Source organism: Ruegeria sp. CH10, from assembly GCF_056537125.1.
Window position 1 is genome coordinate 163373 of sequence record NZ_JBQFQY010000006.1, and the last position, 55714, is coordinate 219086.

The following is a 55714-nucleotide window of genomic DNA, read 5'->3' on the forward strand; positions in this document are numbered from 1 at the left end:
ATGGGCTGCTTCGTTGAACGATTTGTCAAACTTGCCACCCAGGTCAAAGATCAGGGCCGGTTCGGCCATGGCTGCACCTGCGGTCAGAGCGACGGCGGCGGCAGCGCCCATCAAGGATTTCATCAGGGTCATTTGTTACTCCCGTTGGTTATTGTCGGTCGGGGCCAAGATAGCCCCGATTACCCACTGTGAGCGAGCATATCCGTTGTGATGGCGGGAATTAAGGCCGTTTGCAACCGGTGCGGTCAACTGATTTTTGACCAATTGGTCGAAAAAACTTTAGTGGGATGGCTAAGCCAGCCCGCATTCCATGACAATGGCGTCTATTTTCTGATTGTTTTCGCGTAGATAGTAGCTTTTGCGACGCCCGCAGGGGCTGTATCCACACTGTTCGTACAGGCCGATGGCGGGCTGATTGTCGGCTGCAACATCCAAAAACGCGCGGGTTGCGCCTAATATTCGCGCCTGTGCATGCCAGTTTTGCATGCAGCGCAACGCCAGACCTTGCCGTTGATGATCGGGATGGGTGGCGATTGTCAGCAATTCCGCCTCATCCGCGATGACCTGAAACAGGGCAAAAGAATCAGCCGTTCCGACGAAATGTGTGAATCGATTCTCTAGCAGATCGGCGAATTCCTGTGCCGTCCATGGGCGCGATTGGGTAAAGGCTGCCGCGTGCGTTTGGGCCAGGTCCTCGGGGCTCATCCGTCCAGCAACACAGGCGGCAGGTCTTTGGGCGGGGCCGCATCCGCCGGACGCACATAGAGAGGGGCCGGGGCGGTGGTCACGGTCTGCCAATTGCGCGCGGCAACGCGGGCGATGGCCCTGACCTGAACTTCGGAGTCGTCGTTCAGCAGCAAATTCCCCAGCGTTTCCGCCTGATCCAGCGCCATCAGCATTGGACCCTGACCGGGCTGCGCCACATAGACCTGATCACGCGGGGCGCGGATTGCAGGCAGGCCCGCGCCGGTCTCGGCCAGCGCGTCAAAGCCGGATACGCCCACGGCCGGAATACCAAGCCCAAGGGCCAGTCCGCGGGCAGCTGAGACCGAGATGCGGATGCCGGTGAAATTTCCCGGCCCGATGCCCACGCCGATTGCTGTCAGGTCGCGCCATGTGCAGTCGCCCTCGGCCAGCACCTCTTCGAGCAAGGGCATCAACCGTTCGGCTTGCCCACGTGTCATGGATTCGCTGCGTGACACCACAATCGTGTCACCCCGCAACAAAGCGGCCGCGCAATGCGCGGCCGATGTGTCAAACGCCAGAATCAGCGGGTCAGACGGCAACGGGGCGGACCTCGGTCACTTCGGGAATGTAGTGGCGCAGCAGGTTCTCGATCCCCATTTTCAGCGTCAGCGAGGATGAAGGGCACCCGGCACAAGCGCCTTGCATGTGCAGGTAGACAACGCCGCGATCAAACCCGTGGAACGTGATGTCACCGCCATCCTGGGCCACTGCCGGGCGCACGCGCGTGTCCAGCAGATCCTTGATCTGGTCCACGATTTCAGCATTTTCGCCTGTATGTTCAGCATGGCCGGACGCTGCGCTTGCCTCATCTGCCATGATCGGCTGGCCGGACTGGTAATGTTCCATAACTGCGCCAAGGATCGCCGGTTTGATGTGATCCCACTGAACGTCATCCGATTTGGTCACAGTGACAAAGTCATTGCCAAAGAACACTCCCGTGACGCCATTCACCCCGAAAATCCGCTTTGCCAGAGGTGACTTCTCACCAGCTTCGGCTGATGGAAAATCCGCTGTGCCTGCGGCCAGCACGGTTTGGCCGGGCAGGAATTTCAGCGTTGCAGGGTTCGGCGTGGATTCAGTCTGGATGAACATGGCGCGGCTCCGTTTGGGTTGTCTCTGATATGCGGGTCCGGGCCGGGGAAGTCAAGATTTGGAACGGTTCTAAATTTCAGCGGCCAGTTGCACAGCTGCGTCCAACCGGTCATCGCCCCAGAACAGTTCATCCCCCACCACAAAGCTGGGCGCACCGAACAGACCCTTTTCTTGCGCGGTCTTCGTCTGGTCAATCAACGCGGTTTTGATCGCGGGGTCCTGCGTCCGGTCCAGTGTTTCGGGCGGCAATCCGACCTGTTCCAGACATTTCGTCAGGGTCGCATCGTCGGAAATAGTCAGGCCATGCGCGAATTCGGCGGAATAGACCGCCCGGACAAACGCCGCTTTGCGCACTGGATCATCAATTGCCAACACCAGCCGCGCCGCTTTCAGGCCGTTTTGCGGAAAAGGATCAGGCCGGACAAAGGCCAGGCCGCGTTGCGCGCACAAACGTTCCATATCCCGCCACATATAGCGCCCTTTGGCGGGGTAGAGGTTGAACGGAGAGTTGTCCCACCCCTGCGCTGCAAAGATCGGCCCCAGCAAAAAGGGATGCCATTCGACTGTTACCCCGCGACCTTTCGCCAGTTCCTCGATCCGCATCGCGCTGAGATAGGAATAGGTCGAGGCGAATTCGAACCAGAACTGGATGCTGCGCGGCATGGGCGGCCCCTAGGTGATCTCTTCCAGCTTTTCCTTGCTCAGATCGCCGGGAACGATGGTGATCGGGATCGGCAGGCTGCCCGAGTTCTTGGTCAACTGCGTCACCAGCGGACCGGGGCCTTTCTTTTCAACACCAGCCCCAAGGACCAGCACGCCGATCTCAGGATCGGATTGCACGTGCTCGATGATCTGTGGCACAGGGTCGCCTTCGCGAATGGCCAGCTCCGGATCGACGCCCTGTTTGTCGCGCATCCATTTGGCGAAAACCTCGTAATGGGCATGGATACGTTCGCGGGCTTCTTCGCGCATCACTTCGGCCACGCCGATCCAATGGTTGAACTCATCCGGCGGGATGACCGACAAGATCGTCACACCGCCCCCAGTATGGGCGGCGCGCATGGCAGCAAAGCGCATCGCGTTCAGGCATTCGCGGCTGTCATCCAATACGACCAGGAACTTACGCATGGGTGTCCTCATTCATTTCGGGCGATCATGCCTGACCTGACGGGGACTGGCAACAGATGCCTAACCCGCGCTGGCAGCCCAATCCCAATACAACTCGCGCGCGCGGCGGGCGATGGGACCGACCTGATATTGCGTATCCTCCAGCGCAGTGACCGGGGTGATCTTGCTCATGTTGCCGGTCATGAACACCTCATCGGCCTTGTGGAAATCATCAAAGCTGAGGATGGCTTCGTGTACGGTCAAGCCGTCGGCACGCAGGTTTTCGATATGGCGCGCGCGGGTGATTCCAGCCAGAAACGTACCGTTTGGGGTGGGCGTGAAAACCTCTCCATCCCGGACCATAAAGATGTTGGCCGTCGCCGTTTCGGCCACATGGCCCAACGCATCCGCCACCAACGCGTTCGAGAACCCTTTGGAGCGCACCTCTTGCAGCATCCGGGCATTGTTGGGGTAAAGGCACCCGGCCTTGGCGTTCACGACCGCCGATTCCAGAACCGGACGGCGGAACCGCGTATATCCCAAGGTGGCCGAGGCGCTTTCGGGCGCCATCGGGATTTCCTCAAGGCAGATGGCAAAGCCGGTGCTGTTTTCCAAAGGTACGATGGCGGTCGCGTCGCCATCGATACCCCAATACATCGGGCGAATATAAACGGCGGCATCGCGGGAAAAGCTTTGCAGACCTTCGCGAACGATCTCGACCATCTGTTCGGTCGTCACGAAAGGGGTTAGCATCAGCGCCTCGGCAGATCGGTTTACGCGGGCGCAATGGGCCTCAAGATCGGGGGCCAGCCCGTCAAAATACCGCGCACCGTCAAACACCGATGATCCCAGCCACGCGCCATGATCAGCCGCGCGCATGATGGGGGCGTCCCCGTCATGCCACTGACCTTCGAAATAGGTGCGGATGTTTTTGCCGACTGCCATGACGCCCTCCCAAGCTTTGCGGCAAACCTAGGAAGACGTTGCGGCAACGTCCAGAGCAATCAGCCCTGTTTCGCGCCAACCATGCCCGCGATTTCGTAGGTCTGCTGCAGGATCGGGGCGGCGACGGCGCGGGCTTTTTCGGCACCTTTGGCCAAAATCCGGTCAATCTCGGCCTCTTCGCCCATCAGGCGGGCCATCTCGGACGAGATCGGGCCAAGTTTTGACACCGCCAGTTCCGCCAGCATCGGCTTGAACTCACCAAACTGTTTGCCGCCGACCTCGGCCAGAACCTGTGCGGCGGTCTGATCGCTGAGGGCTGCGTAGATGTTCACCAGATTGCGGGCCTCGGGGCGCTCGGACAGGCCATCCACCTCAGAGGGCAGGGCATCCGGGTCGGTCTTGGCCTTGCGGATTTTCTTGGCGATTGTGTCGGCGTCATCGGTCATGTTGATCCGGGTCATGTCCGACGGGTCCGAGGACGACATCTTGCGCGACCCATCCCGCAGGTTCATCACGCGCGGCGCGGGGCCGCCGATCACGGGCTCGGTCACGGGAAAGAAATCAACGCCATAGTCGTGGTTGAACTTGATCGCGATGTCGCGGGTCAGTTCCAGATGCTGTTTCTGATCTTCGCCCACCGGCACATGGGTCGCGTGATAGATCAGGATATCCGCTGCCATCAGTGCCGGATAGGCAAACAGACCCAGCGAGGCGTTCTGCGCATTCTTGCCCGCCTTGTCCTTGAACTGCGTCATCCGCTGCATCCAGCCCATGCGGGCGATACAGTTGAAAATCCACGCCAGTTGCGTGTGCTCGGGCACCTGGCTTTGGTTGAACAGGATCGATTTTTCCGGGTCCAGTCCGGCGGCGATGAAACCTGCGCAGACCTCGCGTGTTTTTTCACGCAGACGGGCCGGGTCCTGCCAGACGGTGATGGCGTGCAGATCGACCATGCAATAGATGGTCTCATAGTCTTCGCCCTGCATATCCACGAACCGCTTGAGCGCCCCCAGATAATTGCCAAGGTGCAGGTTCCCCGACGGCTGGATGCCGGAAAACACGCGCGGTGTGAACTGGGTCTCGGTCATCGAAGGGAACTCCCGTCTGGAAAAATCAGCCCCCGTCGCTTACCCATGAGGCCAAGGGACGTCAACAGCCGCGAAAGGCCAGCCCAATGAGCAGTGAGCATTATACACCCGCCGTGAACCCCCTGCCGCCCGTGGTGGTGGCGCTGGTTCTGTTTATCATGGGGATCGAACTGGCCTTTACGCTGGGCAGCCGCGGCCTGATCGGAGGGCCCGGTGCCGTCGGCTGGCGGCTGGATGCGCTGCAGAGCTATTCGTTTTCCCCCGATATTTTCGACTGGATGATGGAAAACGGGCGCTGGTCGTTTGAACATCTGATCCGATTTGTGACCTACCCGTTCGTCTCGGGCAGCTTTACGCAGGCCGTCTTTGTATGCGTTTTCCTGCTGGCCATGGGCAAAATGGTGGCCGAAGTCTTTGGTGGATTCCAGATGTTGGTCATTTTTGTGCTGTCCGGCGTCGGTGGTGCATTGGCCTATGCCCTGCTGCTGGACCCGCGCTATCCGCTCGTTGGCGGTTTCCCTCCGGTCTATGGTCTGATCGGGGCGTTCACTTGGCTGCTGTGGCGCAAGCTGTCCTTGGTGGGAGAAAACCAATCGCGGGCCTTTGGGCTGATTGCGGCACTTATGGGCATCCAACTGGTCTTTGGCCTGCTGTTCGGCGGTACGTCTGACTGGATTGCCGATCTGGGCGGGTTCGCGACCGGGTTTGGGCTGTCTTTCTTTCTGGCTCCGGGCGGTTGGGCGCGGATCGTGCGGCGCATTCGCCGAGACTGATCAGGACCGACGTAGGGCCTTTTTGAACTCTGACAGTTCAAACGCGCGCAACAGGTGGCCCAGACCGAAATACGAGACCGCGGCCACCATGATCAGAATAAGCAGTGCCAGATAGCGCCAGCCGGGCAGGCCCAGCGTCCAGCCGAACAGCTGAAGGGCGGCAAAAAGGACCACTCCCATCCCAAGCGACGCGGCCACAATCCGCCACACCCGGCGTTTGAACCGGGCGTCGAACTGCGCCTCTTCGCCCATGTGGCGCGCGCCAAAAGCCAAAAGCGCGACCATGGCCCACCCGGCAGTCGAGGCCGCAATCGCGGGTGCAATCCAACCCACCAGCGGGTACAGACCAAAGGCCAGCACCGCATTCACGATCATGGCGACCACAGCATAGTGGAACGGGGTCCGCGTATTCTCACGCGCGAAATACAGCGGTTGAAGCAGCTTTTGCAGCATGAAGGCGGGCAGGCCGATGCCATAGATCGCCACGGCCAGCGCCGTGGCCGTTGTGTCCTGCGGCGTGAACTGCCCGCGTTCGAACAGGACCGATACGATGGGGCCGGGCATGACAATGAAGGCGACGGTCGAGGGCAGCGTCAGCAGCAACGTGAACTCTCCGGCCCGGGAATAAGCGTTGCGCGCGCCATCTTTGTCCCCGGCCCGCAGACGGCGCGACAGGTCGGGCAGCAACACGATGCCCACCGCAATGCCCACCACGCCCAAAGGCAATTGATACAGACGATCCGCCGCAAACAGCCAGCTGACCGCCTTTTCCGTTTGCGAGGCGACCAACTGACCCACCACCAGATTGACCTGAGTGACCCCCATGGCGAGCGCTGCGGGAACGGCGATGCGTACCATGTGTCGCATCTCGGGGCTGAGCTTTGGCAGGCCGGGGCGGATGCGAATACCCGCGCGCTCGGTCGCGACCCAGACCAGCGCCAGTTGCGCAACTCCGGCCACGGGGATAACGGCGATCAGCCAGCGGACGACTTCACCCCCCGATATGGCGCCGGCGATCAGGGCGGTGCAGGCAAAGATGTTCAACAGAACGGGCGCTGCAGCTGCCGCGGCAAAGCGGCCCGTAGCATTCAGGACACCCGAAAACAGTGCTGCCAGCGACATGAACAGGATATAGGGAAAGACCACATAGCCGTAATCCACCGCCAGATCGAACCGTTCGTCGCCATAAAACCCCTGCGCGGTGAACCAAATGAGCGCAGGCATGAACACCATCGCCAGACCGACCAAAGTCAGCACGGCGGCGGCCAACAGGTTGAACGCATCCTGCGCGAAACCTTCGGCGTTCTCGTCGCCTTCCAACCGTTTGGAAAACATCGGGACGAAGGCCGCGTTGAACGCGCCCTCGGCAAAGAACCGGCGGAACATATTGGGCAGGCGGAAAGCCGCGACAAAGGCATCCATCACCGGGCCCGGACCGATATAGGCTGTCAGCAGAATCTCTCGCAAAAAGCCCAGTACGCGGCTGGCCAGCGTCCAGAACCCGACCGTGAACAGGCCTGAAAACAGCCGGATCTGCTTCATGATTCCGCGCGCTCGGCGCCCTCGGTGATGGCTTTGCGCAGCTTGGCCTCAAGCCCGCGCTGCTTGCTCTCCGAATGGTATTTCAGCCCGAACATGTCCTTGACGTAGAAGGTGTCGACCACCTGTTCGCCATAGGTCGCGATGACGGCGTTGGCGATATAGACATTGGCTGCCGCCAGCGTCCGCGTCAGGTCATAAAGCAGACCGGGGCGGTCGCGGGTGTCAACCTCGATGATCGTGTAAATCTCGGACCCGTCATTGTCGAAGGTGACATGAGTGGGCACGTTAAAGGCGCGCTCGCGTTTCTTGATCTTGTCACGCGATTTCAGCGCGTCGCGGGCCACGACCTCACCCTTGAGCGTTTTGTGGATCATCTGCGTCAGACGTGGCAGGCGGCTGGATTCAAAGGGATGGCCGTCGGCGTCCTGAATCCAGAACGCATCGGTGACGTAGCCGTCCTTGGTCGTATAGCTGCGTGCATCCACCACGTTGGCCCCCACTAGTGCCAGCGCCCCGGCGATACGTGCGAAAATGCCGGGGTGGTCGCCCATGGCGAAGCAGGCACGGGTGGCGTCGCGGTCTTCGTCAGGTTGCAGGCGGATTTCCACCTCACCCGGATCGCCGTTTTGTTCCAGCGCCCGCAGCATGTCGGCAAATTCTACATGGGTCGACAGGTTCAGACCCTGCCAATAGGGCGGGTAATGCCGGCCGGTTTCGACCTTGAGGTCCGACTTGGACCAATCCGCCAGCGCCGCGCGCAGGGCTTTCTTGGCCTCGGTCCCGCGGTTGGCGCGGTTGAGGTCCTCCATCCCTGTCTCAAGCGCCCGCTTGGTTTCCGCATGCAGCGCCCGCAGCAGGGTTGCTTTCCAGTTGTTCCAGGTGTTCGGCCCCACCCCGCGAATGTCGCAGACGGTCAGCACGGTCAGCAAATCCAGCCGCTTGACCGTTTTCACCGCCTTGGCAAAGTCGCGCACGGTGCGCGGGTCAGAGATGTCCCGTTTTTGCGCCATGTCTGACATCAGCAGGTGATAGCGCACCAGCCATTCGACGGTTTCCGCATCCGTCTTGTTCAGACCCAGCCGGGGGGCGATTTTGCGGGCCATCTGCGCCCCCAGGATCGAGTGATCCTCGGGCCGTCCCTTGGCGATGTCATGGATCAGCAGGGCGACATACAGAACCTTGCGGTTGACGCCCTCTTTCAGGATCGATGAGGCCAGGGGCAGGGATTCCACCAGCTCTCCGCATTCGATCTGGTTGAGGTTGACGATGCACTGGATGGTATGCTCGTCCACCGTATAGCTGTGATACATGTTGAACTGCATCATCGCCACGATGTGTTCAAATTCCGGCAAAAAGGCTGACAGAACGCCCAGTTCGTTCATCCGACGCAGGGCCCGTTCGGGGTTGCCGTGTTTCAGCATCAGATCCAGGAATATGCGCTGCGCTTCCTTGTTCTCGCGCATATCGTCATCGATCAGGTGCAGGTTGGCGCTGACCAGCCGCATTGCGTCCGGGTGGATCAGCATACCCGTTCGCAGCCCCTCTTCGAACAGGCGCAAGAGGTTCAGCTTGTCGGTCAGAAATGCATCCGGGTCAGCTACGTCCAGACGGCCATGGACCACCGTATAACCTGCCTTGACCCGCGGGCGGCGGCGAAAGATGCGCTCCAGCAGGGGCGCGCCCTTCATATGGGTCGCCTCCAGCTTGGTCAGGAAAATCCGCGTCAGTTCCCCCACGCGGGTGGCCTCGCGGAAATAGCGCTGCATGAACACTTCGACCGCGCGACGACCGGCGCGGTCTTCGTACCCCATGCGGGCGGCGACCTCGACCTGCATGTCGAATGTCAGCTGTTCCGTGGCCCGCCCGGTGACCAGATGCAGGTGCGATCGGACGGCCCACAGGAAATCCTCGGCCTGCACAAAGGTGTTGAACTCGTCACGTGTAAACAGGCCCAGCGGCACCAGCTCGGCCACGTCCTGCACGCCATAGATATACTTGGCGATCCAGTAGAGCGATTGCAGATCGCGCAGCCCGCCCTTGCCCTCTTTCACATTGGGTTCAACCATATAGCGCTGGCCCTGCTTCAGGTGGCGCTCGTCGCGTTCCTGTAGCTTGGCCTCGATAAACTGCCGCTCGCTGCCCTTGAACAGGTCCGATTTCAGGCGGGTGTCCAACTCGGCCCCAAGTGCCTGATCCCCGGCCAGATAACGCAGTTCCAGCATGGAGGTGCGGATGGTGAAATCTTCGGCCCCAAGGCGCAGACAATCCTTGATGGTACGCGAGGAATGCCCGACCTTAAGCCGCAAATCCCACAGGATATAGAGCATGGATTCAATCACGCTCTCGGCCCAGGCGGTGATCTTGTAAGGCGTCAGAAACAGCAAATCCACATCCGAGGATGGGGCCATTTCACCCCGGCCATAGCCGCCAACGGCCATCACGGCGATCTTTTCGCCCTGGGTGGGCGTGGCCAGCGGGTGCAGGTATTCGCTGGCGACTTTCATCGCCGTGCAGACCAGACCATCGGTCAGATAGGTGTAGGAATGTGTCAGTGGACGTGCCGCAAAAGGGCGCTGGTCAAACGCGTCGGCAATGGCCTGACGCCCGGCTTTCTGGGCTGCACGCAGAATGCGCACGGTCTCATTCCGCCGCGCGCCATTGTCGGACGTCGTTTCAAATGCCTCTGACAGTTGGGCCAACACAGCCGCGCTGTCAAAGATGTCATCGACGGGGCAAATCAGCTCACCCTTAGGGGTCAGCGTCAGCGCCGCTTGATCAGAAACCGGCGCCTGAGAAGCTTTGTGGGGCAGGGTCAATCACAATTACCTGTTTATTCTGGATCGTGGCGACAGCCAGACCGCGTTCATTCGTACCGTTCGGACGCAGGCGGAAGATGCCGCCAACGCCCTGGAAACCGGCGTTTTGCGTCAGCGCCGAAGCGGTCAGCGCATTGGATTTGCCCTGGCTGACCAGTGCACCGATTGCAGCGATTCCATCATAGGCCAGCCCGCTGATCGGGTGTGGTGCCTCACCATAGGTGTTGTTGTAGCGCTGGCGATAGGCCTGCGCCTTGGACGGGTCGGGCAGCGCAAACCAGCCGCCCTGCACGCCTGGCAGTTCCAGCGTTTGCGGCGGAATATCCCAGCGGGTCAGACCGATAAACTGTGTGGTCGCGGGCGAAACACCTGCCTCGGGCAGCAGCTGGCTGAACAGCGGCAATGCACCCGCTGTGGTGGCTGTCATGAACAGCGAGTCCGCTCCTGATGCGTCGACCGCTGCCTTGACGGATGGGACCGAGTTGATGACGCCCTGCTGCGAGCGGTCGTAGCCAACCGCGCCAGCATTATTCACGCGGCTGCTGCTGAGAGCCGTGGAAATAGCGGCCTGCCCCAACTGGCCCGCCGCATCATTGCTGTGCAGGATGACCATGTTGTTCTTGCCCTGCGATCCGGCAAAGCCGACCAGCCGATTGGCGGTGTTGTCAAAGGTCGGGCCCAATACGAATACATTGCCGCCCGCGATGCTGGTATTGTTCGAGAAGGACAGCACGTTGACGTTGTTGTTCAGCACGGCGAGCCCGGCTGAGTTTGCCGCCTGCGCGTAAACCGGCCCCAAGATGATCTTGGCCCCGTCGGCCACAGCCCGCTGCGCCACCTCGGCTGCTGTGTTCGAGCTGCCGCGGGTATCGTAGACGCGCAAGTCAATCTTGACGTTCTGCAGATCGGACATTGCCAGACGGGCCGCGTTTTCCAGACTGCGTGCCAGCGCTGCATCGCCTGCCTGACCCGATCCGGCGGGCACCAGCAGGGCGACGGGGACAGGTTCGGATGTGTTGATCGACGGGCCGCCGCCAATGGTGCCAACCTCACACGCGGCAAGGAAAGCTGCGGTGGCCAAAACGGCGGCGGTACGTGCCAGCTTGCGAACGGGCTTGCAAACGGTAAACATCTGAATGAAAACTCCCTGTCCCAACGGCTTGTGATACCGCCAATCTATTGGGTCGCGATAATAGACGTCACGCTGTGAGGGTCCAGCTTTGAATCACCAAAAAGTCAGATTGGGCGCGGGCCTGTATTTTGTTGCCACTCCGATCGGGACAGCGCGCGACATTACGCTGAGGGCGCTGGACGTTCTGGCCTCGGCGGATGTGATTGCTGCCGAAGACACCCGCAGCCTGCGCCGGTTGATGGAGATTCACGGCGTCCCGCTGGAAGGGCGCCGCATCCTGGCCTATCACGATCACAGCGGCGCGGGTGCGCGTGGAAAGATTCTGGATGCGCTGGCCGAGGGAAAATCGGTGGCTTACGCGTCCGAGGCCGGAATGCCCCTGATTGCCGATCCGGGCTATGATCTGGGGCGGCAAGCGGCTGAGGCCGGGCATGTGGTGACTTGCGCGCCGGGCCCTTCGGCGGCTTTGATGGCGCTGACACTGGCGGGCCTGCCGACCGACGCATTCTTTTTCGCGGGCTTTTTGCCAAATGCGTCGGGTGCACGTCGAACTCGGATTGAAGCCCTGCGCGACATCCCCGGCACGCTTGTGTTCTACGAATCGCCCAAACGCGTCGCGGCCTGCCTGTCCGATCTGGCCGAGGTGCTGGGCCCCGACCGCCCGGCGGCCCTGTGCCGCGAATTGACCAAGAAATTCGAAGAGGTCCGGCGCGGAACCTTGGCAGAGCTGGCGGAGGCCCTGCAGGATGAGACGGTCAAAGGTGAGATTGTCTTGCTTGTGGACCGTGGGCATTCGGAAACTATTAACGAATCCGACATAGAAGAAGCTTTGAAGAAAGCCTTGGAAACCCATTCGGTTCGGGATGCGGCGGATCTGGTGTCAGAGATGTACAAGCTGCCGCGCCGCCCGATCTATCAAAAGGCTTTGAAGCTGGGAAAGAGATGATATGACTGCGCAATCTGTCCGAAGTTCGGTGTCCTATCACGCCGGGCAAGCGGCAGAACAGCAGGTTGCCTCCCATTACGAACGGCTCGGGTTTTCTATCGCGCAGCGCCGCTGGCGTGGGCCCGGGGGTGAGATCGACCTGATTGCGCGGAACGCAGACGGGATCGTGTTCATCGAGGTCAAGAAAAGCAAAAGTTTTGAGGCCGCAGCCGCCCGGATCAGCCGCCGTCAGATGGATCGCATCTATGCTTCTGCCTCTCAGTTTCTGGAAACGGAACCCAATGGGCAATTGACCAATGCCCGGTTCGACGCGGCACTGGTGGATGGGACGGGTGCGGTTCAAATCATCGAAAACGCCTTTGATCAGGGCTGACACCCATTGAACCCATGGCCCCGCTGGGCCATGTATCTGGCGTGAAATTGAGGGACACGCCATGAAAATCGCCTTTCAGATGGACCCGATCGGGGCCGTGGATATCAACGCAGACAGCTCGTTCCGTCTGGCCGAAGAGGCGCAGGCGCGTGGGCATTCGCTGTTTTTCTACAGCCCCGACCAGTTGGCCTATCAAGAGGGGCGGATCACCGCGCGGGGCCATGACATGACAGTGCAGCGCGTTGCGGGTAACCCTGCGGAGCTGGGCCCCGAGCGTGAGGTTGATCTGGCCGATTTCGACGTGATCTGGCTGCGGCAGGACCCGCCGTTCGATATGCACTATATCACCTCGACCCACCTGCTGGATCGCCTGAAGGGTAAGGCATTGGTGGTCAACGACCCGTTCTGGGTGCGCAATTATCCCGAAAAACTGCTGGTTCTGGATTTCCCTGACCTGACGCCTCCGACCACGATTGCGCGGGATTTGCAGACCATCAAGGCGTTCAAGGAAAAACACCAGGATGTCATTCTCAAGCCGCTTTACGGCAATGGTGGGGCCGGTGTGTTCCGGCTGGATGCCAATGACCGCAACCTGACCTCGCTGCACGAGCTGTTCACCGGGTTCTCGCGCGAGCCTTTGATCGTGCAGAAATTCCTGCCCGACGTCAGCAATGGCGACAAACGTGTAATTCTTGTGGACGGAGAACCCGTCGGCGCCATCAACCGCGTGCCTGCGGCAGGTGAGACACGCTCGAACATGCATGTGGGCGGTCGTCCAGAAAAAATCGGCCTATCCGAGCGTGATCTTGAGATTTGCGCGGCGATTGGCCCCTTGCTGAAGGAAAAAGGCCAGATTTTCGTCGGCATCGACGTGATCGGGGACTATCTGACCGAGATCAACGTGACCTCGCCCACCGGCATTCAGGAACTTGAACGGTTCGACGGTGTGAACATCGCCGAAAAAATCTGGCAGGCGATTGAGGCCAAGCTTTAAGACGCGACCTTGGCGCTGATGCGAAAGCTCAGCGCCTCGGCCACGTGCGGGCGGCGGACATCCGGCGCGCCTTCCAGATCGGCAATCGTGCGGGCCACGCGCAGAATGCGATGAAAGGCGCGGGCGGACAGGCCGAAGCGTTCGGCGGCTTTCAACAGCAGTTCTTTACCCTCGGCGTCCGGGGCGGCGATTTCTTCCAGAACCTTGCCCTCAACATCGGCGTTTTGCCGCGTGGACGTGCCCGCGAAACGGTCGGCCTGAATGGCGCGTGCGGCGTTGACCCGCGCGGCCACGGTGGCCGAACTGTCGCCCGAGGGCGGCAGATCAAGATCGGTGAAGCCCACCGGAGGCACCTCAATCCGCAGGTCAAATCGATCCATCAGCGGGCCTGAGATGCGCCCCAGATAATCCTCACCGCATACCGGCGCGCGGGAACAGGCACGGGCGGGGTCGGTCAGGTATCCGCATTTGCAGGGGTTGGCGGCGGCCACCAGCATGAAACGGCAGGGGTATTTCACATGGGCGTTGGCGCGGGCGACCATCACCTCGCCGGTTTCAATCGGCTGGCGCAGGGTTTCCAGCACGGTGCGGGGGAATTCTGGGAATTCGTCCATGAACAACACGCCGTTATGGGCCAGCGAGATCTCACCCGGTTTAGCCCCTTTGCCACCCCCAACGATAGCGGCCATCGAGGCCGTGTGATGCGGTTCACGAAACGGGCGGGTACGGCTGATACCGCCTTCGTCCAGCAATCCGCACAAGGACTGGATCATCGAGGTTTCCAATGCCTCAACCGGGGTGAGCGGCGGCAGGATGCCGGGCAGGCGGGCGGCCAGCATCGATTTGCCCGACCCCGGTGTGCCGATCATGATCAGGTGGTGACGCCCGGCGGCAGCAATTTCCAGCGCGCGTTTGGCCCGTTCCTGCCCCTTCACGTCGCGCAGATCGCGCGCGCTGGGCGCAAGGCTGACTTCGCCGGGCTGGGCGGCGGGCAAGGGGGACTGGCCCGAGAAATGGCGCACCACATCCCCCAGTGACCCTGCGCCGATCACTTGGGTGGCGTCGACCCAGGCTGCCTCGGCGCTGGAGGCTTTGGGGCACAGCAGCGTCCGATCCTCGGCCGCGGCGGTCATGGCGGCAGGCAGGGCGCCCACGACCGGCACCAACGATCCGTCCAGCGACAGCTCGCCCAGTGATACGGCCCCTTCGGCGGCGTCCGGTGGAATGATCTCCAGCGCCGACAGCAACGCGACGGCGATGGGCAGGTCGAAATGGCTGCCCTCTTTCGGCAGGTCGGCAGGGGAGAGGTTGATGGTGATGCGTTTGGATGGCAGCGCGATGGCCATCGCGCTGAGCGCGCTGCGCACGCGGTCGCGGGCTTCGGACACGGCCTTGTCGGGCAGGCCGACGATGGAAAAGGCGGGCAGGCCCGGCGAGACGGCGCATTGCACCTCAACCGGGCGGGCATCGACGCCCTGGAAAGCTACAGTGTGGGAACGCGCGACCATGAACGACCTTTTTGGTTAACAGGTCGTTGCTGCCATGGCGGCGGTTTAGGAATCGTTAACGGAGTCCGCCATTGCAGTGAATTTTGGCCATGCGCCCGGGTCAGCAACGGTTTTGTCGCGACAGTACGGGTTGCAAAAGCCCCAGACGCGGCCGTCCAGCTCAAGGAAATCCGTCACGGGTTTCGCAGAATAAGGGCAGCTGTCATTGACCGACGGCCCCTGATCCACCGCGCGCGCGGCAGGGGCCCCGATGGGCCATGCCTGCGTGGGCAGATCGAGCGGATAGGGAAAGGGATCATAGGCAACGGTCAATCCCATCGCCCGCCATTGCCTGACGGAGATGTCCGCAAGCAACTCAAGGCAATAGGCGCGGTTCGCGTCTGAGACCGGCAACCCGTATCCGATGATCCGCGCGGCAACCGGAGTGTAGAACACATCCGCCAGAGAATAGTCACCGAAAAGTGGCCCGGTCTTTGCACCGGATATGGCACGTGCATGGGCCCAGAGGGTTTCGATCCGCCCCAGATCGGCCAACGTGTCCTGAGACGGCTCAAACCCCTCCCAGCACTGCATCAACTGCATCGGGCATTCGCCGCGCAACGCGGTGAACCCGGCCGCCATCTCGGCGCAGAGCCACCGGGCGGTTGCGCGGGCGGCGGGGTCCCTGGGCCACAACCCGGCCTCTGGGTGGCGTTCGGCCAGCGTTTCCGCCATGGCAAGGCTTTCGCCCACAACCGTGCCATCGGGCAGGCGCAGGGCTGGCACAAGGCGGGCGGGGGCGAGGGGTTTCATATCCTCGGCCATGGTGCCGGAATAGAGGCCGATCATATGGCTTCGATAAGGCAGGCCGAACTTTTCCAGCATCAGCCATCCGCGCATGGACCAGCTGGAAAACAGGCGGTCCCCGATAAACAGATCATAGGTCATGCCGGTACGATGGCGCGGCGGCAGCGATCCGTAAATCAGTGATTTGTGCGGGGTGCGATCACGGACAGTGATTGATCTGCCCCACGGACCATCGATCGCCGTGATGGGTGATATCCGTGACCGACAGGTTGTCGATCCGGTGGCTGAACGCTTCGTGCGCGGTGACATCAAGGGCGCGTTGAACCTGCGTCAGGATCACGCCGAAATGGGCGACGATGACCAGATCGCGCCCGGTATGTGCGGCGATCAGGTGATCCACGACGGTATCGACGCGGGCGCGCACCTCGTTCCAGCTTTCACCTTTGGGCGGGCGCACATCGCCGGGATTGTCCCAATAGGCAAAGGCAAGCTCGGGGTCTTCGGCCTCAATCTCTTTGAAACCGCGTAATTCCCAGGTGCCAAAGTGGATCTCGCGCAGGTCCTGGTGATGGGGTAGGCGTTGGCGCGTACCCTGTATCGCTGACGCCGTTTCCGCCGCGCGGGACAGGTCGGACGAGATCACCAGCGCGTCGGCCGGAAGATGATCGTGCAGCCGTGCGATGGCGGCCTTGTCGCTGAGGTCGGCGGGCAGATCGGACCAGCCGACCATGGTTTTGGCGTGCGTCGGCCCGTGGCGGACAAGATGCAGGCGGGTCATGGCAACTGCCCTTTCAGCACCAGCGGCAACCCGGCAGTGACCTGCACGGCCAGATCGGCCTGCGCCGCCAGCGCGATGTTCAGCCGGCCCTGCGCCTCGCGAAACCGGCGGGACAGGGCGTTATCGGGGACGATCCCATGCCCGACCTCGTTCGAGACGATGACAACCGGCGCGCGGCAATCGCGCAGCGCCTGCAGCAATTCGGCCTGAACCTGTTCCAGATCGTTTTCGGCCAGCAGATGATTGGTCAACCACATGGTCGCGCAATCGATCAGGCAGATATGGTCCGGGGTCAGATCGGACAACACCGGGCCAAGATCGAACGGAGCCTCAACCGTGTGCCAGCCCGCGCCGCGCAGGATCACGTGGCGTTGAACCTTATTGCGCATCTCGTCATCAAACACTTGTGATGTCGCAAGATAAGTTCGGATTTTCCCTGATGAAACAACGATTTGCTCGGCGAATGCCGACTTGCCCGAGGCCGCTCCACCCAGCACAAAGGTTAAATCCGGGTCCACTATTCTTACCTTTCAAGTGATCCACACCGTTTTGTTCTGCGTATCGACCCTAGGTCGGTGAGGCAAGCCCGGCCAGCGGCTGTGAAAAGGGAGATTTCAATGGCACTGGATAATGCGAACGATTTCTCGATGTCCCGGCAAGCGATGAAGGCCGAACTGCTGGACGCGGAGACCGAACTGAAACTCGCCTATGCGTGGCGCGATGAACGCGATGAACAGGCCCTGCACCGGCTGATCACGGCCTATATGCGCCTTGCGATTTCCATGGCGGCCAAGTTCAAGCGCTATGGCGCGCCCATGAATGATCTGATCCAAGAGGCTGGGCTGGGCCTGATGAAAGCCGCTGATAAGTTTGACCCCGACCGTGGCGTGCGCTTTTCGACATACGCCGTGTGGTGGATCAAGGCCAGCATTCAGGACTACGTGATGCGCAACTGGTCGATGGTGCGCACCGGATCGACCTCTTCCCAGAAATCCCTGTTCTTCAACATGCGCCGTGTTCAGGCCCGGCTGGAGCGCGAAGCCGCGACCGAGGGGATGGACCTGGACCGCCACCAGTTGCACCAGATGATCGCCGCCGAAATCGGAGTACCCCTGCGCGATGTCGAGATGATGGAGGGGCGGCTTTCCGGCTCTGATTTCTCGCTGAACGCAGTGCAGTCCGCTGACGAGGACGGGCGTGAGTGGATCGACGCGCTTGAGGATGACCGCGAACAGGCCGCCGAGGCTGTCGAAAACAGCCATGACACCGAACAGCTGCGCGACTGGCTGGTGACGGCCATGCAATCCCTAAATGATCGCGAACGTTTCATCGTGCGCGAACGCAAGCTGCGCGAACCGGCGCGAACCCTTGAAAGTCTGGGTCAGGAACTGGGCCTGTCCAAGGAACGTGTGCGCCAGCTTGAGGCGGCAGCCTTCGGAAAGATGCGCAAGAACCTTGAAGTCCAATCGCGCGAGGTGCAACACTTCATCGCATGAAACAGTTTGCGATTCTGCTGTTTGCACTTGCGGTTACGGCCCTCCCTGCTTGGGCGGATGACCGGATACCTGAAAACATCCTGTCCGGGATGACCGCTGCCGATGTGGTGATCCTGGGCGAGATTCACGACAACCCTCAACACCACGTCATTCAGGCCGAGGCGCTGAAGGCGATTCAGCCCTCTGCCGTTGTGTGGGAAATGGTGACCGAGGAAGGCGCTCAGCGTTTGGCCGACAAGGCGGTCTCAAACCCCGAGGAATTGGCGCGTATTCTGGAGTGGATTGAATCGGGATGGCCCCCGCTCAGCATGTATTACCCGGTTTTTCAGGCGTCTGATGCGCCGGTTTATGGGGCCATGGTGCCCCGCGCGGCTGCGCGAACTGCGATGGAGCGTGGTGCTGCGACCGCATTAGGGGCGGATGCCGCGCGGTATGGGTTGACTGTTCCGCTGCCCACTGACGAACAGGTCGCGCGCGAGGCGGATCAGATGGCTGCGCATTGCGATGCTCTGCCGCAATCGGCGCTGCCGCAGATGGTGGCGATACAACGTCTGCGTGACGCTGTGCTGACCCGTTCAATACTGCGCGCGATCGAGGAAACCGGCGGCCCGGTGGCTGTCATCACGGGCAACGGCCATGCGCGTAAGGACCGGGGCATTCCGACCTTTCTGTCGCGCTTGCGTCCGGGGCTGAAAGTGTTCGTTCTGGGCCAGTCCGAGGAGGGCCTGATCGAAGGTGAGTTTGATGCGATCCTCGACAGCCCGGGTGTTGAGCGCGAAGATCCGTGTCTGGCGTTTCAGTCGCAGAATTAACTGCTGGAACTGAACGGCCCGCTTGCATAATGTCGGGGCCGGTCGGGACAGGAAGGGCTTATCATGCTGGCATCCAAACGCATTCTGCTGATCATCGGCGGTGGCATTGCGGCCTATAAGTCGCTGGACCTGATCCGCCGCCTGCGGGAACGCGGTGCGTCCGTGACCCCTGTTCTGACCCGCGCGGCCGAGGAGTTCGTGACACCCCTGTCGGTGTCTGCATTGGCCGGAGAGAAGGTCTATCGTGATCTCTTCGACCTGACGGATGAGGCCGAGATGGGCCATATCCAGCTGTCGCGTTCCGCCGATCTGATCGTTGTCGCCCCGGCTACGGCTGATCTGATGGGCAAGATGGCTGGCGGGCTGGCCAATGATCTTGCCTCGACCCTGCTGATGGCGACCGATACGCCGGTGCTGTGTGCGCCCGCTATGAACGTGCGGATGTGGGATCACCCGGCAACGCAGCGCAATCTGGCGCAGTTGCAGGCGGATGGCATCCGGTTTGTTGGCCCGAACGAAGGCGACATGGCCTGCGGTGAATACGGCCCCGGGCGCATGTCGGAACCGTTGGAGATTGTCGCAGCGGTTGAGGCGGAATTGGGCGATGGGCCGTTATCCGGCAAGCGCGTGCTTGTCACCTCGGGGCCGACGCATGAACCCATCGACCCGGTCCGCTATATCGCCAACCGCTCCTCGGGCGCGCAGGGCGCGGCGGTGGCGCGAGCGCTGGCGACGCTTGGGGCCGAGGTTGTGTTTGTCACCGGCCCTGCGGATGTGCCGCCCCCGCCGGGTGTGCAGGTTGTGCACGTGGAAACCGCGCAGCAGATGTCGGATGCGGTGGATGCCGCTCTGCCCGTTGATGCAGGGGTGTTTGCGGCGGCGGTTGCCGATTGGCGGGTGTCCAGTGCCTCGGACAAAAAGCTGAAGAAAAGCCGCGATGGGTTGCCCACGCTGGAATTTGCCGAAAACCCCGACATTCTGAAGCGGGTCTCGCATATGGAGGCAGGCCGCCCTGCGCTGGTTGTCGGCTTTGCGGCCGAGACGGATAACGTTATCGAACATGCCACCGCCAAACGGGGCCGCAAAGGCTGCGACTGGATCGTGGCCAATGATGTCAGCCCGGATACCGGGATCATGGGAGGATCGGAAAACGCGGTCACCCTGATCTCGGACGCGGGGGCCGAGGAATGGCCGCGCATGGGCAAGGACGACGTCGCGCAGCGTCTGGCGGCCAGGATCGCCGACGCGCTGACCCAATAAACAAGAGGAACCGCAATGGTAGCTATTCGTGTGATCCGAGAGGAGGGGTCTGATCCGTCAATCCCCTTGCCATCCTATGAAACCGGGGGCGCGGCGGGGGCGGATGTTCGGGCGAACCTGCCGGACGGGGCCTCGGTCATGTTAGAGCCCGGCCAGCGTGCGCTGGTGCCCACGGGGCTGCGTATCGAAATCCCGCAGGGGTTTGAGGTGCAGGTGCGTCCCCGTTCAGGTCTGGCCTTGAAACACGGTATCACACTACCCAATACGCCAGGTACGATTGACAGCGACTATCGCGGGCCGTTGGGCGTGATCGTTCTGAATGCGGGGCAAGAGACGTTCGAGGTCACCCATGGCGAACGCATCGCCCAGTTGATCGTCGCCCCGGTGGTGCAGGCCACGTTCGAGGCCGCCGAAACCCTTAGCGACACAGAGCGCGGCGCAGGTGGGTTCGGCTCGACCGGGCGCGGCTGATGCTGCTGGTCCTGATCCTGGCGGCGGGCCTTTGGGCGGTTGGGTACGTGGCTGGCGTATCGCGAACGGCTCGGGCGACCTCGGTCGGGGTTCTGGTGTTGGGCGTGATCACGGCGCAGTTGGTTCTGCCGGATGGGAACCCGTTGCGTGAGGCAACCGGCGGCTCGGCGGCGCCCTGGCTGATATTGGGTGGCTTCGCCATTCTGGTTCTGGTTTACGGGAACGTGCTGAAACGTCTGCGCAACCGCGCCACCCCTGCCGAGCCCGAGGATTCCGCCATGCCGTCCGACCAATTCTCTGAGACCGAACTGGAACGCTATGCCCGCCATATCGTGCTGCGCGAGCTGGGCGGGCCGGGTCAGAAAAAGATGAAACAGGCCCGCGTGCTGGTGATCGGCGCAGGAGGGCTTGGGGCACCTGCGTTGCAATACCTTGCGGCGGCAGGCGTAGGAACAATCGGCGTGATCGATGATGATGAGGTTGAGAACGCCAACCTGCAACGTCAGGTCATCCACCGCGATGCGGATATCGGGATGCCCAAGGTGTTCTCGGCGCAGCAGGCGATGCAGGCGCAGAACCCCAACGTGACGGTGCTGCCTTATCATCGCCGTCTGACAGATGAGATCGCCGCAGACCTGTTTGCCGATTTTGATCTGATCCTTGATGGCACTGACAATTTCGACACCCGCTATCTGGCCAACCGTACAGCCGTGGCGCTGGGCAAGCCGCTGATCTCGGGTGCGTTGTCGCAATGGGAAGGGCAACTAAGCGTCTTTGATCCGGCCAGCGATGCGCCGTGCTATCAGTGCATCTTCCCCGAGGCACCGGCCCCCGGTCTGGCCCCATCCTGCGCCGAGGCGGGGGTGATAGGCCCGCTGCCCGGCGTGGTGGGATCGATGATGGCGGTTGAGGCGATCAAGGTGATCACCGATGCCGGCCAGGCGCTGCGCGGTGAGATGCTGATTTACGACGCGCTTTATGGCGAAAGCCGCAAGATTTCCCTGTCGCGCCGCGCCGATTGTCCGATTTGTGGGGCCGGGGCGTAGCGCTGCACTGGATCATCCGGCCTGTCGTTCCTAACTCTGTGGTCAAAGGAGACTTCTATGACCAATCCGATCCTGTCCGACTGGACCACGCCGTTCGAAATCGCACCTTTTGCCGATATTGCGGATGATGATTTCTCGCCCGCTTTGGATCAGGCAATGGCGGCCCATAACGCGCAGATCGATGCGATTGCCGGGAACCCGGACGCGCCTACCTTTGCCAACACAATCGAGGCGCTTGAGGCCGCGGGTGAGCAGATGGACAAGGTCCTGTCGGTCTTCTTCACCGTGGCCGGGGCCGATAGCAATCCGGCGCGCGAGGCGTTGCAGCGAGATTTCTCGCCCAAACTCTCGGCGCATTTTTCGGGTATTTCGTCGAACAAGGCCCTGTTTCAACGTGTGGCTGACCTGTGGGCCCGCAGGGACGATTTGAACCTGACCGATGAGCAGGCGCGGGTTCTGATGCTGTCCCATCGGGGTTTCGTGCGCGCAGGCGCGGCGCTGACCGGCGACGCAGACGCGCGGATGCAGGAAATCAAGGCGCGGCTGGCCTCATTGGGCACATCCTTCACCCAGAACCTGCTTGCGGATGAGCGGGATTGGTTCATGGACCTGTCCGAGGATGATCTGGAAGGTCTGCCCGGTTTCGTCGTGGATGCGGCCCGTGCCGCCGGTCAGGAAAAGGGCGCAGACGGTCCGGTTGTGACCCTGTCGCGGTCGATCATTGTTCCGTTCCTGCAATTCTCGCCCCGCCGTGATCTGCGCGAGACGGCGTATAAGGCGTGGACCGCACGCGGCGCCAATGGGGGTGAGACGGATAACCGTGAGATCGCCGCCGAAATTCTGACGCTGCGCGAGGAACGCGCCAAGCTGTTGGGTTATGGCAGTTTTGCCGATTACAAGCTGGAAACCGAAATGGCCCGCACGCCCGACAAGGTGCGCGACCTGCTGATGCAGGTGTGGGAACCCGCCAAAGCCCGCGCGGATGCGGATGCCGACATTCTGACGCAGATGATGCAGGCGGATGGGGTCAATGGCCCTCTGGCCGCGTGGGATTGGCGCTACTATGCCGAGAAACGCCGCAAGGCCGAGCATGATTTGGATGAGGCCGCGTTGAAACCCTACCTGCAACTGGACCGGATGATCGAAGCCTCTTTTGCCTGTGCCAATCGCCTGTTCAGGTTGGAGTTCGCACCGTTGGATGTGCCGCTCTACCATCCCGATTGCCGCGCGTGGGAGGTCACGCGCAACGGCCAGCATATCGCGGTTTTCATCGGCGATTATTTCGCGCGCGGGTCGAAACGATCCGGTGCGTGGTGCAGCGCGATGCGGGGGCAGGCGAAATTCCCAAAACCGCAGGCTCCGATCGTGATCAATGTCTGCAATTTCGCCAAGGGCGATCCGGCGCTGTTGTCTTATGACGATGCCCGGACGCTGTTCCATGAGTTCGGCCACGCGCTGCACCAGATGCTGTCGAATGTGACCTATGAAAGCATCTCGGGCACGTCCGTGGCGCGCGATTTCGTGGAACTGCCCAGCCAGCTTTACGAACACTGGCTGGAAGTGCCCGAGGTTCTGTCTGAATTCGCGACCCATGCCGACACCGGCGAGGCGATGCCGCAAGAGATGCTTGAGAAAGTGCTGAAGGCCGCCAATTTCGATCAGGGCTTTCAGACGGTGGAATATGTCGCCTCGGCGCTGGTCGATCTGGCATTTCATGATGGGGCGGCCCCGGCGGACCCGATGGCCAAACAGGCCGAGGTTCTGGCCGGTATCGGTATGCCAGCAGCTATCGGGATGCGCCATGCAACACCGCATTTCGCGCATGTGTTTGCGGGCGACGGCTATAGCTCGGGCTATTACAGCTACATGTGGTCCGAAGTCATGGATGCCGACGCCTTTGCCGCCTTTGAAGAGGCAGGCGGTGCTTTTGATCCCGAACGCGCCAAGGCGCTGGAGGAAAACATCCTGTCCACCGGCGGCTCGCGTGAGGCCGAAGACTTGTATCTGGCCTTCCGGGGCCGCTTGCCGGGTGTTGAGGCGCTGTTGAAAGGCCGCGGCCTGATCGTTGCTTAATAGCCCAGATCGCGGTTGACGAGGTGCAGGAAGGGTTCGCCTTCCTCGCCCCGGCGGATGTTTTCGCAAATCACCTGCGCGGCTGTCACGGGCCGGGTTTCCGAGGCGATATGCGGCGTCACGGTCACATTCGGATGCGCCCAATAGGGGTGATCCGCAGGCAGCGGCTCGACCCGAAACACGTCCAGCGTGGCATGACCGACCTGACCGCTGTTCAACGCGGCCAGAAAGGCGTCATCGTCGATCAATGGCCCACGGCCCGGGTTGATGATACGGGCCCCTTGGGGCAGCAGGGCCAGAGTGTCCGCGTTCAGAATGCTCTCGGTGGCCGGAGTGTCCGGCAGCAGCAAAACCACGATCTCGGCGCGGGACAGGGCGGTGCGCAGCCCCTCGGCCCCGTGCAGGCAGGTGATGCCGGGAATGTCCTTGGCGCTGCGGCTCCAACCGGTGACGTTGAAGTTCAGGGCTTTCAGCGCGCGGGCGGCAGCCTCGCCCAGTTTGCCCAATCCCAAAACACACACCTCTCGCTCTGACGCTAGCGGCGGCGCGACAGGGGTCCAGGTGCCATCCTGAACGGTGATGTGCTGATCCATGCTCAGGTGATAGCGCAGCACGTGGCCGACCACCCATTCGGTCATACCTTGCGTCAGTCCGTGATCGACCATCCGCGTCAGCGGCACAGTCAGCGTTTCGTTGCCCGATATGGTCTCAACCCCCGCCCAGAGGCTGAGAACGGCCTTGAGCCGCGTGTAGGGGGTGAAATCCAACAAGCCCCCATTGGGCGCATAGACCACATAGTCGACCAGATCCGGCGCGATGTCCGTGCTGAGGTGAAAATCCAGTCCCAAGCCGGTCAGGTCTTTGGACAACAGCGGTTGGTACACGGGCCAAAGCTCGGGGCGCGCGGAAAACAGGATGTTCACGGACATTCTGGGCCTTTCCGATCAACGGGGGCGGTGGATATGGGCGCTTTGGACGATGCCGAACGCAGCCATCAAAACCAGCATGGCCGAGCCGCCATAGCTGACCATCGGCAAGGGCACACCCACCACCGGGGCAAGGCCCATCACCATCGACATGTTGACCGCAAAGAACAGGAAAAAGTTCAGCGCGATGCCAAGCGTCACCAGCGACGAGAACCTGTCCTTGGTCGACAGCGCGGTGACCAGACAGAAGATCAGGATCAGGCCATACAGGGTCAGCAGGGTGATGCCGCCGACAAAGCCGAACTCTTCGGCCAGTGTGGTAAAGATGAAATCGGTGTGTTTTTCGGGCAGGAAATTCAGGCGCGATTGGGTGCCCTGCATAAAGCCCCGCCCGTTCCAGCCCCCTGATCCCAGCGCGATCTTGGATTGGGTGATGTGATACCCCGCCCCCAGCGGGTCGGTCGATGGATCAAGAAAAGTATCGATCCGGCGGAACTGATAATCCTTGAGCAGCTGCCACTCGGTCCCGCGACTGTTGAACACAGTGGCGATCAGGCCAACAACGGCGGCGATGACGGCTGCGAAATAGGCCCAGTGAACACCGGCCAGAAACATCAACCCTCCGCCCGCCGCCAGCAGCAGGATCGAAGTGCCCAGATCGGGTTGTTTCAGGACCAGCGCAGTGGGGATGAGGATCAGCGCCACCGGGATCAGCACCCATAACGGGCGCGAGGTTTTATGCGACGGCAGCCAGTCGTAATAAGCGGCCAGCACCATCACCAGCGCGACCTTCATCACCTCGGACGGTTGCAGGCGCATGAACCCAAGATCGATCCAGCGCTGGGCGCCCATTCCGATTGTGCCGAACAGTTCAACGAAAATCAGCAACACGATTGAGCCGAGATAAGCCAGCACGGACATATTGCGCCAGAACCAGATCGGCACCAGCGCAATGATGAACATCACCGTCAGGCCTAGCCCGAACCTCTCCAGTTGTGGTTCGGCCCATGGCATCCACGACCCACCGGCAACCGAAAAGAGCATCAGGAAACCGGCGCTGGCCACGCTGATCAACAACAGGGTCAGCGGCCAGTTCATATAGAGGAATTTGCGAAACCCCGAAGGCGTGGATTTGACGGTATATTCAAGATAGCTCATGCGCGGTCCTTTTCGGACGGACGCGCTTTGGGGCGGCGGTCACCTTCCAGCTTTTTTTGCTGCTCCTTGATACGGTCGCGGTCTGCAACCGGATACGCCTCAAGCGGGGGCGTGCCGTTATAGAGCGCCTGCAGCATGATATCGCGTGCAATAGGGGCCGCCGCCTTGGACCCTCCACCGCCATGTTCAACCACGACGGCAATCGCGTATTTGGGATTGTCATAGGGGGCAAAGCTGACGAACAGCGCATGGTCGCGGCGTTCCCATGGCAGGTCTTCGTTGCGGATCACGCCCGCCGCGCGCTCGGCCTTGGTGATGTTGCGAACCTGGCTGGTACCGGTCTTGCCCGCCATACGGAAATCATCGGCGATGATGCGGCTGCGATAGGCGGTGCCCCGGCGGTCGTTCGACACCGACCACATGGCTTGGCGCACCTGTTCCAGATTGTTGTGGTTCACCGCCAGTTTTTCGCCCGCGCCCGAGGGCTGTTCCACCCCGTTCACAGACCGCACCAGGCGTGGTGACACCGCACGCCCGGTGGCAATGCGTGCGGTCATCACGGCCAGTTGCAGCGGTGAGGCCAGCATGAAACCCTGCCCGATCGAGGCGTTGGCCGTATCGCCCACCAGCCAGTCCTGACCGTGCACGCGCTGTTTCCATTCCTGATTGGGGGCCAGCCCGGCAGCGACGGCCGACATGGGGATGTCATGTTTGGCACCCAGACCGAAGGTCCGCGCCATGTCCGAGATTTTGTCGATCCCCACCCGCAGGGCCACGTCGTAGTAATACACATCGCAGCTGCGCTTGAGCGAGGTTTCCAGATCGACCGTCCCATGCCCGCCTCGCTTCCAGCAGTGGAAACGGCGGCTGCCGACCTTGAGGTGACCGGGGCAATAAACCGTGCTTGAGGGCGCAATCACCCCGGCCTCAAGCGCGGCCATGGCGGTGATCATCTTGAACGTGGATCCGGGCGGATAGGTGCCCTGCACTGTTTTGTTCGCCAGTGGACGGTATTTGTCATTTGTCAGCGTGCGGTAGTCAGCGACCGAGATGCCGCGTACGAACAGGTTCGGGTCAAAGCTGGGGGCTGAACTGATGGCGCTGATGTCGCCTGTCTCGCAGTCGATCACCACGGCGGCGGCGCTTTCCCCGGCCAACCGGGCCTGTGCGTATTGTTGCAAATCGGCATCGACCGACAGTTGCAGATCGGCCCCGGCGGTGCCTTCCTGCCGGTCCAACTCGCGCATCACGCGGCCTGTGGCGTTGACCTCAACCCGTTTGGCCCCGGCCTTGCCGCGCAGGCTGATCTCTTGCTTGGCCTCAAGGCCCACCTTTCCGATCTGAAAGCGCGGAATGCGCAGAACCGGTTCGGGGTCTTCGATCTGGCTGAGGTCATAATCGCTGACCGGGCCGACATAGCCCACCACATGGGCAAAGTCTTCGTATCTCGGATATTGCCGCGTTTGCCCGACCTCGGGGATCACCCCGGGCAGGGCAGGGGCGTTGACGGCAACCTTCGAGATATCCTCCCACGTGACCTGATCAGCCAGCGTGACCGGCAGGAACGGGGCCGAGCGGCGCATCTCGGTCTTGGCGCGCTCAATCTCGTCATCGGTCAGGGGGATCAGGTCGGACAGTTTGGCGATCACTTCGTCCACATCGCCCGCATCCTCACGCACCATGACGATCCGGTAAGAGGGTGAGTTCTGGCCGATGATCTGACCGTTCCGGTCATAAATCCGGCCCCGGGTCGGCGGGATCAACCGGATGTTGATCCGGTTTTCCTCGGCCAGCAGGCGATATTCGTCGGCCTGATCGACCTGCATGAACCGCATTCGGGCAGCCAGCCCCCCGATGAAGGCGGCCTGCAACCCACCTAGAATCAAGGCGCGGCGTGGCAGCCGTTTATAGGCCAGGCCCTGAGATTTGGGTTTGCGCTGTTTCATCCGCGTGCCCCTATCGTGCCCGTTTCAGCGACCGATACGCGCCGCACTCCGAACGCGCTCTGACTGAGCAGAACGATCAGAGGATAAACTGCGATTGTCAGAACCACTTGTATCACAACGGGCCCCAAAGCTGCTTGTTGCACGGACAGAATAGCAAGAATAACGCGATTCAGCATAAAAACAGCTGTGATGACCACAGCAACGGTCGACCACTCGCCCGCGAACCCCATATCGCGCATGCCAAACGCGGCGGATCGCAGGTAGGCGGCCCCCATGACAACCAGCGCAGCCAGCAGGCCCGGCGGGCGCTGCAGCAATAAATCTGCCATCAGCACCACGGCAGCAATCAACAGGGTCGGCACGAACTCGGGCCGCCGCAATACCCAGGCAAAGGTCAGTGCGATCAGAAGGTCCGGAAAGGGCCAGCGATCCGGTTGCGTGTCCAGTGGCAGCAGGTGCAGAAACAGGATCAAAGCGGCCAGAAACAAATAGAGGCCGCGCTTGGACCACAACTGCGATGTCTGGCTATCCATCCCCCACCTCCACCGGCGGCAGAGCGGCAGCGGGCCGGGTCGGCCCGACGATCGAGCCCGGGTCTTCAATGCGCGGCGCCGATTGGAACCGCAGCACGCGCAGGAATTCCAGCCGTTCGAAATCGGCCGACAGCCGAACGCGCAAACGCCCGCCGGGGTCAGCCGTGATCTGGCCGATCAACAGCCCGCCGGGAAACACGCCGCCATCACCCGAAGTGACAACGCGGTCGCCGGGGCGGACCAGCTCACGATTTTCCAGAAACTCAACAGCGGGTGAGGGGGTGTTGTCGCCGGTAATCAGCGCGGTTTGTCCCGATGGCTGGATGGTCGCGGGGATCGCGCTTGAGGCATCGGTCATCAGGATCACCCGTGCCGTATCCGGCCCCACGCCCGAGATGCGCCCGACCACGCCGATACCATCCATCGTGGCCCAACCATCCATGATCCCGTCACGCTCACCCACATTCAGCAGAACCGACTGCCGGAAGGGTGAGCCGCTATCGGCCATCACAACGCCGGTGATGTAGGTCAGGCGCGGGTCAAGCCGCACATTGTTGAGGTCCAGCAGGCGGGCGTTTTCCTGTTCCAACTGCAACGCGGCCTCTTTCCAGGCGCGCATCAGGCGCAGTTCGCTGCGCAACTCCTGGTTCTGTTCGCTGAGGCGTTGGTAGCTTTGGAAATCGCGGGCCAGATTCACCACAGCAGTGACCGGCACCATGGCCCATTCCATCGAGGGCACGACCCGGTCCACCACCTGCGCACGGAACCGTTCCACGCGCGGACTGTCGATGCGCCAGACCAGAAAAATGGCCAACAGGCACAGCACCACGATCCCCAGCAGCAGGCGGCGCAAGGGGGTTGTGTAGTCGTCGCGCTGTGATCGGTCGTTTGCCACAGGTTACCTTCCCGTGCTGCTCATGCCCGAGTTCTTGCCCTAAAGGGTGCGCGCCTTAGCTTTCGTAGTCAATCGCGTGGCGCAGTTGTTTTTCATATTCAAGCGCTTTGCCGGTTCCCAAAGCCACACAATTCAGGCTTTCATCGGCAATCGACACGGCCAGACCGGTCTGTTCGCGCAGCGCAAGATCCAGATCACCCAGCAGCGCACCGCCCCCCGTCAGCATCACGCCACGGTCCACGATGTCTGCGGCCAGATCGGGCGGCGTGGTTTCCAGCGCGGTCATCACCGCCTCGCAAATCTGTTGGACGGGTTCGGACAGCGCCTCGGCCACTTGCGCCTGGCTGATCTCGATTTCCTTGGGCACGCCGTTCAACAGGTCACGGCCCCGGATATGCATCGACTGACCCCGGCCATCGTCAGGCATCCGAGCGGTGCCGATGGTTGTCTTGATGCGTTCCGCAGTGGATTCACCCACCAGCAGGTTCTGCTGACGGCGCAGGTACGAGATGATCGCCTCATCCATCCGGTCCCCACCCACACGGACCGAGCGGGCGTACACGATGTCGCCAAGCGACAGAACCGCAACTTCGGTGGTGCCGCCGCCAATATCGACGACCATGTTGCCGGTCGGATCGGTGATCGGCATCCCGGCCCCGATGGCGGCTGCAATCGGCTCGGCAATCAGACCGGCGCGGCGTGCGCCCGCAGACAGAACCGACTGACGGATCGCGCGTTTCTCAACAGGGGTTGCGCCATGGGGGACGCAGACGATGATCTTCGGCTTTGAAAAGGTCGAGCGTTTGTGCACCTTGCGGATAAAGTGCTTGATCATTTCTTCGGCCGTGTCAAAGTCTGCAATGACACCTTCGCGCATCGGGCGGATCGCCTCGATCGAGCCGGGGGTGCGTCCCAGCATCAGCTTTGCGTCTTCGCCCACGGCCAGAACTTTTTTCACGCCGTCCTTGACGTGATAGGCCACAACCGAGGGTTCAGAAAGGATCACACCACGCCCTTTGACATAAACCAGCGTGTTCGCTGTCCCAAGGTCGATAGCCATGTCCGCCGTGAACAGGCCGCCCAGATTGCCAAAGATTCCCATGTTTTCACTGATCCCGTTCGTCAGAATTTCTACTGCCCGCGACTCGACGGTTCCGGGACGGATGTCTTATAGGGTGCCATCTCGCCCGGTAAAAGGGCTGATTCCGCGACAATCAGCACCTTTCCGCCTTATTGATTGGGACTTTAGAAGGCAACATGCTCTCATATCAACATATTTACCATGCTGGAAACCTGGCTGATGTGCAAAAGCACGCTTTGTTGGCATGTGTGCTGGAGTATCTGACCCGAAAAGACAAGCCTTTGACGTATCTTGAGACCCACTCAGGCCGCGGGCTGTACAAGCTGGACGCGGCCGAGGCGGTTCGGACAGGCGAGGCCGAGGCGGGTATCCGGCGGGTCCAACAGGATAAGTGGTTTGCGGCAGACCACCCGCTGGGGCGCGCCATCCGCGCGGTGCAGCAAAGGCATGGCAAAGCGGCTTATCCGGGGTCACCGCTGATCGCCGCCAATTTGCTGAGAGAGCAGGACAGCCTGCATTTCGCCGAACTGCACCCGCAAGAGCATGCGGCTTTGGATTTCGCTCTCTCGCCCTTTGGCGCCAAGGTTTATAAGCAAGACGGCTATGAGCTGGCGCAGTCTTTGCTGGCCCCTACACCCCGGCGCGGCGTGATGCTGATCGACCCGAGCTATGAGGTGAAGTCGGAGTATGATCGCCTGCCCGGGATCATCGGTAAATTGCACCGCAAGTGGAATGTCGGCGTGATCGCGCTGTGGTACCCGATCCTGACGGACAACCTCCACAAACCGATGATTGCGGCACTTCAGTCTCAGAGCTTGCCGAAAACGCTGTGCCATGAGGTCAGGTTCGCACCTGTGCGAAAGGGGCACCGCATGGTTGGGTCAGGAATGTTTCTGATCAACGCGCCATTTGGTCTGGAAGACGAGGCCACACGGCTGACAGAGTTGTTCAAGACGCTTTAACTTAGCCTCCAGCACGGCCAAATACTCCCGCCGCGCTTGCCCGCATCAAAGATGCAGCCAAGCGAGTTGGGCCCGGCAGCGCGCCGCAGGCGCGCTGCCGGGCCCAAAACCTAAGAAGGGTCGGCAAAGCCGGGCCGCCGCGGGTGCGGGAGGCTTTGCCTTTTGGTTCAGGTCAGATCCTTGTAGCTGATCTCGCGCGCATCGGCACCGGGGCCTGCCTTTTCGCGGCGCACAATCAGGCGGTTCAGGGCGTGGATATAGGCTTTGGCCGAGGCCACGACAGTGTCGGTATTCGCCGACTGGCCGGTGGCGATCATGCCGTCCTCGCCCAGCCGGACGGACACCGTGGCCTGGGCATCGGTGCCCTCGGTAACCGCATGCACCTGATACAGCTGAAGACGCGCCGCGTTGGGGTAGATCGCCCGGATTGCCTTGAACGTCGCATCAACAGGTCCATCGCCATGCTCTGTGGCGGCAACGTCTTTGCCGTTCACCTCCATCTCAACCGTGGCTTCAGCCTGACCGCCTGTGCCGCAGGTGACCTTCATGGACACCAGTTGCAGGTGATCATCTTCTTCATCCAAGGTCATCAAGGCAATGAGGTCGTCGTCAAACACCTCTTTCTTGCGATCCGCCAGATCTTTGAACCGCACGAAGATATCCTTGAGTTGGTTGTCCCCGACATCAAAGCCCAGGGTTTCCAGCTTGTCACGCAGCGCTGCACGGCCCGAGTGTTTGCCCAAGGGCAGGGACGTCCCGGACAGCCCGATATCCTCGGGGCGCATGATCTCAAAGTTCTCGCGGTTCTTCAGCATGCCGTCCTGATGGATGCCGCTTTCATGGGCAAAGGCATTCTTGCCGACGATGGCTTTGTTGAATTGCACGTTAAAGCCCGACACGGTCGCCACACGGCGCGAGATATGCATGATCTTGGTGGTGTCGATACCCGTATGCCATGGCATGATGTCATTGCGGGTGCGCAGGGCCATCACGACCTCTTCCAGCGCGGTGTTGCCAGCGCGCTCACCCAGGCCGTTGATCGTGCATTCGATCTGACGGGCACCGCCTGCAACAGCGGCCAGCGAATTCGCGGTCGCCATGCCAAGGTCGTTGTGGCAGTGGGTTGCAAAGACCACCTCATCCGCGCCCGGAACCGTTTCGATCAGGCGCTTGATCAGGTCGGCGCTTTCCACCGGCGCGGTGTAGCCAACTGTATCAGGGATGTTGATCGTCGTTGCGCCCGCCTTGATCGCGATCTCGATCACGCGGCAGAGGTAATCCCATTCTGTGCGCGTTGCGTCCATCGGCGACCACTGCACGTTGTCGCACAGATTACGGGCGTGGGTGACTGTCTCGTGGATTTTCTCGGCCATCTCATCCTGTGTCAGGTTCGGAATGGCGCGGTGAAGGGGGGATGTGCCGATAAAGGTGTGAATGCGGTTCTGATCGGCATGTTTCACTGCCTCCCAACACCGGTCAATATCGGCGAAATTGGCGCGGGCCAGGCCACAGATGCGGCTGTTTTTCGAGCGCTGGGCAATCTCGGACACGGCCTTGAAGTCGCCCTCGGACGCGATGGGGAACCCGGCTTCGATGATGTCGACGCCCATTTCGTCCAGCAGCGCGGCAATCTCAAGCTTTTCTTCATGGGTCATGGTCGCGCCGGGGCTTTGTTCGCCGTCGCGCAAAGTGGTGTCAAAGATCAAGACGCGGTCTTGGTCGGTCACGTTGGTCATGGGAATCTCTTTCTTCTTCTGTCCTAAAGCCTATGGCGCGCGGGCGTCCTCCTCTGAGCGGGCGCGCCGGATGGCACGCTCAGAGGCGGATTAGGATCAGTAGGCCACGCAGCGACGCACCACACAGGGCGGTGTCGGCAAAAGGGATATCTGCGCGGTTGATCATGGAGGCAGATTTATACAGAGCCTGCCCGGATTGAAAAGACCCATTTATGGGCGAGCCGATCTTTGTGGGCTGATTTTCCGCGCTTTGTTGATCCAGCCTACCGCGCGGCTAGATTGAGCGTAATGAAAACGGCATTGATCATAGGCGCATCCGGGGGAATCGGGCACGCGGTTTCCGCGCGGTTAAGGGCGCAAACGGTAGAGGTGACCTCTCTGTCGCGATCCACAGACGGGTTTGACCTGACCGACCCGGACGGTGTTGATCGTGCGCTGGCGGCGCTGCCCGGCCCGTTCGATCTGATCTTTGTGGCCTCAGGCGCGCTTGAGATCAACGACGCCGCCCCCGAAAAGACCATTCGAACGGTGTCGGCGCAGGCGATGATGGATCAGTTCGCCCTGAACGCCGTGGGTCCGGCCCTGATCCTGAAGCATGCGTCGCGCCTGTTGCCACGGGATCAAAGGTCCGTGGTTACGGTCCTGTCGGCGCGGGTCGGGTCAATCGGGGACAATCGGCTGGGGGGCTGGATCAGCTACCGGGCCGCAAAAGCTGCGGTGAATCAGATCGTCCACACCACGGCGATTGAGCTGGCACGGACGCATAAACAGGCCATCTGCGCGGCGCTGCATCCGGGGACGGTTGCGACGGATTTCACCCGCAAATACCTTGGCCGTCACCCTGCGGTGGCGCCAGATGAGGCTGCCGGGAACCTGCTGACTGTCGTCGATCAGCTGACCCCGCAGGATACCGGAGGGTTTTTCGACTGGGCAGGTAAACCGGTGCCCTGGTAATGCCGGGCGTTTAACCGTCTGAGGTCGTGGTCTCAGACGGCGTGGCCTCGGGTGTCGCTTCGGGCTCAGTTTCCGAGGGTTCAGCAAGCGCGCCGTTTTCCCAAACGCCGGTTTCCTCTTCGCCATTGGCATAGCGCATGGTGCCGGTGCCCTGACGTTTGGCGTCAACAAAACTGCCTTCGTAGACGTCGCCGCTTGGGTAGGTTGCGATTCCGGTGCCGGTGATTTTGCCATCGGTCCACTGGCCGGAATAGCTGAAGCCGTTTGCCATGATGATCTCGCCTTGACCCTGACGCTTGCCTGCCTGGAAATCGCCGGAATAGACGGTGCCGTCAGGATAAGTGGCCATGCCTTTGCCCTGGCGCAGCCCGTCCACCCAATCGCCGTCATAGCTGTAGCCGTCAGCCGAGGTCAGAATACCCTTGCCGTGGTTTTTGGCGTTTCGGAACTGCCCCCGGTAGATGGTGCCGTTGGGATAGGTCGAAACACCCTCACCATCAATGACGCCGGCAATCCAGTCGCCTTCATAGGTTGAGCCATCAGTATAGGTGATGCGGCCCTTGCCTTCGGCGAGATCGGCCTTGAAATCGCCCACATAGATGGAACCGTCAGGGTAAATCACCTCGCCCAGACCTTCGATCAGGCCGTTGGTCCACTGACCGGTGTAAACATAGCCATCCGTGCCGGTATAGGTGCCCTGACCATGCCGCAGGTCGTCGACATAGTCGCCCTCGTAAACATCGCCATTGGCATAGGTGACCTTACCGATGCCCTGACGGCGGGCATCGACCAGCGTGCCTTCGTAGACATCTCCGTTCAGGTATGCCAGGCGCCCGGTACCGGTGATGCGATCCTCGGTCCAGTCGCCGGTATAGGTCATCCCGTCGGCAAGTGTCAGGCTGCCCTGACCGTGGCGTTGCCCGTCGCTCACGTCGCCCTCATAGACGCCGCCTTCGGCATAGGTGATCTTGCCGGTGCCCTGTTTGTTGCCGTCGACCCAGTCGCCCTCATAGCTATAGCCGCTGGGGTCGGTCATCACGCCTTTGCCGTGATACCGGGCATTCAGGAACCCGCCTTCATAGCGCGCGCCATTGGAGTAGATCGCAAGCCCCGTGCCGTTGATCGTACCGTTGGCCCATTCCCCCTCATAGCTGCCGCCATCGGCATAAATGATCTTGCCGCGCCCTTCGGGCTGGCCTTTGGCAAACATCCCCTCATAGACCGAGCCATTCACATAGCGGGCGATGCCGGTGCCCTGAATTTCGCCCTCGGCCCATTCGCCGGTGTATTCAAAGCCGTTGGGCAATCGATAGGTGCCGGTCCCGTGCCGCAGGCCATTGACGAATGTGCCTTCGTAAACGCCGCCGACCTCATCGTCCTTGGTGATCACCTGACCGTCTTGCGCGGCGACTGAGGCGGCGATCAACGCCAGCGTTGATGCGGAAATAAATGTTCGAAAAGTCTTCATAATCGTTCCTGCCTGCCAGGTCCTTAAACTTTTGGGCAAAACTAAGGTACCAGCGGGGACAGGGCAACGGGTTTTGCTGCATTTGCCTTTCACTCGCGCAATGATCTGCTAAATGGCAGTAAGACTGACGAGGGCAAGAGGGCAGCATGGCCGACCGTTTCCGTATCACTCTGGCGCAACTCAACCCCACGGTTGGGGACATCGCAGGCAATGCGGCCAAGGCATTGGCCGCGTGGGGACAGGCGCGCGAGGCCGGGGCCGATCTGGTGGCGTTCCCTGAAATGTTCATCACCGGCTACAATACGCAGGATCTGGTGATGAAACCCGCCTTTCACCGGGCGGCGATGGCTGCTGTGCAGGATCTTGCCGAACAATGTGCCGATGGCCCAGCCGTGGCAATTGGTGGCCCATGGGCCGAAGAGGGGTCTCTGTTCAACGCCTATCTGATCCTCAAAGGCGGGCGGATCAGCAGCAAGTCCCTCAAACACCACCTGCCCAACGAAACGGTTTTTGATGAGGTGCGCCTTTATGATGCGGGGCCTCTGGGCGGGCCCTATTCTGTGGGCAATACCCGCATTGGCAGCCCGATCTGCGAAGACAGCTGGCACCCGGATGTGGCGGAAACGCTTGAGGAAACCGGGGCCGAGTTTTTGCTGGTGCCCAATGGCTCGCCGTATTTTCGCAACAAGTACGATGTGCGCTTGAACCACATGGTGGCACGCGTGGTCGAAACCGGCCTGCCGCTGATTTACCTCAACATGGTCGGCGGTCAGGACGATCAGGTTTTTGACGGTGCCACATTCGGTCTGAACCCGGGCGGAGAGATGGCGTTCCGGATGCCGGTCTTTGATGAGGCCGTGACGCATATCGATCTCGAACGCGAGGATGCGGGCTGGCGCATCGTGCCTGCCGAGATCGTGCCGCAGCCGGATGAGTGGGAGCAGGATTATCGCGCCATGGTCCAGTCCCTGCGCGATTACATGGGCAAAACGGGGTTCAAAAAGGCGGTGTTGGGTCTGTCGGGCGGGGTGGACTCGGCCCTTGTCGCGACAATTGCCGTTGATGCGATCGGCGCGGAAAATGTGCGCTGCGTGATGCTGCCATCGGAATATACCAGCCAGGGCTCGCTGGACGATGCCGAGGCGGTCGCGCAGGCGCTGGGCGTTCATTATGACTACGTGCCGATCTCGGACAGTCGAGCGGCCGTGACCGAAACCCTGGCCCCCTTGTTTGCGGGACGAAATGCCGATCTGACCGAAGAAAACATCCAGTCCCGCCTGCGCGGGCTATTGCTGATGGCGATCTCGAACAAGTTTGGCGAGATGCTGCTGACCACGGGCAACAAATCCGAAGTGGCCGTAGGTTACGCCACGATCTATGGCGATATGAATGGCGGCTATAACCCGATCAAGGATCTGTACAAAACGCGGGTGTTTGAAACCTGCCGATGGCGCAACGCCAATCACCGCGACTGGATGATGGGCCCCGCGGGCGAGGTGATCCGCCCGTCCGTGATCGACAAACCCCCCAGCGCCGAACTGCGCGAAGATCAGAAGGACAGCGACAGCCTGCCCGACTATCCGGTTCTGGATGCCATTCTGGACATTCTGGTCGATCAGGACGGGTCAATCGAAGAGTGTGTGGCCGCAGGTTTTGATCGCGAGGACGCGCTGCGGGTCCAGCATTTGGTATTTATCAGCGAATATAAGCGCTTTCAGTCCGCACCGGGGACGCGCCTGACCAGCCGCGCCTTTTGGCTGGATCGCAGGTACCCGATTGTGAATCGCTGGCGGGATCAGGGGTAAGCTAAAGACGTCTGGCATCTGGGCATGCTTCGTGAAAATGGAAACTGTGCGCCAATATTGAGCTCATAGTTTCCAAATTCGATCTAATATTCTGATTTTTCTGGCGATCACGACAGGGATCACTTGAAATTGAGACATTTTCTTGCCACATTTTAGCTTGATTAACGCCCCATATGGGGCAGCGTGGCCCAAGTTCATTTTTGAATGGTGACACGCTTTCGTGTGAAATGTCTGAGTTAACGATTTGGTGTTATTATGCATGAGGGATATGACAAACCTCTTCACCCGCCTCTAAGGTACAAGGCCATGGAATCCGAAGGACGGGTTCTGGACGAAGCCAAGCTGGATTCGGCAATTGCGGATCTGCTGCGCGAGGAAGAGCCCGAAGACCCCGAGTCGGTAGCCGAAGCTGCGAAAAGCCGCTCTCCGTTCCCGGACCTGCCCCAGCAATCCGAGATGGATCAAGAGGCGCAGGCAAGAGAGTCGGGCCTCTCTGCGACCCTGCGTCAGAAATGGGCAGAGCTGAGCGGCGCGGCCTGAACCAAACAGGTTTTCCGATGTGGAAGGCGCGAGGATTTCGCGCCTTTTGGCATGTCTGCCACAAGCTTTGAAAATCATTCTATCTGCGACACAAGACCTGTTGCCTGATCCGCCGCTTCGCGCCTTCATGGCGGTCCAAGACATGACGTAAGAGCGGTTGATGCCCGGACCCAAACCCACACCTGTTGAGCCCGATTTGCACCTGCCCAAAGCCGTGGATGTTGTTGTCATTGGCGGCGGTATCATTGGCGCGTCAACGGCGTTGGAACTGGCCGAGCGTGGGGCCTCGGTTCTGTTGTGCGAAAAGGGTCAGATCGCGGCTGAGCAGAGCTCTCGGAATTGGGGGTGGGTGCGTTTGGGGATGCGCGATCCACGGGAAATCCCGCTGATGCTTGAGGCGCTGCACCTGTGGCAGGGGCTGGATCAACGCATTGGGCGCAAGACCGACTATACCCGCGCGGGCATTCTCTTCGGAGCTTCGGGTAAACGGAGTCGGGGCCAATTGGAGCGGTGGCTACGCCATGTGGATGGCCTGCAAACTGGCGCCAAGCTGGTTTGGGGCGCTGAACTGGGCGCTATGCTGCCGGGGCATCAAGGCGATTTTGACTGCGCGCTATATATGCCGCAGGACGGGCGCGCGGAACCTCAATGGGCCGCCCCGGCCATTGCCGAAGCTGCGCGGGATCGCGGTGCCGTGCTGATGACCAATTGTGCCGTGCGCAGTGTCGATATGGGAAATAGCCGCGTTGCGGGCGTGTTTACTGAGAGGGGCCGTGTCGCCTGTGACTTTGTGGTGCTGGCCGGGGGCGCATGGTCGCGCCTTTTTGCCGGGAACGCAGGCATTGACCTGCCGCAGTTGAAAGTGCTCAACACCGTGCTGCGTACATCCCCTGTGGACGGACCGGAAACGGCCCTGTGGTCTGACGATTTCGCGATCCGCAAGCGCGCGGACGGCGGATACACCATCGCGTCAGGGCATGAAAACACGGTAGATATTGTGCCGGACAGTTTCCGCCTTGCGCGCCAATTCTTGCCCGCTTTTGCGCAGGAATGGCGATCCCTGCGGTTCCGGCTGTCAAAACGCTGGAGTGTCGAGGCGCAACAAGACAGGACATGGCTGCCGACCGACGTCACGCCATTCGAACACTGCCGCGTGTTGGACCCCGAGCCCTCGGCCAAAGCCCTGCGGCAAGCCTGGGCGGCGGCGCGCAAAGGGTTCCCCGCGCTCGAACAGACAGAGCTTGTACAAAGCTGGGCTGGGATGATCGATGTGACGCCGGATGCTGTGCCGGTGATCTCCGGCGTGGATCACATGCCGGGGATGTTCATCGCCACCGGGTTCTCGGGCCACGGGTTTGGCATAGGCCCCGCAGCGGGACGGCTGATGGCCGATTTGGTTGCCGACACCCCGCCGTGTGTTGATCCGGCCGCCTTTCGCCTGTCCCGATTCACGGATGGCTCAAAGGTGCGGCCGGACCCTGGATATTAGAGCGTTTCGGGTTTTACCTGAATCATTCTGCGACACGAATGTCCCGAGAACGCCGCAGGCGTGGCAGGGTATTCGTGTCTCAAGTAAAACCCGAAACGTTTTGGGGCTTAGCCCATCATCTGATAGCTGACCGGTACAAAGCGGAAGCCATCGCCGCGGGTTTCAACGTAACCCGCCGCCGGGAAGGGCATGTGATAGCCGATCATCGGTACCTTGTCGGCCGCCAGCATGCCCAGCACGTCACGACGCGATTGCGTGGCGGCGGCTTTGTCCATGTCAAAGCGGACCTCCCATTCGGGATGCGCGAAGGACCAGACATAGTGGTTGGCCAGATCAGCGGTCAGAACCAGACGCTGACCATTGCTTTCCAAATGATAGACCGTGTGACCCGGTGTATGACCATAAGCAGCCACTGCGGTAATGCCCGACGCGACCTCTCCGCCATCGCCGAGGAAGGTCATTTTCTCAGCCTGAGGCGTGACCTTTGCGGCAACCAGATCACCGACGCGGTTGCCGGCATCCTGAGCGGCCCAGAAATCATATTCCGGCGAAGCGGTCACGAAGCGCGCGTTGGCAAATGTTGGCGCTTCGTTTGTGGTCATGCCGCCGATATGGTCCGGGTGCATATGGGTCAGGACCACGACATCGATCTGGTCCGGCGTCACTCCGGCATCTTTCAGTGCGGCCTGAATGCCACCCTGGCCCAGACCGGTGTCAAACAGAACCAGTTCCGATCCGGTGTTGACCAGTGTGGGCGTAAAGAAGAACTGTGCCTTGTCGGCGGGGATGAAATTCTCGGCCGAGACTTTTGCGAATTCCTCGTCTGTCGCGCCGCCGCCAAAAATCTCCTGCGCGTCGTCGCGCGGCAAGCTGCCGTCCAACAGGGTGGTTACGGTGAAGTCGCCCAACTGAAAGGATTTGGCGATTGTCGAATTGGCCTTGGTCTCGGTTCCGGCGGCCAGAAGCGGTGTTGCGGCTGATGCAAATGGCAAAGCCGCCGCTGCACCCAGTGCAGCCCGGCGAGTAAGTTTTACGGACATTTTAAATCTCCCTGTGTGTGCCAGCACGAAGAAGATAGGTTGAAGATGTCAATTTGCCACCTGACGTTGCCGTGAACGGGCCTTTGGCTGGACAAAACGCCGATCCTGTGACAAGAGCCGCGCCAACAGGAGACACCTATGACAACCACCCGTTTCGCCCCGTCGCCCACCGGTTACATCCATGTGGGCAACCTGCGCACCGCCCTGATGAACTATCTGATCGCCCGCAAGGCTGGCGGCACGTTCATCCTGCGCATCGACGACACTGACCCCGAGCGGTCGAAGGAAGAATATGTCGACGCGATCAAGCAGGATCTGGAGTGGCTGGGCCTGCATTGGGACCGGGTCGAACGTCAGTCCGAGCGTTTGGACCGCTATGCTGAGGCCGCCGACAAGCTGCGTGAGATGGGTCGGTTTTACGAGGCGTTCGAGACGCCGACCGAACTGGACCTGAAGCGCAAGAAGCAGCTGAACATGGGCAAGCCGCCGGTCTATGACCGCGCCGCGCTGAACCTGTCTGAGGCTGAAAAAGAAGCCCTGCGCGCGGAACGCGGGAACGGCGTGTGGCGCTTCAAGCTGGACCATGAGCGGATCGAGTGGAATGACGGTATTCTGGGCGACATCTCGATCGATGCGGCGTCGGTGTCCGATCCGGTGCTGATCCGGGGTGATGGTCAGGTTCTTTACACGATTGCATCCGTGGTCGACGACACCGAGATGGGTGTGACGGACGTGGTGCGCGGTTCGGACCATGTGACCAACACTGCGACGCAGATTCAGATCATTCAGGCGCTGGGTGGAGCCTGCCCGCGCTTTGCCCACCATTCGTTGTTGACCGGTCCGCAGGGTGAGGCGCTGTCGAAACGTCTGGGTACGCTGGCCCTGCGCGATCTGCGCGAACAGGGCGTGCAGCCGATGGCTCTGTTAAGCCTGATGGCGCGTTTGGGGTCGTCTGATCCGGTCGAACTGCGCTCGGACATGGCTGAGTTGATTGACGGGTTTGACATTGGCCGTTTCGGCGCGGCGCCGACCAAATTCGACGTGCAAGACCTGTTTCCGCTGACTGCAAAGCACCTGCAGTCCTTGCCACTGGCCGATGTTGCCAATGCCGTCGCAGACGCTGGTGTTCCCTCTGACTTAGCCGAGCCTTTCTGGGCCATGGCGCGTGAGAACATCACCACCCTGGCTGATCTGAAGGGCTGGTGGGAGCTGTGCCGCGATGGGGCTGAGCCGCTGATCGATGATGAGGATCAGGAATTTATCGCCGAGGCGGTGGCGCTGCTGCCCGAAGGCCCGTTTGACGGCGAGACCTGGGGGGTATGGACCAAAGCTGTGAAAGAGGCCACAGGCCGTAAGGGCAAGGGTCTGTTCATGCCGCTGCGCAAGGCGCTGACGGGGATGGAGCGGGGGCCGGAGATGGCGGCGCTACTGCCTTTGCTTCAGGTTATCCGCGCGCGCGGGTAAGGGAACGCGCCTGTGCGGCGCGTGCCTTCGGCAACCGTATTTGGAACGAGAAGAAGGGCCGGTGGTTTTGACCTCGGTCCTTTTTTACAGGGCATGGACGAGGTTTGCCGAAAGGTTTTGCAGGCGGGCGTCCACGAACGCAGTTTCGTGCGGTTTCAGCTGCTGGTGGCGCGGGTAGCGGGGCTCGGATCGGTCGTTCAGGATCGGTGCGTCCCACCCGTCGGTCGTAGCGAAGAAGCGGTGGGCGCCATCTTTGCCAAAAGCCCGCAGGTATCCCTGTACGACCACGTCGATATAGCTGAGCAGCAACGGATGGCGGTTGGTCGGGTCCGTATGGCGGCCCTGCGGGACGGAGTAGACGGCGATTTCCACATTGTGGGTGAGGGGATGCGTTACCGATTGGGTGGCGGGAACGCGGTCATAGGCCCATTCGCGTTCGTCCAGCGCGGCCCAGTCGTTTTTGGGCACATGCGCGATCATGCCCTCGATCTGGGAGTCCGGGTCCGGGATTGCGGTCAGGAAGGCAACGGGGCGCAGATCGGTATGCCGCCAGGCGCGCCGCCAGCCTTTTAACTTTGCCGGGTGCGGATCGGGGAAGTCGTGGGTCGACAGGTTCACGAGGCTGCCATAGCCAAAGAAATAAGGGTCTGCCACCGGCCGTGTGTCCTTTTGAAAGCGATTGATGTATGTCAAACCGCTTTTTTCGCGGACATGCAATAAGGTCTCACGTTGAAGTCAGGGAGGCCATGATGCGGATTACCAAACGGACGAATATTGCAGTACGCTTGTTGATGTATTGTGCGGCGCACCAGGACAGGTTGGTGACAAAGGCCGAGATTGCGGATGTGTGCAACATCTCTGAAAACCATCTGGCACAGGTGATCAACCAGCTTAGCCAGCTCGATTTCCTGAGCACACAGCGGGGTCGCAACGGCGGAATGCAACTGGCGCGACCGGCAGAGGACATTCGGATCGGGTCGGTGTTTCGCCATATTGAGGGCAACCTGCCAATTGCCGAGTGTTTTGCCGATGCTGACAACACCTGCCCGCTGACGGATGCCTGTCGTCTGCGTCTGGCGCTGCGGGACGCGGCTGAAGTGTTTTATGCCTCGCTGGATGAGATCACGCTGGATGCGCTGGTTTGCGACAACGACCGGCTGCTGCAAATCCTGCAACCGGTCGCCTGCGTGCGCTGATCCTATTCGATGGCGCGCAGAACCCGTGCCGGTCGCGCCGCCAGAGGGCGCAGCGCAAAGGCAAGGCCCGCAGCCAATGTGACAAGGATACCTGCCGCAACGATAACGAGGGCCGAGTTCCAGATGACCGAGAAGCTGGTGTCGAAAATATAGGTGGCGACGGCCCACCCGCCCAGAATACCTGCAAACAGGGCCACGCCTCCGGCAGCGGCGCCCAGCAGGATTGAACGCAAGGCAAAGCTGACCAGGATACGTTTGCGATCAGCACCCAGCGTTTTCAGGATTGCGGATTCGTAGCGGCGGGCGCTTTCACCCGCAGCGGCGGCTCCGATCAGAACCAGAAAGCCAGTCAGCAGGGAAATCCCTGCCCCGTAAGAGGTTGCCGCGGCCAGTCCGGCCAACAGGCCCGAGACGCGATCTATCGCGTCGCGCACGCGGATTGCAGTGATATTGGGATATTGCCCAGCCAGATCGCGCAGGATGGCGGCCTCGGCCTGTTCCTCGGCATAGACGGTGGCGATGAAACTGTGAGGGGCACCGGCCAGGGCTGATGGGTTCATCGACATGATAAATCCGATGCCTGCGGTCGAGAAATCGACCTCGCGGAAGGATGTGATTTCGGCGGTGATGTCGCGGCCCAGAATGTTCACGGTCAAAACGTCGCCAAGGCTCAGGCCCATTTCCTGAGCCTCTTCAGCGGCAAAGCTGATTTGCGGAGGACCGGCATAGTCTTCGGCCCACCACGTTCCATCCATGACGCGTGCGTTCTGAGGTGGATTGGCCGAGTATGTCACCCCTCGATCCCCGTCCAGAACCCAATGATCCCCGGCAATGTCGCGGGCAGGTTGCCCGTTAATCTGCGTGATGATCCCACGCAGCATCGGGGCGCTTTCGATGCGGCTGACGGCGGGGTCCGAGTCTAGCCGTTCACTAAAACCGGGCATCTGGTCTTTCTGGATATCGACAAAGAAATACGAGGGCGCCACGTCAGGCAGATTGCCTGAGATGGCATTGCGCAACGTACCGTCGATCTGGCCCACGGCGGCAAGAACCGAAAGGCCCAGCCCAAGTGACAGGACGACTGACGCGGCACCTTCGCGCGGGTCGGAAATGGCGGACAGGGCCAATCGCAGGGCGGGGCGGCCTCGGGCCGGGGTGGTGCTGACACGGGCCAGTTTGCGAATTGCGAAGGCGGCGAGTGTCAAAAGCATCAGTGCGCCGACCAACCCGGCAGCGGTCCAGAGGGTCAGGCGCATCGATCCGCTGAACCAGGCGGCTGAGGCGATCAACAGGACCAGGCCGAGGCCGGTGGCCACTACGTAATTTGCGCGCGGGACGGCCCGGGCCGAGGACAGCGCGTCGCGAAACAGAGTGGCGGCGCGGACCTCTTCGGTTCGGGCCAGAGGCCAGAGGGTAAAGAGGAAAGCGGTCAGTGCGCCGTATAGTGCGGCCTCGGCCAAGGGGCGGGGATAGAGGGTAAAGACGGCCGGAACAGGAAGGCGCGCTTCGATCAGCGGGGCCAGCAGCAAGGGCAGGATAGCGCCAAGGGCAAGCCCCAGCAGGATACCGATTCCCGACAAAATCCCGATCTGGATCATGTAAGTCTGGAAAATCGTCGCGCGGTCTGCGCCCAGCGTGCGCAGGATGGCTATGGTCTCGGTCTTTTGGGCCAGATAGGCGCGGACGGCGGCGGATACACCTATGCCCCCGACAGCCAGACCGGACAGGCCGACCAGCACCAGAAAAGCGCTGAGCCGGGCAACGAACTCGGTAATTCCGGGCGCGCCGTTTCGGGCGTCGGTCCAGCGCATTCCGGTGCCTTTGAAGCTGTCTCGTGCGGTGGTGGAGAGCGAGGCCAGATCGGCCTCAGGGGGCAGGTCCAGCCGGTACTTTGTGGAAAACAGCGTGCCGGGGGCCAGAAGACCCGATTGCCGCAAATCTTCGGTTCTAACCAATGTGCGGGGACCCAGACCAAAGCCATCAGCAGCCCCGTCGGGTTCATGGATCAGGGCAGCGGTCAGGATAAACTCTTGCGTTCCGAGCGCGAACCGATCCCCGACGGACAGGCCCAGACGGTCGATCAGAACCGGGTCCATCACCGCCCCCGGTAAACCCTGATGGCCATCCAGTGCAACGGGCAGAGGTTGCTCGGGCTCAAGCTTTGGGGTGCCCAGCAACGGATAGGCCGCATCGACGGCTTTCACCTGCGTCAGCGCGCGCTGGGTGTCGTCGCCTTGCCGCACTACGGCCATTGATCGGAAATCGACCACCTCGGACAGGTGCGTCGCGGTTTGTTGCATCCAGTCCCACTCGTCCTCGGTGGCAAAGCGGTAGGTGAATTCCAGTTGCGCGTCGCCGCCCAGCAAGGCTGCCCCTTCCTGCGTCAACCCGGTCTGGATCGCGGACCGGACCGAGCCGATGGCCGCAATGGCTGCGACCCCTAGGGTAAGGCAGGCCAAAAACACGCGAAACCCGCGCAGGCCGCCCCGTAATTCGCGGCGGGCCAGGCGCCCGGCAAGGCGCAGGCTCATTCGGCGGCCTCGTGTCGGGTGTCCTCTGCTATTGTGCCATCTCGCAACCTGACCACCCGGTCGCATCTGCGGGCAAGACTGTGGCTGTGCGTGACCAGAACCAGCGTTGCGCCGTGCCTGTCGCGCAGATTGAACAACAGATCGACAATGGCCGCGCCAGTGGTTTCATCCAGATTGCCCGTCGGCTCATCCGCCAGCAGGATTTGCGGGCGCGGGGCCGAAGCGCGGGCCAGGGCCACCCGCTGCTGTTCGCCCCCCGACAATTGCGCCGGGTAGTGGTCGCGGCGATGCGACAGGCCCACGGCGTCCAGCTCGGCCTGTGCACGGGTGAACGCATCTTTGTGCCCGGCCAGTTCCAGCGGCGTGGCCACGTTTTCAAGCGCGGTCATGGTGGGGATCAGGTGGAAATTCTGAAACACCACCCCCATTGCATCGCGGCGGAACCGGGCGAGTGCGTCCTCGCCCATCGCGGTCAGGTCATGATCAAGCGCGGTGATCTGCCCAGAGGTTGCCTGTTCCAGCCCGCCCATCAGCATCAGCAATGAGGATTTGCCGGACCCCGATGGCCCCACCAGACCCAGCGTTTCACCTTTTGCCACTGAAAGTGAGATATCCTGCAGGATATTCACCCGCCCGGCATTGCCATCCAGCGACAAAGCGGCATTTTTAAGCGAAAGAACGGGTGGTGTCATGCGGATTTCCAAATGGCAGCGGTCATTTTGGATATGGAGCGGTTCAGATGTTGCGCAAGGTTTTGATGTCGATGCTGTTTGCGTGCTGCGGCTTTGTGGCCACAGCCGAACAGGTGGTGATTGCTGCCCTAGGGGATTCGCTGACCCAAGGCTATGGGCTGCCGGAACAGGACGGGTTTGTCCCTCAGCTGGATCGGTGGTTGCAGGCGCAGGGTGCGGATGTGCGTCTGATCAATGCAGGCGTGTCCGGGGACACGACGGCAGGGGGTGCTGCCCGCGTAGACTGGACCCTGACCCCGGAGGTGGATGGGATGATCGTGGCGCTGGGCGGGAACGACCTGCTGCGCGGCATTGATCCGGCCGTCTCGCGCGAGAATCTTGAGGCGATTGTGCAGGCGGCGGAGGCGGCGGATGTCGATCTGCTGTTGATCGGGATGCAGGCGCCGGGGAATTACGGTGCCGAGTACAAACAGGCGTTCGATGCGATCTACCCGGAGCTGGCGCAAACCTATGGCGCGGGGTATGCGCCCAGCTTTTTCACCGGGCTGACTGCAGACGGCGACCCGGACGCCGCCCGGCGGTTTATGCAACCGGACGGCATACATCCCAATGCCCAGGGTGTTGCCCTGATTGTGGAAAACCTCGGGCCTTATGTTCTGGAGCTTGTGAACGCCGCCCGCCCGTGATCAGACGACAGTAACGACGGTTCCGATCGGCACGCGCTCATACAGGTCGATCACATGGGCGTTTATCATGCGGATACACCCGTTCGAGGCCGCATGTCCGATGGTCTGAGGCTGCGTCGTGCCGTGAATACGGAAATACGTGTCGACGCCGTTCTGGAACAGATACAGCGCCCGCGCGCCCAGCGGGTTGTCGCTGCCACCGGGTTGGACATAGTCATTGTCCTTGAACCGGGCATAGGTTTTGGGTTCACGCTCGATCATCTCATCCGTGGGGCGCCATGTTGGCCACTCTTTCTTGACGTCGATTGTGGCAGTGCCCGTGAATTCCAACCCTGCCTTGCCGACGCCGCAGCCATAGCGGATCGCCTTGCGCGGCTCGGTCACGAAATACAGATAAAAGGATCGCGGCGCGACCAGCAGCTGACCGGGCTGAAATTCCTTTTTGATGCGCACGAATTGCGGGGTCGGATCATATTCGACCGCTTTTTTGGCGCTGGCTATACCGGGCAGCATACAGGCAGCCGTTCCGGCCACAAAAGCGCGGCGAGTAAACATATCGCGTCCCTTCCAAAAACCAATGAACTCTTGACTATAGTTTCGAAATGATAGCCGATTTGGTCAATCGTTGGGAATACATAACAAAAACGTGATGTATTTCATGGGTCACACCGGCCAACCTGCCGCGCGACCGTCCGGGACAGGGTGAGGGCAGACCCTCACCCTGATTGATACTTAGGCCAGCTCGATATTGTCGGCGCTTTCGCGACCGTCACGACCGGCGCGCAGCTCATATGTGACTTTCTGGTTGTCGGCCAGACCAGTCAGGCCCGAGCGCTCGACAGCCGAGATGTGGACAAAGATGTCTTTGCCGCCATCTTCGGGCGCGATAAAGCCATAGCCTTTGGTGGTGTTGAACCATTTAACGGTGCCTGCGGGCATATCCGTTGTCTCCTGTTTGGTGCTGCCCACGGGGATGCGGCAGCCTGGCGTCGTAGTCTGGATCGAGTGACTGAGCGCCGTAGAAGGAGACAGTGGGTCGAAATAGAAAAACGTTAGCCCTTTGGATATGGCATTGGGATGGGTGTGTGGCAAGGGTGGAGTTTGGTTTTGAGTGCCCTTCGGCTAGTAACGATCCTAAATGTAGTCGTTGTAAAATCGTCCTTTTGACGAAGCGGACAGAAATGCTTCGTAGACGTGCTCAGAAACGCCGTAGTAGTCATACCTGCCACTTTCCCGAAACCATATGGAAAGCGGGCCAACACACCATTCGATTTGTCTGATTGCGTGTGAGTTAATGTAAGGCATGAATGAGGCTACGCTCCGACAAGTCAAAAGGGCCGGCGCAACACCGGCCCTTTTCGCGCTATGCGTGCTGGATCAACTTCCAAGTAACCGCCTTGCCGGCATACGGTGGCATGACGTTGTTTTTGGCAATTGGTGCAGTGGTGGATGGAGATCCAACCACTTTCCAGACTCCGCTTTCAGGGCATTTTTGCCCAGTGCGTGCAGTTGTGCCGATGGGAGCACGGGCCCGTGTTTGCGAAAACATTTTTCACGTTCCTTACTAGTTTCGTTTTAGCAAGGACGCGATTGAACACCACATTCGAGGCACGCCCTCACTGCCTTCAAGCCTGACTCGTTTGAAGTTACCTGTCAACAATATTTTGGGTCATCGATCATCGAAGCAACTATTTGAAGTAGTTGCCCATACGGTTATACACATCTCTCCTTAAAGTTATCCACAAAAAAACCCTCGCCGTAGCGAGGGTCTTTCGTTCAAGACACAGCGTGCCTCGAATGTGGTGTGGACAATATTTGACTCAGAAGAGCTCTGTATTCAAGAGTCAAAAATGTCACAATGTGTGTTTATCCACAAGATATTGTGACTACTGTATGATCTGACACAAAAAGTAACTCTTTAAATGGAGTCGCTAGTGCGGTTCAGTGGCACTGTGCCGACTTTATCCACAGGCCCTCGAAGTTGAAGGGGTGCTGCGGGTGAAACCCGGCTTTTCTTAGTGTGCACTTTCTGTCACCGCGCGAACTTCTTATGCTTCAACCGCTTGGGTTTCCGCGCATCCGGTCCAAGGTGGCGCATTTTGTCCTCTTCGTATCCTCGAACCATTCCACATGCGCATCTCCCTCGAACGCCAGTATATGCGTTCATATCTGCTGCCCCCTTTTTCGTGCTGCCCACGGAGAGGAGGTAGATTGGTGTCATAGTTTGGATCGATAGACTGAGCGCCGATGACGGAGACAGGGGGTCGAATTAGAAAAACGTGTGCCCTTTTGATGTGGTGCCGAACTGATGCCCAGGAAAGGTTGTTTTTCGGACATATGTCTGACTTTGCAGGGCGTTCAGTTCAATTTTTGCCGTGCCGGGCGCTACTGCGCATCAGGTGGCGCAAACGCCAAAGGGTGAAAGTGTGTTTCCACGAAGACTGAAAACAGTCTGGCAGTTTGGCGATAACTTCGTCGATGGGATCATATACCTTATCCGCCGCTTGCCGCAGGGCGTCGGGAATATCCTTGGCCGTCCGTTCCTGGCGCGGAGGCAATTCAAACGGAAGTCGAGTGAACTGAGAGATTTCGTCCTGATGATCCCAAAGCGCCTCGTAGCGGACACACAAAACGGGAATCCGCGTAAATCGCGACCATTCCCAGATTTGTCGCGCCTGTTGAAGAACATCCTCTTCAAAGAGGTCTTCATACGTCCCGGTGGCATGCAAATTATAGAAATGCTGGGTGATCCAGTCATCGCCATATCGCTCTTTGGCGGAATAGACCGAAAGTGCCGAGTCCTTTGCAGAGCCAAAGCAGAATACGACTCGGGTGTCTTTTGGCCATGATCTAAGCGTCTGGGGAAAATCGTGTGTCTTGTAGACAGCCGGTGTATTGAACGAGGCGTCAGAAATACGGGCGATGAAATCGGCAGAGCCGGCGGCTTTGGGGTGGTTTTCCCTCAAAGCCTTGGCCAGTGCCAGAAAGGTGATGGTGCTGCCCGAACGCCCGTTGCTGGCGACAAAGACACAGACAGGGCGGTTTCGCCATGCCTCGCGCTCTGCCTGCCAGTCCTCGTATCGCTGTTTCAGACTGTGTATCTTACGCTTGAGCTTTCGTCTCACCGCGCAAACTTCTTGTGTTTGAGGCGTTTGGGTTCCAATGCATCCGGTCCCAGACGGCGCTTTTTGTCCTCTTCGTAATCCTCGAAGTTGCCCTCGAACCACTCCACATGCGCATCCCCTTCAAACGCCAGAATATGTGTACAAATCCGGTCGAGGAAGAAGCGGTCGTGTGAGATGACCACGGCGCAGCCGGCGAAATCGACCAGCGCGTCTTCCAGCGCGCGCAGGGTTTCAACGTCCAGATCGTTGGTCGGTTCGTCCAGCAGCAGGACATTGCCGCCCTCTTTCAGCAGGCGGGCCATGTGGACGCGGTTGCGCTCACCACCTGACAGCAACGAGACCTTTTTCTGCTGGTCGCCGCCCTTGAAGTTGAAGGAAGAGCAATAGGCGCGGGAATTGACCTGCGCGTCGCCCAGCTGGATGATCTCGGCGCCGCCGGTGATCGCCTCCCACACGGTGTCGTTGTCTTTCAGGTCGTCGCGGGACTGGTCGACATATGACAGTTCAACCGTATCGCCCAGTGTGATGGTGCCGCTGTCGGGTTGTTCCTGACCGGTGAGCATCTTGAACAGCGTCGATTTACCGGCGCCGTTGGGGCCGATGACGCCGACGATGCCGCCGGGGGGCAGGGCGAAATCCAGACCTTCGATCAGTTGCTTGTCGCCCATGTGTTTCGACAGGCCCTCGACCTCGATCACCTTGCCGCCGAGGCGCTGGCCGTTGGGGATGACGATCTGGGCGCGGGTCAGCTTTTCGCGTTCGGACTGTTCGGCCAGCTCGTTATAGGCGTTGATTCGGGCCTTGGATTTGGCCTGACGGGCCTTTTGACCCTGACGCATCCATTCCAGTTCGCGCTGCAGGGTCTTCTGCTTGGACTTGTCCTCGCGTGCTTCCTGTTCCAGCCGTTTGGCCTTTTGTTCCAGCCATGCGGAATAGTTGCCCTCGTAAGGAATGCCGCGGCCGCGGTCGAGTTCGAGGATCCAGCCGGTGATGTCATCCAGGAAATAGCGGTCGTGGGTGACGATCAGGATGGTGCCCTTGTAGTCGATCAGGTGCTGTTGCAGCCAGGCGATGGTTTCGGCGTCCAGGTGGTTGGTCGGTTCGTCGAGCAGCAGCATGTCCGGCGCTTCGAGCAGCAGCTTGCAGAGCGCGACGCGGCGTTTCTCACCGCCTGAGAGGTTGGCGATGTTGGCATCGTCCGGCGGGCAGCGCAGGGCCTCCATGCTGACGTCGATCTGGCTGTCGAGATCCCAGAGGTTTTCCGCGTCGATTGCGTCCTGCAGGGTGGTCATCTCTTCCATCAACTCGTCCGAGTAATTCTCGGCGATCTCCATGGCGATCTCGTTGAACCGATCAACCTTGGCCTTCTTCCCGGCCACGCCCAGCATGACGTTCTCGCGCACCGACAGCGATTCATCCAGCTGCGGTTCCTGCGGCAGATAGCCGACCTTGGCGCCCTCAGCCGCCCATGCCTCACCCGTGAAATCAGTGTCGAGGCCCGCCATGATCTTCATCAACGTCGATTTACCCGCGCCGTTGACGCCGACAACACCGATTTTCACGCCGGGCAGAAAGCTCAGGTGGATGTTTTCAAAGCACTTCTTGCCACCGGGATAGGTCTTTGAGACACCCTGCATGTGGTAGACATATTGATAGGCGGCCATGTCGCGTCCTCTGGGTCGGGGAAATTGGGTTGAAACGCTTGATATCCAAGCACGGCGGGCGGGGCAAGCTAGTGGTTTCGTGATTTTTGGCCGGTCATTGGCCGGGTTATAATCGGCACCGGTTGAGAGGCGTATGAAATGTCAGAACTTGCAGAATTGATTGCTGGATGGTCGAAACCCGGTCGTGTGGAACGGATTGGCCTGCGTTCAGCCCGGCGCGAAGATATTGTTGCTGTGAATGACGCTATAATCTCTCCTGACGGCCTCGAAGGTGATCGCAGCCGTAAGGGCAAGCGGGCGGTGACGCTGATCCAGCAGGAACACTTGGCGGCGATTGGGTCTTATCTCGGGCAGGGACCTGTTGCGCCTGAAGTCTTGCGGCGCAACTTGGTCGTGTCGGGAATCAATCTGGCGGCGCTCAAAGGACGCGAGGTGCAGGTGGGCGAGGCCATTTTGCGGTTTACCGTGATTTGCGCGCCGTGCAGCCGAATGGAGGAGGCGTTTGGCACGGGTGGCTATTCTGCCGTGCGCGGTCATGGCGGGTGGTGTGCCGAAGTGGTGCGACCGGGGCGGGTGCGCATCGGTGACCCCGTGCAACCCGTTGATTGACAAGCGACCGTAGTTCTGAGCAACAGCAAGGGATGGAGCGCTTCGCCATACCATATGCACGGCCCGGGCAGGTCATCGGGCTGTTCGGGGGGTCTTTTGACCCGCCGCATCGCGGGCATGTGCATGTCACGCGCGAGGCCACGAAGGCGTTCGGGCTGGACCGGGTGTGGTGGCTGGTTTCTCCGGGCAATCCATTGAAAGAACGCGGGCCGGCGCCTTTGCAGCAACGGGTCGCAGCCGCTCGGGACGTGATGCAACACCCGCGTGTTGAGGTTACGGGGCTTGAGGCGCTGACCGGGACGCGGGCGACGGCGGACACATTGGCGGCGTTGCAAGAGCTCTATCCGCAGGTGAAGTTTGTCTGGCTGATGGGGGCGGACAATCTGGCGCAGTTTCACCGTTGGAAAAACTGGCGGTGGATTATAGAGAACGTGCCCGTGGGCGTTGTGGCGCGACCGGGGGACCGGATCTCGGCGCGTATGTCGCCTGCGGCGCGTTTATACGCGCGCTACAGGATCGATGGTCAGGCACGGCATTTGCTGGGGCGGGCGCAGGCCCCGGCGTGGTGTTTTGTCAATGTGCCGATGGTCGATGTCAGTTCAACTCAACTTCGCAATCGCGGCATCTGGACCAACGGAGTGTTGCCGGAATAGCCCCCTTGCGCGCATACTCGGGATCAAAGGTTGTGTGCCTGTGATCTGTGAGATTTTATTTGATCCATGATTGATCGTTTTTCTCGTCGCGCTTTTCTGGTTGGGTTGGGGGCCTCGGTGATTTCCGGTTCGGCCCTGGCCGATGCGCCGGTTCAGTCCCTGCGGCCCCAGTTGCGCGGGGATGTGCCCAGCGGGGCAGAGCGGCTGATACAGTCGGCGCGGCTGCGCGGCGAGGTCGCCTTTGCCGTGGCCGATGTGGAAACAGGGGTACAGCTGGAAGAATTCGGCGGTGATCAGGGCCTGCCCCCTGCAAGTGTCGCCAAGGCGCTGACCGCGCTTTACGCGTTGGACGTTCTGGGCGCTGATTACCGGTTTGAAACCACGCTGATGGCGGACGGGCCAATTGAGAACGGTGTTTTGAAGGGGGATTTGATCCTTGTGGGGGGTGGTGATCCTCTGCTGGACACCGATGATCTGGCCACAATGGCAGCCAACCTGCGCGAGGCCGGGATCACCGAGGTGCGCGGGGCGTTCAAGGTTTACGACGGCGCGCTGCCCTATGTCTTTAGCATCGATCCCGGGCAGCCGGATCACTTGGGATACAGCCCGGCGATCAGCGGCATTTCACTGAACTTCAACCGGGTCCATTTTGAATGGAAGCGCGCAGGGTCCGATTACTCGGTCACGATGGATGCGCGCACGGCCCGTTACACGCCCGCCGTGGATATGGCATCAATGCGTGTCGAAAAGCGGAACCTGCCCATCTATACCTATCAACCCAGCGCCCGGCAGGATCGCTGGACCGTCGCAAGGGGTGCGTTGGGCAATGGTGGGGCGCGTTGGTTGCCGGTGCGCAAGCCCGCGCTGTATGCGGGCGACGTTTTCCGCACTCTGGCCCGGTCGAACGGGATTGTTCTGGGGCGGGTCCAGATTACAAGCGCGACTCCGAAGGGAACCGTACTGGTCGTACATCAGAGCGATCCGCTTGAGAGTATCTTGCGCGGCATGCTGAAATTTTCGACCAATATCACGGCGGAAATGGTTGGCATGACCGCTTCGCGGGCGCGCGGGTCCGATATCCAAAGCCTCGCTGAGTCAGCGGCGGAAATGAACCGTTGGGCTGCTGAAACCTTTGGCGTGGACGGCATCAAAATGGTGGATCATTCCGGTCTGGGGGATGCGTCGCGCGTGGCACCCACAGACCTGGTGACGGTGCTGGTTGAGACCCGAAAAGATGGTGCATTGCGGGCTTTGCTTAAGAAATTCAACCTGCTGGACAGTCAGGGGCGACCCGTTCGGGATCATCCCATCCGGGTCGAAGCTAAGACCGGAACATTGAACTTTGTATCAGGTCTGGGTGGGTTCATGACCGCGCCCGACGGGTCAGAACTGGCCTTTGCGATCTTTACTGCAGATGTTGCGCATCGCGCGACTATCCCGCGTGCGCTGCGCGAACGCCCGGACGGCTCGCGCAGTTGGAACAACCGGTCCCGCAAACTCCAGCGCGCGTTGATCGAGCGTTGGGGGTCATTGTCAGGCAGTTAAGCTCAGGTGGTGTGACGGGCGCGGGCGCCACGTTCGATCGCGGCGGCGTGCAGTCGGTCGATATTCAGCTCATACCGGATTTCGCCCAGCAGGCGCAGTTCGCTTTCCGCCAGCGATCCGTCCGCCGCAGCCACGTCACAGGCCAACGCATAGGCGGTTTCGTTCAGACGCTCGGGCAGGTTGTCGCGGATCAGGCCGAACAGGGCATCCAGGCCGTCCTCTTGTTCAAACAGGTCGAACACGATCTGCGAGACTCGGCGGGTCCGGTCGGCATCATATTCGGCAAAGACCGGCAGCATGTTGACCGCGCCTTCGATCTTAACCAACTCAGCCGTGCGGATGGTTTCATCCGACGCAGAGATTGCAACCATGATCGCAACAAGGCAATCCTGAGGGGACATCGGGTGGGGTACTTGTTCGGTCATGGGGTCGTCCTGAATGGTCTTTTCTGCGCTCGCACGATAGGAGGGCTGGCGCGCAGGTTCAACGGAATTTGCCGGATTGGATCACAGAATGGGCAGCGGACCGCGTGTTTTGGTCTGACGCAGAACGAAATTGCTGCGGGTATCGCGCACCAGCCCTGACTTCAGCAGCCGCTGCATGATGAAATGCTCAAGGTCTTCGGGCGTCTTGGCATAGACCTTGAGGATAAAGTCATGGTCCCCGGTGATTGAGGCGCATTCAACGATCTGAGGTTCGGTTTCGATCAGTCGCAGGAAAGATGTGATGCTGTCCTCTTGATGGTCACGCAGGGCGACATGGACATAGGCTATGGCGTTCAGCCCCACGGATTTGGCCCGCACCTGCGCGGTGTAGCCCGAAACGATACCGGATGCCTCAAGATCCCGAACGCGCCGCCAACATTGCGAAGAGGACAGGCCGGTGCGATCAGCCAGCTCTTGCATCGACAGGCGTCCATCCAATTGCAGTTGTTGCAGGATGGAGATGTCGGCAGTTTGAAGCGTTTGTTTCACAAAAGATGTTCCATCGATATGCATTTGCCAATTTAGCTTGAAATGCCAGGCAATCCAAACAAATATATCAGATCGCGCGGCTATACTACTCTTCAAGAGGAGTATGTGATGCCAAAATCGACCAAGTATGCCGCCAAGGTTGCGGATGCGCGCGGCCACATTGCCTATACGGCTGAAGAAGATGCCGTCTGGGCCGATCTTTATGCCGCGCAAGAAAACAACATTCACCGATATATGGCGCGTGACTATCTTGAGGG

The 55714-nt window shown here is 60.6% G+C and carries 56 protein-coding genes (2 of these 56 cut by a window edge); 22 read left to right on the forward strand and 34 right to left on the reverse strand.

The window, feature by feature from the left end; all coding sequences use genetic code 11:
• The 8 genes from ACRZ94_RS17290 to trpS form a co-directional block, all read right to left on the reverse strand.
• Positions 1–132, reverse strand: the 5' end (the start) of a protein-coding gene (locus ACRZ94_RS17290) for a BMP family lipoprotein (protein ID WP_480655396.1). It extends 867 nt beyond the left edge of the window; 132 of the gene's 999 nt are visible here — the first part of the coding sequence; its start codon is at positions 130–132; its stop codon lies off the left edge, out of view.
• 159 nt (positions 133–291) lie between these two features.
• Positions 292–705, reverse strand: a complete 414-nt coding sequence (locus ACRZ94_RS17295; RefSeq protein ID WP_480655394.1) for a GNAT family N-acetyltransferase — start codon at positions 703–705, stop codon at positions 292–294.
• The gene (gene tsaB, locus ACRZ94_RS17300) at positions 702–1286 is read right to left on the reverse strand and encodes a tRNA (adenosine(37)-N6)-threonylcarbamoyltransferase complex dimerization subunit type 1 TsaB (RefSeq protein ID WP_480655392.1); all 585 of its coding nucleotides are present in this window, start codon (positions 1284–1286) and stop codon (positions 702–704) included. The genes ACRZ94_RS17295 and tsaB overlap by 4 nt, the downstream gene beginning before the upstream one ends.
• A complete protein-coding gene (locus ACRZ94_RS17305) occupies positions 1276–1839 on the reverse strand; it encodes a NifU family protein (protein ID WP_480655390.1) in 564 nt (187 codons plus the stop codon). The genes tsaB and ACRZ94_RS17305 overlap by 11 nt, the downstream gene beginning before the upstream one ends.
• Before the next feature lie 69 nt (positions 1840–1908).
• Entirely contained in the window at positions 1909–2502 is a 594-nt protein-coding gene (locus ACRZ94_RS17310; RefSeq protein WP_480655388.1) for a DsbA family protein, read from the reverse strand.
• A 9-nt stretch (positions 2503–2511) separates the two neighbouring features.
• On the reverse strand, positions 2512–2967 hold the full coding sequence (locus tag ACRZ94_RS17315) for a universal stress protein (RefSeq protein WP_209195306.1): 456 nt from the start codon (positions 2965–2967) through the stop codon (positions 2512–2514).
• Positions 2968–3027: 60 nt separating this feature from the next.
• Positions 3028–3891 carry a branched-chain amino acid aminotransferase gene (locus ACRZ94_RS17320; protein ID WP_480655386.1) on the reverse strand — a complete coding sequence of 288 codons (864 nt, stop codon included), beginning with the start codon at positions 3889–3891 and terminating at the stop codon, positions 3028–3030.
• 59 nt (positions 3892–3950) lie between these two features.
• On the reverse strand, positions 3951–4979 hold the full coding sequence (gene trpS / locus ACRZ94_RS17325; RefSeq protein ID WP_480655385.1) for a tryptophan--tRNA ligase: 1029 nt from the start codon (positions 4977–4979) through the stop codon (positions 3951–3953).
• 86 nt (positions 4980–5065) lie between these two features.
• Here trpS and ACRZ94_RS17330 point away from each other — a divergent pair, with 86 nt between their 5' ends.
• Positions 5066–5752: a rhomboid family intramembrane serine protease gene (locus ACRZ94_RS17330; protein WP_480655383.1), complete on the forward strand. Its 687-nt coding sequence runs from the start codon at positions 5066–5068 to the stop codon at positions 5750–5752.
• Here ACRZ94_RS17330 and murJ read toward each other — a convergent pair whose 3' ends face one another.
• Genes murJ through ACRZ94_RS17345 form a run of 3 tightly spaced genes read right to left on the reverse strand, consistent with a single transcriptional unit; the run spans position 5753 to position 11242 of the window.
• A complete protein-coding gene (gene murJ, locus ACRZ94_RS17335; protein WP_480797915.1) occupies positions 5753–7294 on the reverse strand; it encodes a murein biosynthesis integral membrane protein MurJ in 1542 nt (513 codons plus the stop codon). It lies immediately after the preceding gene.
• Complete coding sequence (locus ACRZ94_RS17340) at positions 7291–10110, reverse strand: [protein-PII] uridylyltransferase (protein WP_480797916.1); 2820 nt, start codon at positions 10108–10110, stop codon at positions 7291–7293. Before ACRZ94_RS17340 ends, murJ begins: the two co-directional genes overlap by 4 nt.
• Positions 10070–11242, reverse strand: coding sequence for a penicillin-binding protein activator (locus ACRZ94_RS17345; RefSeq protein ID WP_480797917.1), 1173 nt, complete (start codon positions 11240–11242; stop codon positions 10070–10072). Before ACRZ94_RS17345 ends, ACRZ94_RS17340 begins: the two co-directional genes overlap by 41 nt.
• Positions 11243–11330: 88 nt before the next feature.
• On the opposite strand from ACRZ94_RS17345, the gene rsmI reads away from it, so the two are divergent.
• From rsmI to gshB, 3 genes are all read left to right on the forward strand, one after another.
• Positions 11331–12188, forward strand: coding sequence for a 16S rRNA (cytidine(1402)-2'-O)-methyltransferase (gene rsmI / locus ACRZ94_RS17350; RefSeq protein WP_480797918.1), 858 nt, complete (start codon positions 11331–11333; stop codon positions 12186–12188).
• A 1-nt stretch (position 12189) separates the two neighbouring features.
• Positions 12190–12561, forward strand: a complete 372-nt coding sequence (locus ACRZ94_RS17355) for a YraN family protein (RefSeq protein WP_480797919.1) — start codon at positions 12190–12192, stop codon at positions 12559–12561.
• A 61-nt stretch (positions 12562–12622) separates the two neighbouring features.
• Positions 12623–13555, forward strand: a complete 933-nt coding sequence (gshB, locus tag ACRZ94_RS17360) for a glutathione synthase (protein ID WP_480797920.1) — start codon at positions 12623–12625, stop codon at positions 13553–13555.
• Here the strand turns inward: gshB and ACRZ94_RS17365 are convergent.
• The 4 genes from ACRZ94_RS17365 to cobU are packed head-to-tail and all read right to left on the reverse strand — an operon-like array spanning position 13552 to position 17145.
• Positions 13552–15063, reverse strand: a complete 1512-nt coding sequence (locus tag ACRZ94_RS17365) for a YifB family Mg chelatase-like AAA ATPase (protein WP_480797921.1) — start codon at positions 15061–15063, stop codon at positions 13552–13554. The genes gshB and ACRZ94_RS17365 overlap by 4 nt on opposite strands.
• A gap of 45 nt (positions 15064–15108) precedes the next feature.
• A complete protein-coding gene (locus tag ACRZ94_RS17370; RefSeq protein WP_480797922.1) occupies positions 15109–15990 on the reverse strand; it encodes a glutathione S-transferase in 882 nt (293 codons plus the stop codon).
• 58 nt (positions 15991–16048) lie between these two features.
• Positions 16049–16627, reverse strand: coding sequence for a histidine phosphatase family protein (locus ACRZ94_RS17375; protein ID WP_480655367.1), 579 nt, complete (start codon positions 16625–16627; stop codon positions 16049–16051).
• Positions 16624–17145 carry a bifunctional adenosylcobinamide kinase/adenosylcobinamide-phosphate guanylyltransferase gene (gene cobU, locus ACRZ94_RS17380; RefSeq protein WP_480797923.1) on the reverse strand — a complete coding sequence of 174 codons (522 nt, stop codon included), beginning with the start codon at positions 17143–17145 and terminating at the stop codon, positions 16624–16626. The genes ACRZ94_RS17375 and cobU overlap by 4 nt, the downstream gene beginning before the upstream one ends.
• 99 nt (positions 17146–17244) lie before the next feature.
• Between cobU and ACRZ94_RS17385 the strand changes: the two genes are divergently transcribed.
• The 6 genes from ACRZ94_RS17385 (at position 17245) to ACRZ94_RS17410 (ending at position 23785) form a co-directional block, all read left to right on the forward strand.
• On the forward strand, positions 17245–18123 hold the full coding sequence (locus ACRZ94_RS17385) for an RNA polymerase factor sigma-32 (RefSeq protein ID WP_480797924.1): 879 nt from the start codon (positions 17245–17247) through the stop codon (positions 18121–18123).
• Entirely contained in the window at positions 18120–18935 is an 816-nt protein-coding gene (locus tag ACRZ94_RS17390) for a ChaN family lipoprotein (protein ID WP_480655361.1), read from the forward strand. The genes ACRZ94_RS17385 and ACRZ94_RS17390 overlap by 4 nt, the downstream gene beginning before the upstream one ends.
• A gap of 63 nt (positions 18936–18998) precedes the next feature.
• Positions 18999–20195, forward strand: a complete 1197-nt coding sequence (gene coaBC, locus ACRZ94_RS17395; RefSeq protein WP_480797925.1) for a bifunctional phosphopantothenoylcysteine decarboxylase/phosphopantothenate--cysteine ligase CoaBC — start codon at positions 18999–19001, stop codon at positions 20193–20195.
• 15 nt (positions 20196–20210) lie between these two features.
• The gene (gene dut, locus ACRZ94_RS17400; protein ID WP_480797926.1) at positions 20211–20666 is read left to right on the forward strand and encodes a dUTP diphosphatase; all 456 of its coding nucleotides are present in this window, start codon (positions 20211–20213) and stop codon (positions 20664–20666) included.
• Positions 20666–21712 (forward strand): HesA/MoeB/ThiF family protein, encoded by a 1047-nt coding sequence (locus ACRZ94_RS17405; RefSeq protein ID WP_480797927.1) that lies wholly within the window; start codon positions 20666–20668, stop codon positions 21710–21712. Before dut ends, ACRZ94_RS17405 begins: the two co-directional genes overlap by 1 nt.
• 57 nt (positions 21713–21769) lie before the next feature.
• Positions 21770–23785, forward strand: a complete 2016-nt coding sequence (locus ACRZ94_RS17410; protein ID WP_480797928.1) for a M3 family metallopeptidase — start codon at positions 21770–21772, stop codon at positions 23783–23785.
• Here the strand turns inward: ACRZ94_RS17410 and ACRZ94_RS17415 are convergent.
• Genes ACRZ94_RS17415 through ACRZ94_RS17440 form a run of 6 tightly spaced genes read right to left on the reverse strand, consistent with a single transcriptional unit; the run spans position 23782 to position 30345 of the window.
• Positions 23782–24714, reverse strand: a complete 933-nt coding sequence (locus ACRZ94_RS17415) for a 2-hydroxyacid dehydrogenase (protein WP_480797929.1) — start codon at positions 24712–24714, stop codon at positions 23782–23784. The two genes, ACRZ94_RS17410 and ACRZ94_RS17415, sit on opposite strands and share 4 nt — an antisense overlap.
• 15 nt (positions 24715–24729) lie before the next feature.
• The gene (rodA, locus tag ACRZ94_RS17420) at positions 24730–25869 is read right to left on the reverse strand and encodes a rod shape-determining protein RodA (protein WP_480797930.1); all 1140 of its coding nucleotides are present in this window, start codon (positions 25867–25869) and stop codon (positions 24730–24732) included.
• Positions 25866–27815: a penicillin-binding protein 2 gene (gene mrdA, locus ACRZ94_RS17425; RefSeq protein ID WP_480655348.1), complete on the reverse strand. Its 1950-nt coding sequence runs from the start codon at positions 27813–27815 to the stop codon at positions 25866–25868. Before mrdA ends, rodA begins: the two co-directional genes overlap by 4 nt.
• On the reverse strand, positions 27812–28348 hold the full coding sequence (locus ACRZ94_RS17430) for a rod shape-determining protein MreD (RefSeq protein WP_480797931.1): 537 nt from the start codon (positions 28346–28348) through the stop codon (positions 27812–27814). The genes mrdA and ACRZ94_RS17430 overlap by 4 nt, the downstream gene beginning before the upstream one ends.
• Positions 28341–29243, reverse strand: a complete 903-nt coding sequence (mreC, locus tag ACRZ94_RS17435; protein WP_480797932.1) for a rod shape-determining protein MreC — start codon at positions 29241–29243, stop codon at positions 28341–28343. Before mreC ends, ACRZ94_RS17430 begins: the two co-directional genes overlap by 8 nt.
• A 55-nt stretch (positions 29244–29298) precedes the next feature.
• Positions 29299–30345 carry a rod shape-determining protein gene (locus ACRZ94_RS17440; protein ID WP_039523195.1) on the reverse strand — a complete coding sequence of 349 codons (1047 nt, stop codon included), beginning with the start codon at positions 30343–30345 and terminating at the stop codon, positions 29299–29301.
• A gap of 155 nt (positions 30346–30500) precedes the next feature.
• Between ACRZ94_RS17440 and ACRZ94_RS17445 the strand changes: the two genes are divergently transcribed.
• Positions 30501–31286 (forward strand): 23S rRNA (adenine(2030)-N(6))-methyltransferase RlmJ, encoded by a 786-nt coding sequence (locus ACRZ94_RS17445; RefSeq protein ID WP_480655342.1) that lies wholly within the window; start codon positions 30501–30503, stop codon positions 31284–31286.
• Between the two features lie 167 nt (positions 31287–31453).
• On the opposite strand, the gene ACRZ94_RS17450 is transcribed toward ACRZ94_RS17445, so the two are convergent.
• On the reverse strand, positions 31454–33022 hold the full coding sequence (locus ACRZ94_RS17450; RefSeq protein ID WP_480655340.1) for a 2-isopropylmalate synthase: 1569 nt from the start codon (positions 33020–33022) through the stop codon (positions 31454–31456).
• 288 nt (positions 33023–33310) lie between these two features.
• Between ACRZ94_RS17450 and ACRZ94_RS17455 the strand changes: the two genes are divergently transcribed.
• Positions 33311–33976, forward strand: coding sequence for an SDR family NAD(P)-dependent oxidoreductase (locus ACRZ94_RS17455; RefSeq protein ID WP_480655339.1), 666 nt, complete (start codon positions 33311–33313; stop codon positions 33974–33976).
• A gap of 10 nt (positions 33977–33986) precedes the next feature.
• Here ACRZ94_RS17455 and ACRZ94_RS17460 read toward each other — a convergent pair whose 3' ends face one another.
• Positions 33987–35444: an MORN repeat-containing protein gene (locus ACRZ94_RS17460; RefSeq protein ID WP_480797933.1), complete on the reverse strand. Its 1458-nt coding sequence runs from the start codon at positions 35442–35444 to the stop codon at positions 33987–33989.
• A 146-nt stretch (positions 35445–35590) separates the two neighbouring features.
• Here ACRZ94_RS17460 and ACRZ94_RS17465 point away from each other — a divergent pair, with 146 nt between their 5' ends.
• From ACRZ94_RS17465 to ACRZ94_RS17475, 3 genes are all read left to right on the forward strand, one after another.
• The gene (locus ACRZ94_RS17465; protein ID WP_480655335.1) at positions 35591–37249 is read left to right on the forward strand and encodes an NAD+ synthase; all 1659 of its coding nucleotides are present in this window, start codon (positions 35591–35593) and stop codon (positions 37247–37249) included.
• A 306-nt stretch (positions 37250–37555) separates the two neighbouring features.
• Entirely contained in the window at positions 37556–37789 is a 234-nt protein-coding gene (locus ACRZ94_RS17470) for a hypothetical protein (protein ID WP_480797934.1), read from the forward strand.
• A 160-nt stretch (positions 37790–37949) separates the two neighbouring features.
• Positions 37950–39278 (forward strand): NAD(P)/FAD-dependent oxidoreductase, encoded by a 1329-nt coding sequence (locus ACRZ94_RS17475; RefSeq protein WP_480797935.1) that lies wholly within the window; start codon positions 37950–37952, stop codon positions 39276–39278.
• 107 nt (positions 39279–39385) lie between these two features.
• Here ACRZ94_RS17475 and ACRZ94_RS17480 read toward each other — a convergent pair whose 3' ends face one another.
• Positions 39386–40318: an MBL fold metallo-hydrolase gene (locus ACRZ94_RS17480; RefSeq protein WP_480655330.1), complete on the reverse strand. Its 933-nt coding sequence runs from the start codon at positions 40316–40318 to the stop codon at positions 39386–39388.
• Positions 40319–40456: 138 nt separating this feature from the next.
• Between ACRZ94_RS17480 and gltX the strand changes: the two genes are divergently transcribed.
• A complete protein-coding gene (gene gltX / locus ACRZ94_RS17485; RefSeq protein ID WP_480797936.1) occupies positions 40457–41782 on the forward strand; it encodes a glutamate--tRNA ligase in 1326 nt (441 codons plus the stop codon).
• Positions 41783–41866: 84 nt separating this feature from the next.
• Here gltX and ACRZ94_RS17490 read toward each other — a convergent pair whose 3' ends face one another.
• Positions 41867–42436 (reverse strand): gamma-glutamylcyclotransferase family protein, encoded by a 570-nt coding sequence (locus ACRZ94_RS17490; protein WP_480655326.1) that lies wholly within the window; start codon positions 42434–42436, stop codon positions 41867–41869.
• A gap of 95 nt (positions 42437–42531) precedes the next feature.
• Here ACRZ94_RS17490 and ACRZ94_RS17495 point away from each other — a divergent pair, with 95 nt between their 5' ends.
• Positions 42532–42978 (forward strand): RrF2 family transcriptional regulator, encoded by a 447-nt coding sequence (locus tag ACRZ94_RS17495; RefSeq protein WP_480655324.1) that lies wholly within the window; start codon positions 42532–42534, stop codon positions 42976–42978.
• A gap of 2 nt (positions 42979–42980) precedes the next feature.
• Here ACRZ94_RS17495 and ACRZ94_RS17500 read toward each other — a convergent pair whose 3' ends face one another.
• Positions 42981–45509, reverse strand: a complete 2529-nt coding sequence (locus ACRZ94_RS17500; RefSeq protein ID WP_480655322.1) for an ABC transporter permease — start codon at positions 45507–45509, stop codon at positions 42981–42983.
• Complete coding sequence (locus ACRZ94_RS17505; protein WP_480655320.1) at positions 45506–46201, reverse strand: ABC transporter ATP-binding protein; 696 nt, start codon at positions 46199–46201, stop codon at positions 45506–45508. The genes ACRZ94_RS17500 and ACRZ94_RS17505 overlap by 4 nt, the downstream gene beginning before the upstream one ends.
• A gap of 47 nt (positions 46202–46248) precedes the next feature.
• Here ACRZ94_RS17505 and ACRZ94_RS17510 point away from each other — a divergent pair, with 47 nt between their 5' ends.
• Positions 46249–46887 (forward strand): arylesterase, encoded by a 639-nt coding sequence (locus ACRZ94_RS17510; protein WP_480797937.1) that lies wholly within the window; start codon positions 46249–46251, stop codon positions 46885–46887.
• On the opposite strand, the gene ACRZ94_RS17515 is transcribed toward ACRZ94_RS17510, so the two are convergent.
• The 5 genes from ACRZ94_RS17515 to ettA all read right to left on the reverse strand — a co-directional run bounded on the left by ACRZ94_RS17515 (position 46888) and on the right by ettA (position 51676).
• Complete coding sequence (locus ACRZ94_RS17515) at positions 46888–47442, reverse strand: L,D-transpeptidase (RefSeq protein ID WP_480797938.1); 555 nt, start codon at positions 47440–47442, stop codon at positions 46888–46890.
• A 177-nt stretch (positions 47443–47619) separates the two neighbouring features.
• The gene (locus ACRZ94_RS17520) at positions 47620–47826 is read right to left on the reverse strand and encodes a cold-shock protein (protein WP_010442474.1); all 207 of its coding nucleotides are present in this window, start codon (positions 47824–47826) and stop codon (positions 47620–47622) included.
• Positions 47827–48021: 195 nt separating this feature from the next.
• The gene (locus tag ACRZ94_RS17525; RefSeq protein WP_480797939.1) at positions 48022–48192 is read right to left on the reverse strand and encodes a KTSC domain-containing protein; all 171 of its coding nucleotides are present in this window, start codon (positions 48190–48192) and stop codon (positions 48022–48024) included.
• Between the two features lie 1058 nt (positions 48193–49250).
• Positions 49251–50012: a hypothetical protein gene (locus ACRZ94_RS17530; RefSeq protein WP_480797940.1), complete on the reverse strand. Its 762-nt coding sequence runs from the start codon at positions 50010–50012 to the stop codon at positions 49251–49253.
• Entirely contained in the window at positions 50009–51676 is a 1668-nt protein-coding gene (ettA, locus tag ACRZ94_RS17535; protein ID WP_480655306.1) for an energy-dependent translational throttle protein EttA, read from the reverse strand. The genes ACRZ94_RS17530 and ettA overlap by 4 nt, the downstream gene beginning before the upstream one ends.
• Before the next feature lie 138 nt (positions 51677–51814).
• On the opposite strand from ettA, the gene ACRZ94_RS17540 reads away from it, so the two are divergent.
• The 3 genes from ACRZ94_RS17540 (at position 51815) to dacB (ending at position 54483) form a co-directional block, all read left to right on the forward strand.
• Entirely contained in the window at positions 51815–52285 is a 471-nt protein-coding gene (locus tag ACRZ94_RS17540) for an MOSC domain-containing protein (RefSeq protein ID WP_480655304.1), read from the forward strand.
• A 32-nt stretch (positions 52286–52317) separates the two neighbouring features.
• Positions 52318–52938, forward strand: a complete 621-nt coding sequence (locus tag ACRZ94_RS17545; RefSeq protein ID WP_480655302.1) for a nicotinate-nucleotide adenylyltransferase — start codon at positions 52318–52320, stop codon at positions 52936–52938.
• Positions 52939–53004: 66 nt separating this feature from the next.
• Positions 53005–54483 (forward strand): D-alanyl-D-alanine carboxypeptidase/D-alanyl-D-alanine endopeptidase, encoded by a 1479-nt coding sequence (gene dacB / locus ACRZ94_RS17550; protein ID WP_480797941.1) that lies wholly within the window; start codon positions 53005–53007, stop codon positions 54481–54483.
• Positions 54484–54485: 2 nt separating this feature from the next.
• On the opposite strand, the gene ACRZ94_RS17555 is transcribed toward dacB, so the two are convergent.
• Complete coding sequence (locus tag ACRZ94_RS17555; protein ID WP_480655299.1) at positions 54486–54908, reverse strand: tellurite resistance TerB family protein; 423 nt, start codon at positions 54906–54908, stop codon at positions 54486–54488.
• Positions 54909–54989: 81 nt separating this feature from the next.
• Entirely contained in the window at positions 54990–55457 is a 468-nt protein-coding gene (locus ACRZ94_RS17560; RefSeq protein WP_480655297.1) for an Lrp/AsnC family transcriptional regulator, read from the reverse strand.
• 108 nt (positions 55458–55565) lie between these two features.
• Between ACRZ94_RS17560 and phhA the strand changes: the two genes are divergently transcribed.
• Positions 55566–55714, forward strand: the 5' end (the start) of a protein-coding gene (phhA, locus tag ACRZ94_RS17565) for a phenylalanine 4-monooxygenase (protein WP_480655295.1). It continues 652 nt past the right edge of the window; 149 of the gene's 801 nt are visible here — the first part of the coding sequence; its start codon is at positions 55566–55568; its stop codon lies beyond the right edge, outside the window.

Bases quoted from the DNA above. Each gene is read 5' to 3' on its own strand.
- ACRZ94_RS17295 (WP_480655394.1), bottom strand. From the start codon at position 705: ATGAGCCCCGAGGACCTGGCCCAAACGCACGCGGCAGCCTTTACCCAA.
- ACRZ94_RS17305 (WP_480655390.1), bottom strand. From the start codon at position 1,839: ATGTTCATCCAGACTGAATCCACGCCGAACCCTGCAACGCTGAAATTC.
- ACRZ94_RS17310 (WP_480655388.1), bottom strand. From the start codon at position 2,502: ATGCCGCGCAGCATCCAGTTCTGGTTCGAATTCGCCTCGACCTATTCC.
- ACRZ94_RS17315 (WP_209195306.1), bottom strand. From the start codon at position 2,967: ATGCGTAAGTTCCTGGTCGTATTGGATGACAGCCGCGAATGCCTGAAC.
- ACRZ94_RS17320 (WP_480655386.1), bottom strand. From the start codon at position 3,891: ATGGCAGTCGGCAAAAACATCCGCACCTATTTCGAAGGTCAGTGGCAT.
- trpS (WP_480655385.1), bottom strand. From the start codon at position 4,979: ATGACCGAGACCCAGTTCACACCGCGCGTGTTTTCCGGCATCCAGCCG.
- ACRZ94_RS17330 (WP_480655383.1), top strand. From the start codon at position 5,066: ATGAGCAGTGAGCATTATACACCCGCCGTGAACCCCCTGCCGCCCGTG.
- murJ (WP_480797915.1), bottom strand. From the start codon at position 7,294: ATGAAGCAGATCCGGCTGTTTTCAGGCCTGTTCACGGTCGGGTTCTGG.
- ACRZ94_RS17345 (WP_480797917.1), bottom strand. From the start codon at position 11,242: ATGTTTACCGTTTGCAAGCCCGTTCGCAAGCTGGCACGTACCGCCGCC.
- ACRZ94_RS17355 (WP_480797919.1), top strand. From the start codon at position 12,190: ATGACTGCGCAATCTGTCCGAAGTTCGGTGTCCTATCACGCCGGGCAA.
- gshB (WP_480797920.1), top strand. From the start codon at position 12,623: ATGAAAATCGCCTTTCAGATGGACCCGATCGGGGCCGTGGATATCAAC.
- ACRZ94_RS17365 (WP_480797921.1), bottom strand. From the start codon at position 15,063: ATGGTCGCGCGTTCCCACACTGTAGCTTTCCAGGGCGTCGATGCCCGC.
- ACRZ94_RS17370 (WP_480797922.1), bottom strand. From the start codon at position 15,990: ATGACCTATGATCTGTTTATCGGGGACCGCCTGTTTTCCAGCTGGTCC.
- ACRZ94_RS17375 (WP_480655367.1), bottom strand. From the start codon at position 16,627: ATGACCCGCCTGCATCTTGTCCGCCACGGGCCGACGCACGCCAAAACC.
- ACRZ94_RS17385 (WP_480797924.1), top strand. From the start codon at position 17,245: ATGGCACTGGATAATGCGAACGATTTCTCGATGTCCCGGCAAGCGATG.
- ACRZ94_RS17390 (WP_480655361.1), top strand. From the start codon at position 18,120: ATGAAACAGTTTGCGATTCTGCTGTTTGCACTTGCGGTTACGGCCCTC.
- coaBC (WP_480797925.1), top strand. From the start codon at position 18,999: ATGCTGGCATCCAAACGCATTCTGCTGATCATCGGCGGTGGCATTGCG.
- dut (WP_480797926.1), top strand. From the start codon at position 20,211: ATGGTAGCTATTCGTGTGATCCGAGAGGAGGGGTCTGATCCGTCAATC.
- ACRZ94_RS17405 (WP_480797927.1), top strand. From the start codon at position 20,666: ATGCTGCTGGTCCTGATCCTGGCGGCGGGCCTTTGGGCGGTTGGGTAC.
- ACRZ94_RS17410 (WP_480797928.1), top strand. From the start codon at position 21,770: ATGACCAATCCGATCCTGTCCGACTGGACCACGCCGTTCGAAATCGCA.
- ACRZ94_RS17415 (WP_480797929.1), bottom strand. From the start codon at position 24,714: ATGTCCGTGAACATCCTGTTTTCCGCGCGCCCCGAGCTTTGGCCCGTG.
- rodA (WP_480797930.1), bottom strand. From the start codon at position 25,869: ATGAGCTATCTTGAATATACCGTCAAATCCACGCCTTCGGGGTTTCGC.
- mrdA (WP_480655348.1), bottom strand. From the start codon at position 27,815: ATGAAACAGCGCAAACCCAAATCTCAGGGCCTGGCCTATAAACGGCTG.
- ACRZ94_RS17430 (WP_480797931.1), bottom strand. From the start codon at position 28,348: ATGGATAGCCAGACATCGCAGTTGTGGTCCAAGCGCGGCCTCTATTTG.
- ACRZ94_RS17440 (WP_039523195.1), bottom strand. From the start codon at position 30,345: ATGGGAATCTTTGGCAATCTGGGCGGCCTGTTCACGGCGGACATGGCT.
- ACRZ94_RS17445 (WP_480655342.1), top strand. From the start codon at position 30,501: ATGCTCTCATATCAACATATTTACCATGCTGGAAACCTGGCTGATGTG.
- ACRZ94_RS17450 (WP_480655340.1), bottom strand. From the start codon at position 33,022: ATGACCAACGTGACCGACCAAGACCGCGTCTTGATCTTTGACACCACT.
- ACRZ94_RS17455 (WP_480655339.1), top strand. From the start codon at position 33,311: ATGAAAACGGCATTGATCATAGGCGCATCCGGGGGAATCGGGCACGCG.
- ACRZ94_RS17460 (WP_480797933.1), bottom strand. From the start codon at position 35,444: ATGAAGACTTTTCGAACATTTATTTCCGCATCAACGCTGGCGTTGATC.
- ACRZ94_RS17465 (WP_480655335.1), top strand. From the start codon at position 35,591: ATGGCCGACCGTTTCCGTATCACTCTGGCGCAACTCAACCCCACGGTT.
- ACRZ94_RS17470 (WP_480797934.1), top strand. From the start codon at position 37,556: ATGGAATCCGAAGGACGGGTTCTGGACGAAGCCAAGCTGGATTCGGCA.
- ACRZ94_RS17475 (WP_480797935.1), top strand. From the start codon at position 37,950: ATGCCCGGACCCAAACCCACACCTGTTGAGCCCGATTTGCACCTGCCC.
- ACRZ94_RS17480 (WP_480655330.1), bottom strand. From the start codon at position 40,318: ATGTCCGTAAAACTTACTCGCCGGGCTGCACTGGGTGCAGCGGCGGCT.
- gltX (WP_480797936.1), top strand. From the start codon at position 40,457: ATGACAACCACCCGTTTCGCCCCGTCGCCCACCGGTTACATCCATGTG.
- ACRZ94_RS17495 (WP_480655324.1), top strand. From the start codon at position 42,532: ATGCGGATTACCAAACGGACGAATATTGCAGTACGCTTGTTGATGTAT.
- ACRZ94_RS17500 (WP_480655322.1), bottom strand. From the start codon at position 45,509: ATGAGCCTGCGCCTTGCCGGGCGCCTGGCCCGCCGCGAATTACGGGGC.
- ACRZ94_RS17505 (WP_480655320.1), bottom strand. From the start codon at position 46,201: ATGACACCACCCGTTCTTTCGCTTAAAAATGCCGCTTTGTCGCTGGAT.
- ACRZ94_RS17510 (WP_480797937.1), top strand. From the start codon at position 46,249: ATGTTGCGCAAGGTTTTGATGTCGATGCTGTTTGCGTGCTGCGGCTTT.
- ACRZ94_RS17515 (WP_480797938.1), bottom strand. From the start codon at position 47,442: ATGTTTACTCGCCGCGCTTTTGTGGCCGGAACGGCTGCCTGTATGCTG.
- ACRZ94_RS17520 (WP_010442474.1), bottom strand. From the start codon at position 47,826: ATGCCCGCAGGCACCGTTAAATGGTTCAACACCACCAAAGGCTATGGC.
- ACRZ94_RS17525 (WP_480797939.1), bottom strand. From the start codon at position 48,192: ATGCCTTACATTAACTCACACGCAATCAGACAAATCGAATGGTGTGTT.
- ettA (WP_480655306.1), bottom strand. From the start codon at position 51,676: ATGGCCGCCTATCAATATGTCTACCACATGCAGGGTGTCTCAAAGACC.
- ACRZ94_RS17540 (WP_480655304.1), top strand. From the start codon at position 51,815: ATGTCAGAACTTGCAGAATTGATTGCTGGATGGTCGAAACCCGGTCGT.
- ACRZ94_RS17545 (WP_480655302.1), top strand. From the start codon at position 52,318: ATGGAGCGCTTCGCCATACCATATGCACGGCCCGGGCAGGTCATCGGG.
- dacB (WP_480797941.1), top strand. From the start codon at position 53,005: ATGATTGATCGTTTTTCTCGTCGCGCTTTTCTGGTTGGGTTGGGGGCC.
- ACRZ94_RS17555 (WP_480655299.1), bottom strand. From the start codon at position 54,908: ATGACCGAACAAGTACCCCACCCGATGTCCCCTCAGGATTGCCTTGTT.